Source organism: Burkholderia sp. HI2761, from assembly GCF_002223355.1.
Lineage (GTDB): Bacteria > Pseudomonadota > Gammaproteobacteria > Burkholderiales > Burkholderiaceae > Burkholderia.
In genome coordinates this window covers 1-57,671 of record NZ_NKFN01000001.1, presented here as the reverse complement: position 1 = coordinate 57,671, position 57,671 = coordinate 1, and the positions used below count along the sequence as shown (strand labels likewise).

46 protein-coding genes and 1 pseudogene (1 of these 47 running past the window's edge) are annotated in these 57,671 nt (G+C 67.5%); 21 read left to right on the top strand and 26 right to left on the bottom strand.

The window, feature by feature from the left end; translation table 11 throughout:
- Positions 1–188 carry the 3' portion of a ParA family protein gene (locus tag CFB46_RS00245; RefSeq protein ID WP_027785143.1) on the top strand. Its footprint begins 472 nt before the window's first position, so 188 of the gene's 660 nt are visible here — the last part of the coding sequence; the start codon falls outside the window, past its left edge; the stop codon is at positions 186–188.
- Positions 189–328: 140 nt separating this feature from the next.
- Here CFB46_RS00245 and panD read toward each other — a convergent pair whose 3' ends face one another.
- From panD to CFB46_RS00225, 4 genes are all read right to left on the bottom strand, one after another.
- Complete coding sequence (panD, locus tag CFB46_RS00240; RefSeq protein WP_011545962.1) at positions 329–715, bottom strand: aspartate 1-decarboxylase; 387 nt, start codon at positions 713–715, stop codon at positions 329–331.
- Between the two features lie 44 nt (positions 716–759).
- Positions 760–1,599, bottom strand: a complete 840-nt coding sequence (panC, locus tag CFB46_RS00235) for a pantoate--beta-alanine ligase (RefSeq protein ID WP_027785142.1) — start codon at positions 1,597–1,599, stop codon at positions 760–762.
- A gap of 260 nt (positions 1,600–1,859) precedes the next feature.
- On the bottom strand, positions 1,860–2,732 hold the full coding sequence (locus CFB46_RS00230) for a segregation and condensation protein A (protein WP_027785141.1): 873 nt from the start codon (positions 2,730–2,732) through the stop codon (positions 1,860–1,862).
- A gap of 4 nt (positions 2,733–2,736) precedes the next feature.
- Entirely contained in the window at positions 2,737–2,925 is a 189-nt protein-coding gene (locus tag CFB46_RS00225; protein ID WP_006478107.1) for a DUF3460 family protein, read from the bottom strand.
- 247 nt (positions 2,926–3,172) lie between these two features.
- Between CFB46_RS00225 and CFB46_RS00220 the strand changes: the two genes are divergently transcribed.
- Complete coding sequence (locus CFB46_RS00220; RefSeq protein ID WP_027785140.1) at positions 3,173–4,987, top strand: autotransporter assembly complex protein TamA; 1,815 nt, start codon at positions 3,173–3,175, stop codon at positions 4,985–4,987.
- A 28-nt stretch (positions 4,988–5,015) separates the two neighbouring features.
- Positions 5,016–9,059, top strand: a complete 4,044-nt coding sequence (locus CFB46_RS00215) for a translocation/assembly module TamB domain-containing protein (protein WP_027785139.1) — start codon at positions 5,016–5,018, stop codon at positions 9,057–9,059.
- Positions 9,060–9,560: 501 nt separating this feature from the next.
- Here CFB46_RS00215 and CFB46_RS00210 read toward each other — a convergent pair.
- From CFB46_RS00210 to CFB46_RS00185, 4 genes and pseudogenes are all read right to left on the bottom strand, one after another.
- Positions 9,561–10,175 carry a peptidoglycan recognition protein family protein gene (locus tag CFB46_RS00210; protein ID WP_080681359.1) on the bottom strand — a complete coding sequence of 205 codons (615 nt, stop codon included), beginning with the start codon at positions 10,173–10,175 and terminating at the stop codon, positions 9,561–9,563.
- Between the two features lie 14 nt (positions 10,176–10,189).
- Positions 10,190–10,672: pseudogene (locus tag CFB46_RS00205) on the bottom strand (Hcp family type VI secretion system effector).
- Between the two features lie 288 nt (positions 10,673–10,960).
- Positions 10,961–13,117 (bottom strand): methionine--tRNA ligase, encoded by a 2,157-nt coding sequence (gene metG / locus CFB46_RS00200; RefSeq protein ID WP_089499102.1) that lies wholly within the window; start codon positions 13,115–13,117, stop codon positions 10,961–10,963.
- A gap of 377 nt (positions 13,118–13,494) precedes the next feature.
- Positions 13,495–14,142, bottom strand: a complete 648-nt coding sequence (locus tag CFB46_RS00185) for an OmpA family protein (protein ID WP_027785137.1) — start codon at positions 14,140–14,142, stop codon at positions 13,495–13,497.
- A 352-nt stretch (positions 14,143–14,494) separates the two neighbouring features.
- On the opposite strand from CFB46_RS00185, the gene apbC reads away from it, so the two are divergent.
- The 5 genes from apbC (at position 14,495) to CFB46_RS00160 (ending at position 20,124) form a co-directional block, all read left to right on the top strand.
- Positions 14,495–15,586, top strand: a complete 1,092-nt coding sequence (apbC, locus tag CFB46_RS00180; protein ID WP_027785136.1) for an iron-sulfur cluster carrier protein ApbC — start codon at positions 14,495–14,497, stop codon at positions 15,584–15,586.
- Positions 15,587–15,719: 133 nt separating this feature from the next.
- A complete protein-coding gene (gene sodC / locus CFB46_RS00175; RefSeq protein WP_027785135.1) occupies positions 15,720–16,256 on the top strand; it encodes a superoxide dismutase [Cu-Zn] in 537 nt (178 codons plus the stop codon).
- A gap of 119 nt (positions 16,257–16,375) precedes the next feature.
- Positions 16,376–16,945: a dCTP deaminase gene (gene dcd / locus CFB46_RS00170; RefSeq protein ID WP_027785134.1), complete on the top strand. Its 570-nt coding sequence runs from the start codon at positions 16,376–16,378 to the stop codon at positions 16,943–16,945.
- A gap of 81 nt (positions 16,946–17,026) precedes the next feature.
- Positions 17,027–19,306, top strand: a complete 2,280-nt coding sequence (locus CFB46_RS00165; protein ID WP_027785133.1) for an arginine/lysine/ornithine decarboxylase — start codon at positions 17,027–17,029, stop codon at positions 19,304–19,306.
- Complete coding sequence (locus CFB46_RS00160; RefSeq protein WP_027785132.1) at positions 19,306–20,124, top strand: lysozyme inhibitor LprI family protein; 819 nt, start codon at positions 19,306–19,308, stop codon at positions 20,122–20,124. Before CFB46_RS00165 ends, CFB46_RS00160 begins: the two co-directional genes overlap by 1 nt.
- A gap of 88 nt (positions 20,125–20,212) precedes the next feature.
- Here the strand turns inward: CFB46_RS00160 and CFB46_RS00155 are convergent, their stop codons facing one another.
- The 3 genes from CFB46_RS00155 to CFB46_RS00145 form a co-directional block, all read right to left on the bottom strand.
- Entirely contained in the window at positions 20,213–20,896 is a 684-nt protein-coding gene (locus CFB46_RS00155; RefSeq protein WP_027785131.1) for an HAD family hydrolase, read from the bottom strand.
- 94 nt (positions 20,897–20,990) lie between these two features.
- The gene (gene argH, locus CFB46_RS00150; protein ID WP_027785130.1) at positions 20,991–22,400 is read right to left on the bottom strand and encodes an argininosuccinate lyase; all 1,410 of its coding nucleotides are present in this window, start codon (positions 22,398–22,400) and stop codon (positions 20,991–20,993) included.
- 104 nt (positions 22,401–22,504) lie between these two features.
- Entirely contained in the window at positions 22,505–23,314 is an 810-nt protein-coding gene (locus CFB46_RS00145) for a helix-turn-helix transcriptional regulator (RefSeq protein WP_027785129.1), read from the bottom strand.
- A gap of 215 nt (positions 23,315–23,529) precedes the next feature.
- Here CFB46_RS00145 and CFB46_RS00140 point away from each other — a divergent pair, with 215 nt between their 5' ends.
- On the top strand, positions 23,530–24,282 hold the full coding sequence (locus CFB46_RS00140; RefSeq protein ID WP_027785128.1) for a class I SAM-dependent methyltransferase: 753 nt from the start codon (positions 23,530–23,532) through the stop codon (positions 24,280–24,282).
- Between the two features lie 124 nt (positions 24,283–24,406).
- Here the strand turns inward: CFB46_RS00140 and ppc are convergent, their stop codons facing one another.
- Positions 24,407–27,436, bottom strand: coding sequence for a phosphoenolpyruvate carboxylase (gene ppc, locus CFB46_RS00135; protein WP_027785127.1), 3,030 nt, complete (start codon positions 27,434–27,436; stop codon positions 24,407–24,409).
- A gap of 207 nt (positions 27,437–27,643) precedes the next feature.
- On the opposite strand from ppc, the gene hemC reads away from it, so the two are divergent.
- The 3 genes from hemC to CFB46_RS00120 are packed head-to-tail and all read left to right on the top strand — an operon-like array spanning position 27,644 to position 31,808.
- Positions 27,644–28,648 (top strand): hydroxymethylbilane synthase, encoded by a 1,005-nt coding sequence (gene hemC / locus CFB46_RS00130; protein ID WP_027785126.1) that lies wholly within the window; start codon positions 27,644–27,646, stop codon positions 28,646–28,648.
- On the top strand, positions 28,648–30,618 hold the full coding sequence (gene hemDX / locus CFB46_RS00125; RefSeq protein ID WP_027785125.1) for a fused uroporphyrinogen-III synthase HemD/membrane protein HemX: 1,971 nt from the start codon (positions 28,648–28,650) through the stop codon (positions 30,616–30,618). The genes hemC and hemDX overlap by 1 nt, the downstream gene beginning before the upstream one ends.
- 2 nt (positions 30,619–30,620) lie before the next feature.
- Complete coding sequence (locus CFB46_RS00120; RefSeq protein ID WP_027785124.1) at positions 30,621–31,808, top strand: heme biosynthesis protein HemY; 1,188 nt, start codon at positions 30,621–30,623, stop codon at positions 31,806–31,808.
- Between the two features lie 250 nt (positions 31,809–32,058).
- Here CFB46_RS00120 and CFB46_RS00115 read toward each other — a convergent pair whose 3' ends face one another.
- The 3 genes from CFB46_RS00115 to CFB46_RS00105 form a co-directional block, all read right to left on the bottom strand.
- Positions 32,059–33,363, bottom strand: coding sequence for an MFS transporter (locus CFB46_RS00115; protein WP_027785123.1), 1,305 nt, complete (start codon positions 33,361–33,363; stop codon positions 32,059–32,061).
- Positions 33,364–33,511: 148 nt separating this feature from the next.
- Positions 33,512–34,270, bottom strand: coding sequence for an SDR family oxidoreductase (locus tag CFB46_RS00110; RefSeq protein WP_027785122.1), 759 nt, complete (start codon positions 34,268–34,270; stop codon positions 33,512–33,514).
- 92 nt (positions 34,271–34,362) lie between these two features.
- Entirely contained in the window at positions 34,363–35,802 is a 1,440-nt protein-coding gene (locus tag CFB46_RS00105) for an aldehyde dehydrogenase family protein (RefSeq protein WP_027785121.1), read from the bottom strand.
- Positions 35,803–36,193: 391 nt separating this feature from the next.
- Between CFB46_RS00105 and ppa the strand changes: the two genes are divergently transcribed.
- Positions 36,194–36,721 carry an inorganic diphosphatase gene (ppa, locus tag CFB46_RS00100; protein WP_006489643.1) on the top strand — a complete coding sequence of 176 codons (528 nt, stop codon included), beginning with the start codon at positions 36,194–36,196 and terminating at the stop codon, positions 36,719–36,721.
- A gap of 54 nt (positions 36,722–36,775) precedes the next feature.
- Here the strand turns inward: ppa and CFB46_RS00095 are convergent, their stop codons facing one another.
- Positions 36,776–37,630 carry a GIY-YIG nuclease family protein gene (locus tag CFB46_RS00095; protein WP_027785119.1) on the bottom strand — a complete coding sequence of 285 codons (855 nt, stop codon included), beginning with the start codon at positions 37,628–37,630 and terminating at the stop codon, positions 36,776–36,778.
- 49 nt (positions 37,631–37,679) lie between these two features.
- On the bottom strand, positions 37,680–38,714 hold the full coding sequence (locus tag CFB46_RS00090; RefSeq protein WP_027785118.1) for a helix-turn-helix transcriptional regulator: 1,035 nt from the start codon (positions 38,712–38,714) through the stop codon (positions 37,680–37,682).
- Positions 38,715–38,865: 151 nt separating this feature from the next.
- Here CFB46_RS00090 and CFB46_RS00085 point away from each other — a divergent pair, with 151 nt between their 5' ends.
- Positions 38,866–41,112, top strand: coding sequence for a glycoside hydrolase family 3 C-terminal domain-containing protein (locus tag CFB46_RS00085; RefSeq protein WP_089499101.1), 2,247 nt, complete (start codon positions 38,866–38,868; stop codon positions 41,110–41,112).
- 71 nt (positions 41,113–41,183) lie between these two features.
- Here the strand turns inward: CFB46_RS00085 and CFB46_RS00080 are convergent, their stop codons facing one another.
- On the bottom strand, positions 41,184–42,362 hold the full coding sequence (locus tag CFB46_RS00080) for a GNAT family N-acetyltransferase (protein WP_027785116.1): 1,179 nt from the start codon (positions 42,360–42,362) through the stop codon (positions 41,184–41,186).
- A 109-nt stretch (positions 42,363–42,471) separates the two neighbouring features.
- Here CFB46_RS00080 and CFB46_RS00075 point away from each other — a divergent pair, with 109 nt between their 5' ends.
- Positions 42,472–44,205: an NAD+ synthase gene (locus tag CFB46_RS00075; RefSeq protein WP_089499100.1), complete on the top strand. Its 1,734-nt coding sequence runs from the start codon at positions 42,472–42,474 to the stop codon at positions 44,203–44,205.
- Positions 44,206–44,288: 83 nt separating this feature from the next.
- Positions 44,289–44,627, top strand: a complete 339-nt coding sequence (locus CFB46_RS00070; protein ID WP_006398637.1) for a P-II family nitrogen regulator — start codon at positions 44,289–44,291, stop codon at positions 44,625–44,627.
- A 186-nt stretch (positions 44,628–44,813) separates the two neighbouring features.
- Here CFB46_RS00070 and CFB46_RS00065 read toward each other — a convergent pair whose 3' ends face one another.
- Together CFB46_RS00065 and CFB46_RS00060 are read right to left on the bottom strand one after the other, a co-directional pair.
- A complete protein-coding gene (locus tag CFB46_RS00065; protein ID WP_027785114.1) occupies positions 44,814–45,890 on the bottom strand; it encodes a porin in 1,077 nt (358 codons plus the stop codon).
- Between the two features lie 535 nt (positions 45,891–46,425).
- Complete coding sequence (locus CFB46_RS00060) at positions 46,426–47,352, bottom strand: LysR family transcriptional regulator (protein ID WP_027785113.1); 927 nt, start codon at positions 47,350–47,352, stop codon at positions 46,426–46,428.
- 135 nt (positions 47,353–47,487) lie between these two features.
- Between CFB46_RS00060 and CFB46_RS00055 the strand changes: the two genes are divergently transcribed.
- Positions 47,488–47,985 carry a GNAT family N-acetyltransferase gene (locus CFB46_RS00055; protein WP_027785112.1) on the top strand — a complete coding sequence of 166 codons (498 nt, stop codon included), beginning with the start codon at positions 47,488–47,490 and terminating at the stop codon, positions 47,983–47,985.
- A gap of 73 nt (positions 47,986–48,058) precedes the next feature.
- Here the strand turns inward: CFB46_RS00055 and CFB46_RS00050 are convergent, their stop codons facing one another.
- From CFB46_RS00050 to CFB46_RS00035, 4 genes are all read right to left on the bottom strand, one after another.
- The gene (locus CFB46_RS00050; protein WP_006489654.1) at positions 48,059–48,838 is read right to left on the bottom strand and encodes an ABC transporter ATP-binding protein; all 780 of its coding nucleotides are present in this window, start codon (positions 48,836–48,838) and stop codon (positions 48,059–48,061) included.
- Positions 48,839–48,856: 18 nt separating this feature from the next.
- Positions 48,857–49,570, bottom strand: a complete 714-nt coding sequence (locus tag CFB46_RS00045; RefSeq protein WP_027785111.1) for an ABC transporter permease — start codon at positions 49,568–49,570, stop codon at positions 48,857–48,859.
- A complete protein-coding gene (locus CFB46_RS00040) occupies positions 49,567–50,256 on the bottom strand; it encodes an ABC transporter permease (RefSeq protein ID WP_006489645.1) in 690 nt (229 codons plus the stop codon). Before CFB46_RS00040 ends, CFB46_RS00045 begins: the two co-directional genes overlap by 4 nt.
- A gap of 229 nt (positions 50,257–50,485) precedes the next feature.
- The gene (locus CFB46_RS00035) at positions 50,486–51,268 is read right to left on the bottom strand and encodes an ABC transporter substrate-binding protein (RefSeq protein ID WP_027785110.1); all 783 of its coding nucleotides are present in this window, start codon (positions 51,266–51,268) and stop codon (positions 50,486–50,488) included.
- A 364-nt stretch (positions 51,269–51,632) separates the two neighbouring features.
- Here CFB46_RS00035 and CFB46_RS00030 point away from each other — a divergent pair, with 364 nt between their 5' ends.
- The gene (locus CFB46_RS00030; protein ID WP_027785109.1) at positions 51,633–52,343 is read left to right on the top strand and encodes a pirin family protein; all 711 of its coding nucleotides are present in this window, start codon (positions 51,633–51,635) and stop codon (positions 52,341–52,343) included.
- A gap of 68 nt (positions 52,344–52,411) precedes the next feature.
- Here the strand turns inward: CFB46_RS00030 and CFB46_RS00025 are convergent, their stop codons facing one another.
- On the bottom strand, positions 52,412–52,966 hold the full coding sequence (locus CFB46_RS00025) for a periplasmic heavy metal sensor (RefSeq protein ID WP_027785108.1): 555 nt from the start codon (positions 52,964–52,966) through the stop codon (positions 52,412–52,414).
- A gap of 224 nt (positions 52,967–53,190) precedes the next feature.
- On the opposite strand from CFB46_RS00025, the gene CFB46_RS00020 reads away from it, so the two are divergent.
- Positions 53,191–53,916 (top strand): response regulator, encoded by a 726-nt coding sequence (locus tag CFB46_RS00020; protein WP_006493394.1) that lies wholly within the window; start codon positions 53,191–53,193, stop codon positions 53,914–53,916.
- On the top strand, positions 53,900–55,216 hold the full coding sequence (locus CFB46_RS00015; RefSeq protein WP_027785107.1) for an ATP-binding protein: 1,317 nt from the start codon (positions 53,900–53,902) through the stop codon (positions 55,214–55,216). The genes CFB46_RS00020 and CFB46_RS00015 overlap by 17 nt, the downstream gene beginning before the upstream one ends.
- Positions 55,217–55,258: 42 nt before the next feature.
- Here CFB46_RS00015 and CFB46_RS00010 read toward each other — a convergent pair whose 3' ends face one another.
- Positions 55,259–55,525, bottom strand: a complete 267-nt coding sequence (locus tag CFB46_RS00010) for a double-stranded DNA-specific endonuclease (RefSeq protein WP_011545926.1) — start codon at positions 55,523–55,525, stop codon at positions 55,259–55,261.
- 501 nt (positions 55,526–56,026) lie between these two features.
- On the opposite strand from CFB46_RS00010, the gene CFB46_RS00005 reads away from it, so the two are divergent.
- On the top strand, positions 56,027–57,671 hold a 1,645-nt coding region (locus CFB46_RS00005; RefSeq protein WP_089499099.1), incomplete at its 3' end, for an ABC transporter permease.

The following is a 57,671-nucleotide window of genomic DNA, read 5'->3' as shown; positions in this document are numbered from 1 at the left end:
GGCTCGGCCTGCCGGTGCTCGGCTACGTGCGCGACACGCAGAACTACGTGCAGATCGCCGCGCACGGCCTGACGCTGTGGGATGTCGCGAAAAGCCGGGTCGAGAAGGATCTCGAACAGTGGCGGCCGATCGTCGAATGGGCCGAGCGCCGCGTGCCGAAGGCCGACAAGGCCGCCAAGACGTCCTGAGCGCCCGGCCGCCCGGGCCCGGCGTGACACGCAAAGAGAAAGGCACGGATTCCGTGGCGAACGGCGTCCGTGCCTTCGGTCGCGAGCGGGAGTGCCGCGCGGCGGCCCGTGCGCCACGGCACGCGGCCGTGCCGCTCAGCTTACGTCCAGTTCTGCGTCGGGACGTGGTCCCGGTGGCCCTTGATCTTGTTGCCGTCGTCGATGAACACGAGCTTCGGCTTCCAGCCGGCCTGCAGTTCGGCTTCGTCGACCATCGCGAACGCCGCGATGATCACGAGGTCGCCGAGCTGTGCGCGGCGCGCGGCCGAGCCGTTCAGCGAGATCATCCCGCTGCCGCGCTCGCCCTTGATCGCGTACGTCGAGAAGCGTTCGCCGTTGTTGATGTTCCAGATGTCGATCCGTTCGTTTTCGATCAGGCCCGCCGCTTCGAGCAGGTCTTCGTCGATCGCGCACGAACCTTCGTAGTGCAGTTCGCAGTGCGTGACCGCCGCACGGTGGATCTTCGATTTGAGCATGTGGCGCTGCATGGTGTCTCCGTGATGCGTCGTGAGAGGCGCGGGCGGGCCGCCCGTCAGATTTCGAGGTTGTCGATGAGGCGCGTCGCGCCGAGCTTCGCGGCGGCGAGCACGACGAGCGGCTCGCCGGCTTCGAGCTCGGCGGCGCTCGGTGCGATCAGGTTCGCGCGGCGGCGGATCGACAGGTAGTCGGGCGCCCAGCCGCGATCAGCCAGGTGCGTGCGGGCCTGCTGTTCGAGCTTGCCGAGATCGTGCTCGCCGGCGAGCACGCCGTCGCGCACGCGCTGCAGCGTCTTCGCGAGCTCCGGCGCTTCCTTGCGCTCGTCGACCGACAGGTAGCGGTTGCGCGACGACAGCGCGAGGCCGTCCTCGTCGCGCACGGTTTCGGCCGCGATGATGTCGACCGGCAGCGCGAGCTGCTGGCACATCCGGCGCACGATCATCAGCTGCTGGTAGTCCTTCTTGCCGAACACGGCGACGCGCGGCTGCACGCAGGCCATCAGCTTCGACACGACCGTGCACACGCCGGTGAAGAAGCCGGGCCGGAATTCGCCTTCGAGAATCCCGCCGAGATCGTCCGGCGGCAGCACGCGGTATTCCTGCGGTTCGGGGTACATGTCGCGCTCGGTCGGCGCGAACAGCACGTACACGTTTTCCTGCTGCAGCTTCTCGATATCGTCCTGGAGCGTGCGCGGATACTTGTCGAAATCCTCGTTCGGGCCGAATTGCAGCCGGTTGACGAAGATGCTCGCCACGACCGGGTCGCCGTGCTGGCGCGCGAGGCGCATCAGCGACAGGTGCCCTTCGTGCAGGTTGCCCATCGTCGGCACGAACGCCGTGCGGTTCTGTCCGCGCAGCTGGTCGCGCAGTTCCTGGATCGAGCTGATGACTTTCATGATCGGGTAGCGGGTTCCTCGCGCAGGCGCGCGTTGACGCCGCAACAGCGGCGTCGGGGTCGAAGCGGAGAACGCCGGCGCGCGGGCGGCGCATCGGGCGTCGGCGGATTGTAGAGGATTTGGCCGCGGCACGCATCGATAAAAGAACGATCGTTCACTTTTTATTGACGCGTGCCGGACACCCGCCGGACGGCCATCGGCCGCGGCGAAGCGGTGAGTGTCCGAACGAACCGGGGAGCGGGAAGCGGCGGGGGCGGCTCTTACGCGGGCAGGTACGCGAGGCGCACGTAGATCGGTGCGAACGGCTCGGCCTGCGTGATCTCGAGCAGCGATTCGCGCGCGAGTTCGAGCATCGCGATGAAGTTCACGACGACGACCGGCACGCCGCGCGACGTGTCGAACAGGTCGGCGAACTCCATGAAGCGCGCGTTCTGCAGCCGGCGCAGGATCAGGCTCATGTGTTCGCGCACCGACAGCTCCTCGCGGGAGATCTTGTGGTGCTGGACGAGCTTCGCGCGCTTGAGCACGTCGGCCCACGCGGCGCGCAGATCGTCCGAATTCACGTCGGGAAAGCGCGGCGTGACGCTTTGCTCGATATACACCTCGGCGCGCAGGAAATCGCGGCCGAGCTGCGGCAACTGGTCGAGCCGCTGCGCGGCGAGCTTCATCTGCTCGTACTCGAGCAGCCGGCGCACGAGTTCGGCACGCGGATCCTCGGCCTCCTCGCCCGTGTCGGCCTTCTTGACCGGCAGCAGCATCCGCGACTTGATTTCGATCAGCATCGCGGCCATCAGCAGGTACTCGGCCGCCAGCTCGAGATTCGACGTGCGGATCTGGTCGACGTAGCCCAGATATTGCGCGGTGACCTGCGCCATCGGGATGTCGAGCACGTTGAAGTTCTGCTTGCGGATCAGGTAGAGCAGCAGGTCGAGCGGGCCTTCGAAGGTCTCGAGAAAGATTTCGAGCGCATCGGGCGGGATGTAGAGATCCTGCGGCAGCTTGAAGAGCGGCTCGCCGTACAGGCGAGCGAACGCCGCGACACCGTCGACCGTGTCGGGCGTCGAATCGGCGCCCGCGGGCGCGGCGATCGCGTCGTCCTGCCGGGCGGCGCTGGCCTCGTCGGCGGCGCTCACGTCGTCAGAAGTTCTGGTAGTAGACGTACGACGTTTGCTTCACGCGCGATTCCTGCTGCTCGGCGCGCTCTTCGAGATCGATCGGCTGCTTGTCCCACAGCAGGGAACGGCCCTTGCGCTGCTCTTCCTCGAGCGTCGGCTTCTGCTGCTTGAGCTGGTTCAGGAACTGCGTGACGTCGGACTGGTACGGCATGGCTGGATCTTCCGTTTCGGGCGGCGCACGATGCGCCGGATTCGCGATGGCGGGATTTTACCGCATCGCGGGGAACAGCCGGCGCCAATCGCGCGTCGAATCCGCTGGCGGTGCCGGCGGGCATGGGGCGGCGGCCCTGTCGGGCGCTGGCATTCTTTCACAATCGTTTGGCTGCGACGCCCGCGCCCTGTGGTCAAATACAGGGTTTTCCACGAAACCGTAACGATCCAGGACGGCGAGGTCATATTTGGCGGGGCAGTCGAACCAGCAAGCACACATGGCGCATGACGCGGGCTCGCGCGCGGCCCGCGATCGCGCCGGCGCCGCGGCCCGCGTCGCGCGGGCGGCCCTCGCGGGTTGCCTGGCCGCGTGCTTCGCGCTGCCGGCCCACGCGAAGTACGACGTCGACATCGACGCGCCGCGCTCGATCCGCAAGCTCCTCAAGACCCATCTCGATATCGCCCGCTTCGCCAAGCGCGACGACATCAGCGACGATCAATTCGACTTCCTCGTGACCGCCACGCCGCAGCAGGTCCGCGACCTGGCCGCGACGGCCGGCTATTTCTCGCCGGTCGTGCGTACCGACGTGCGCACCCGCGACGGCAAGCGCGACGTGCGCATCGCGGTCGATCCGGGGAAGCAGACCATCGTGTCGACGGTCGACCTGACGTTCAAGGGGCCCGTCGAAACCGAGGAGCCGAAGCAGGAGACCGCCACCCGTTTCGCGTTCTCGATGAAGCCGGGCGACCCGTTCACGCAGTCCGACTGGGACGACGCGAAGGGTGCGGCGCTGCGGCAACTGCAGTCGCGCCGCTATCTCGGCGCGAAGATCGTGTCGTCCGAGGCGCGCATCGATCCGCGCACGCAGCGTGCGACGCTCGCGGTCACGTTCGACAGCGGCCCGACGTTTACGATCGGCAAGGTCGACGTCGACGGCGTGCGCCGTTATCCGGAAAAGATCGTCACGAACGTCAATCCGCTGTCGGAAGGCGAGATCTACGACGTGCGGCGGATCAACGAATTGCAGCGGCAGTTGCAGAACACGCCGTACTACGCGAGCGTCGCGATCGACGTCGGCGACGATACGTCGAAGCCCGAGCGCACGCCCGTGCACGTGAAGGTCAGCGAGTTCCCGTACAACAACATTCGCGGCGGCGTCGGCTTCGCCACCGATACCGGTCCGCACGTGCAGGGTTCCTATACGTATCTCGACACCTTCGGCGCCGCATGGCCGCTGACCGTGTCGGGCCGGCTCGACCAGATCCAGCAGTACGGGCAGGTCCAGCTGTCGATGCCGCCCGGCGAGAAGGGCTGGACCAACAGCGTGCTCGCGTCGTATACGAACACCAACGTGTCCGACACGCGCATCTACAGCGCGCGGGTCGGCGTGCAGCGCGCGCGCACCGGCCAGTTCATCGACTATTCGTATTCGCTGATGTACTACCAGGACCGACTCGACCAGAACGGCGCGGGGCCGACCACGAGCCGCGCGCTCGTGCCGCAGTGGGCGTGGACCCGCCGCAACGTCGACGATCCGCTGTTTCCGCGCTCGGGCAACCTGATTCATGCGGAGGCCGGCTTCGCGGTCAAGGGCGCGCTGGCCGACGAAACCTTCGTCCGCGGCTACGCGCGCGGGCAGCAGTACCTGCCGATCGGCAAGCGCGACCTGTTCGTGTTCCGCGCGGAGCTCGGCGGCGTGTTTACGAGCGGCAGCTCGACCGGCGTGCCGGCGTCGCTGCTGTTCCGCGCGGGCGGCTCGAATTCGGTGCGCGGCTACGGCTACCAGAGCATCGGCAACAGCGTCGACGGCTCCGTCCTGCCGACCAAGTACCTGGTGACGGGCACCGCCGAATACCAGCACTGGTTCAACCGCGACTGGGGCGCCGCGACGTTCTTCGACATCGGTACCGCGACCGATGCATGGGGCGAGCGCGTGTTTTACCCGGGCGTGGGTGTCGGTGCGCGCTGGCGCAGCCCGGTCGGCCCGATCAACGTCGACGTCGCGTACGGCTTGCGCAATCACAGCGTGCGCCCGTATTTGACGCTCGGCATCGCTTTCTGAACCTGCCGTCCTATCCACGACGAACCGCATGACGAAGGACCCGAACGACACGCCGCCGCCTCACGATCCGGATTCGCCCGACGGCGCGCCCGACACGCCGCCGCGCGGGCCGCGCCGCGGCCGCGCGTGGCGGGTCGTCGCGTGGACGCTCGCGACGGTCGTGCTGCTCGTCGTGCTGGCGGCGGGGCTCGTGCTGGGCGCGGTGACGACCGAACGCGGGACGCGGCTCGCGTGGCAGGCGGCCGGCAAGGTGCTCGGCACGCGGCTCGCGGGCACGCTCGAGGGGGGCTCGCTCGCGACCGGCGTGCGCTTGCGCGGGTTCGCATGGACCAGCCCCGACGGCACCGGCACCGAAGTTCGCATCGACCGGCTCGACGGCCGCTGGGCACTGACGCGCGCGCCGTGGCGGCTGTCCGTCGCCTATCTGCGTGCCGGCACGATCGACGTGCGGATCGCGCCGGGGCCGTCGACGCCCGGTACGACGCCGCAGGACCTGAGCCTGCCGCTGCAGGTGCGGATCGACGACCTGCGCGTCGACCGCCTCGCCATTCACGAAGGCGCATCGACGACGCAGCTCGACCATCTCGCGCTGAACGGCCGCAGCGACGGCCGGCACCATGAACTCGTGCTCGACGGCGTCGATACGCCGTACGGCGCGCTGACCGCGCGGGCGAAGCTCGACGGCGTGAAGCCGTTCGCGCTGACGGGCGAAGCCACCTATGCAGGCAAGCTGTCCGACGAAGCGGTCGATGCGCGGGCCCGCGTGTCGGGCTCGCTCGAGGCGCTCGTCGCCGAGGTCGATGCGAGCGGGATGAAGCTGAACGGGCGCGCACACGTCGAGGCCGCGCCGTTCGGCGCCGTGCCGCTCACGCGCGCGTCGCTCGCGTTCGATCACGTGAACCCGCAGGCGCTGTCGCCCGGCGCCCCGGCGGCCGATCTCGCGGTGCGCGCGGAACTCGCGCCGGTGAGCGCGCCGGCCGGTTCGGCGCCGGCGAAGGGGTTCGCGGTGACGGGCCCGGTGTCGATCGTCAACGCGAAGCCGGGCACGCTCGGCGACCATCTGCTGCCGTTGATCGACGCGCACGCGAACGTGCATCTCGACGCGCACGCGCAACGGATCGACGGCCTCGCGCTGAAGCTGATCCGCGACGGCAGCGTGACCGGCGGCGGCACGCTCGCGGGCGGCAAGGGCCGCTTCGACCTGAAGGTCGCGAACCTCGACCTGAACGCGTTCGTCGCCGAGCTGCGGCCGATGCGCCTCGGCGGCCCGCTCGGCGTCACGCTCGCGCGCGACGTGACGACCGTCGATTTCGACCTGAATGACCCCAAGCTCGCGCTCGGCGCGCGCGCCAAGGTCGCGCTGACGCAGAAGCAGACCGTGCTGACCGACACGCGCGTGACGGCCGGCAAGGGGCGCATCGACCTGACCGGCGTGTTCCGCCACGACGCGCATTCGAGCTACGACGCGAAGGCGACGCTGACGGCGTTCGATCCGCTGCTGCTCGCCGCGATGAGCGCACCGAAGGCGGGCGGCGGCAAGGCGCCTGCGAAGGCGGTCAAGGCGCCGGCCAAGCGCGGCGAGACGCGCGTGTCGGGCACGCTGACGGCATCGGGCGCGTTCGCGCCGCAGGTCTCGACGAAGGCGACCTTCAAGCTTGGCGACAGCCTGTACGACGGCGTGCCGCTGACCGGCGCCGGCGTCGTGCAGCTCGCCGGCTCGCGGATCCTGCCGAGCAACGCGAACCTGTCGATTGCCGGCAATCACGTCGACCTGCGCGGCAGCTTCGGCGCGCCCGGCGACCGGCTGCGCTTCGTCGTCGACGCGCCGCAGCTCGACCGGCTCGGCTTCGGCGTCGAAGGGCTCGTGCAGGCGCAGGGCGACCTGACCGGCAGCTTCGCGCATCCGAACGTGACGGCCAGCTACAAGGCCGAGCACGTCGTCGTCGGTTCGAACCGGATCGGCTCGGCGCAGGGCCGCGCGGACATCCGCGACGGCGCGCACGGCGCGCTCGTGTTCACGACCGACGCGGCCGACGTCGCGCTCGGCTCGTTCAAGCTGAAGTCGTTGCGCGCGAACCTCGACGGCACGCGCGCGAAGCACACGCTCGACGCATCGGCGCTCGGGAATGCCGGCGGCCGCGTGATCGACCTGACGCTCGCGGCGAACGGCGGCGTGGTCGAGAACCGCGACGGCATGAGCTGGAACGGCACCGTCACGCGGCTTGCGAATCGCGGCACGCCGGCGCTCGCGCTGCAGGCGCCGCTGACGATATCGGCCGGCGCCGGGCGCGTGACGCTCGGCGCGACGCGGCTCACGCTCGAAGGCGCGTCGATCGACCTGAAATCGTTCGTGTTCGATCGCGGCCAGATGCGCTCGGCGGGCGCCGTGACCGGCGCATCGGTCGCGCGTTTCCTCGAGGTTCGCCAGGCGCTGACCGGCCAGCGGCCGCCGGTGCGGACCGACGTCGTGCTCGATGCCGATTGGGATTTCTCGCTCGGTGCGAACGCGACGGGGTACGTGCAGGTGAAGCGCCGCGGCGGCGACGTGACGATCGAGACCGGGCGCGGCATCGCATCGCTCGGCCTGACCGATCTGTCCGCACGCGCGAGCTTCGCGCCCGGCAACCGGCTCAATGTGACGGCGCTCGCGAAGGCGAGCCGGATCGGCACGCTCGACGCGAACGTCGCGGTGCCGTTCGCGCTGCGCGACGGCGTGTTCGGCATCGTCGACGACGGTCCGCTGTCGGGCCGCATCGACGCCGACATCCCCACGCTGAAGACCACCGGCAACCTGTTCGGGCCGAGCTACCTGCTCGGCGGGCGCGCGGCGCTGAAGCTGACGGTCTCCGGCACGCCGGTGAAACCGAACCTGTCGGGAACGCTGACGGGCGACGACCTGTCCGCGACGCTCATCGATCAGGGCGTGCAACTGAAGGACGGCATCGTGCGCGTGAAGCTGTCGGACAACCTCGTCGAATTCGAGCAGGTCGAATTTCACGGCGGCGACGGCACGCTGCGCGCGCTCGGCCGCGTGCGCCTGGACGGCGAGGCGCCCGACCTGACCGCCAGCATCGTCGCGGACAAGCTCGAACTGTTCGCGGCGCCGGACCGCAAGCTGTCGCTGTCGGGCAAGGCCACCGTCGCGAACGACGGGCCGCGCGGCGCGCTGTCGATCGACGGCAAGTTCGTGGTCGACCGTGCGCTGTTCGACCTGCCCGAGCAATCGGCGCCGCACCTGTCCGACGACGTCGTGATCGTGCGGCCGGACGGCACGGTGCGCGGCGAGACGCCGACCGGCACCGCGGTCGCGAAGCCGAAGCCGGTCGAGAACAAACCGGCGCCGTCGCTGGCGCCGCGCGCGAACATCGACGTCGGCCTCGGCAACAACTTCCGCTTCAAGGGCCACGGCGCGGATCTCGGGCTGCGCGGCACGATCACCGTGATGAGCGCGCCGGGCGTGCCGTTGCGCGCGGTCGGCAACGTGCGCGTGACCGAAGGCTCGACGTACACGACGTTCGGCCGCAAGCTCGCGGTCGAGAACGGCTTCTTCACGTTCAACGGCCCCGTGTCGAACCCGGGCGTCAACATCCTCGCGATGCGGCGCAACCAGGAGGTCGAGGCCGGCGTGCAGGTGACGGGCACGATCCAGTCGGCGACGGTCAAGCTCGTGTCGGAGCCGAACGTCACGGACAACGAAAAGCTGTCGTGGCTGCTGTTCGGGCACGGCACGGACCAGGGCAACAACGTCGGCCAGCAGGGGGCGATGACGGCGGCACTCGGGCTGCTCGGCAGCGTGACCGGCAAGCGCGTCGCGCAGACCTTCGGCCTCGACGAGGTCTCGGTCGGCCGCAGCGAAGTCGGCCTGACCGATTCGCAGGTCGTGCTGGTGTCGAAGGCGATCAACGAGCGGTTCGTGCTCGGCTTCGAGCAGGGGCTTCAATCGGCGAGCAACGCGTTCAAGGCGACGATCAACCTGACGCGCTTCTGGTCGGTGTCCGCGTACGGCGGCACGTTCCAGGGCGTCGACCTGAATTACACGCGGCGCTTCGATCGGTGGTTCGGGCAGCGGTGAGGGAGGAGGCATGACAGGGCACCGGGGATGGCCCCTGGCCTTCTGCACGTCGGGGGCACGGGGGCCTCAAGAGTCTGGTTCAGCATTCTTGCTCGTCGCCAAGGCCATAGTTGCAAGCAAAGGGATCGTGCCACTTATTTCTTTTATATAGCAAGTTGACTGATCCGCCTCTTGACCAAAATAATGTCGAAGTTCCTCCTGAATATAGTTGAAATTTGCCTGAGCTGTTGTCGCTGAATGTAATTGTCCCGGTGGTGTAGCAGGGGGAGTAGCGTTCTGTCGTAATCGTGTAGCTCTCGACAGGATATGCCTTTTCGAAATAATGTCTCACTTGGTTGATCGTTGGCTTAAATTTCTTGCACCCTTCCATCAAATTGGAGTCCTGGGTGTCAAGATTTAATCCCGTTTCATCGATCGTCGCTTTTTTTACGGTTCTTGCTTGGGTTGTTGTTTGTAATGTTATAAAAACAAGTGCGAGCAAGAGTCTGGTCGGCCGGGAATTTACCATCTTGCGGTGGCTGCTTCTGTCGGTGTTTTATAGGATAGCTGGGGGTGGCGATAAATTTCCTGGGGTGAAATATAAAGAGTCTCTGTTAATTCTTTGATTAGCCATCGAAGAGATGAATTTTGCTTCCCTGTAACATCTTCGTAAATCTTCTCCTTCCGGTTAGTGCCGGGCTTGTCTTTGTCATGTGATTCTCCAACTAATTCAATGCCAATCGAGTCGTTGTTCGATGGATAGCGATTCGGCCATGTTTTTTTGTGCTCGTGAATCGATAGCTTTGTATATTTGTGTTCTATTCCGGATGCTATCTTCAATTCCGCGGCAGGGCATTCATGTGTAATGATGCAGCGAGATTTGAGTTTACCAACATGATTGGTTCTTTTGAGTAGTGAAGCTGTTTGATGGATTGTTCCGTCTTTGTCGATTAGGAAATGTGCGCCATTGGCACCTTTTTTCCTGTAGCTATTAAAGGTGCTTTCTGCTGTTGGACCGTCTGTTTGATGAACAACGATTCCATTGATCTTGTTCATCGGGCCTCGCTCAATTTCCGAGAATATCTTGACCTGGATGCGCTCAGCATCGACATGGCCTTGTTTTGAAATGAACAGCATGATATGTCCCGTTGTCAGATGGTCTTGTTGGCTTTAATGTCGTAACCCATGCCCACTGTTCCGACGCTACCGCCCTGAGCGTTCTGAATCACGTATTCTTGCTTCACACGCGAGAAAGACAATCGAACTTCTTAGCGCGGGACCCGCATGTTGGGGTTGCTAACCGGCTTGACTCCGGTAATGAGCACGTCCTCCATCGTGATCTTCAGGTATTCGAGTGGTTTGCCGCCAGCTTTGCGCATCACCAGCACAGCCCTGTCGAGGGGCCTGCCTATCAAGCAATACTGAATCAGATTCGGTGTGGCGCGATCGATATAGTGCTCGAACGTTAGATCGTCAACGGTGCATCTGCCTGCACCACCACCGCTTCCCATGTGCATATTGGATTGCTGGCTTACCGACCAGGTCCACGTAAGTACCTCGATTTCATTCGAATGACTGCGATCGGTCGACTCGCCCTCGATACCCGTGAGCTTCAAGAAAATATCCTGCGCCATCTTACTTCTCCCGTCGGATTATTGAGAAATCGAAGGCACCTATCTGCTGCTCAAGGGCTCTCGTGTGAAAAGTTACTCATCCCGGAGCATTGAATCCATGGGACATGTATGGTTTTGACGGATTTTTGCGTTGGCGTCGGGGTAATCTCGCAGGCCGTTGCAAACGGAAAGCAGCGTTGGTAGATGTCATTGGCGCTAACAAGGTCAGCATCGGCAACGGCGTGGCGCAGGCAAAAAAAAACCCGCACGCTACCGACGTGCGGGGTTGTTGCTCAGGCAGCGCGCCGCTTACTTCACGCGCATGCCGGGCTTCGCGCCGCTGTGCGGTTCGAGGATATAGAGGCCCGGTTCCGCCTTCTCGTCGGTGGCCGACGCGGCGAGCACCATCCCTTCGGACAGGCCGAACTTCATCTTGCGCGGCGCGAGGTTCGCGACCATCACCGTCAGCTTGCCGACGAGCTGCTCCGGCTGGTACGCGGACTTGATGCCCGAGAACACGTTGCGGGTCTTTTCCTCGCCGACGTCGAGCGTGAGCTGCAGCAGCTTGTCCGAGCCTTCGACGGCCTGGCACGCGACGATCTTCGCGATGCGCAGGTCGATCTTCGCGAAATCGTCGATCGAGATCGGTGCGTCGTCGGCGCCGTTCGCGACGGCCGGCTTCGCGTTCGCCTTGGCATTGCTCTTCGCATCCTTCGCGGCGTTCGCGCTCGCGGCGGCCGCACCCGTTGCTTCGGCCTGCAGCGAATCGCGGTTCGCGGCGAGCAGCGCTTCGATCTGCTTCGCATCGACGCGCGTCATCAGGTGCTGATACGCCTTGATCGGCTGTGCCGACGACAGCGGCTTCGCGGCATCGGCCCACGCGAGCGGCGCGATCCCGAAGAACGCCTCGACCGCTTCGGCCACGCGCGGCATCACCGGCTTCAGCGCGAGCGACAGCAGGCGGAAGGCTTCGAGGCTCACGCTGCAGGTTTCGTGCAGCGCGACCGCATTGGCCGGATCCTTCGCGAGATCCCATGGCTTCGCGCCGTCGACGTACGCGTTCACTTCGTCCGCGAGCTCCATCGTATGGCGCAGCGCGCGGCCGTATTCGCGTGCTTCGTAGCTCGCGGCGATCTGCGCGATCGCATCGCGCAGCTTCGCGACGAGCGGATGATTCATCGCGCTGTCCTGCACGCGGCCGTCGAAACGCTTGATCAGGAAGCCTGCCGCGCGACTCGCAATGTTCACGTACTTGCCGACGAGATCGCTGTTCACGCGCGCCTGGAAGTCGTCGAGGTTCAGGTCGATGTCTTCCATCGTCGCGTTCAGCTTCGCGGCGAAGTAGTAGCGCAGCCACTCGGGGTTCAGACCCGTGTCGATGTAGCTCTGCGCGGTGATGAACGTGCCGCGCGATTTCGACATCTTCGCGCCGTCGACCGTCAGGAAGCCGTGCGCGAACACGTTGGTCGGCGTGCGGTGGCCCGAGAACTCGAGCATCGCGGGCCAGAACAGCGTGTGGAAGTACAGGATGTCCTTGCCGATGAAGTGGTACTGCTCGGTCTTCGAGCCCGGGCGGATCCACGCATCGAAATCGATGCCGTTGCGGTCGCACAGGTTCTTGAAGCTCGCGTAGTAGCCGACCGGCGCGTCGAGCCACACGTAGAAATACTTGCCGGGCGCGCCCGGGATCTCGAAGCCGAAGTACGGCGCGTCGCGCGAGATGTCCCAGTCGGCGAGCTTGGCCTCGCCGGCGTCGCCGAGCCATTCGCGCATCTTGTTGGTCGCTTCGGGCTGCGCGAGGCCGCTCACCCATTCGCGCAGGAACGATTCGCAGCCCGGATCGGACAGGCGGAAGAAGTAGTGCTTCGAGATCTTGCGCACCGGCGTCGCGCCCGACACGACCGAATACGGGTTCAGCAGTTCGGTCGGCAGGTAGGTCGAGCCGCACACTTCGCAGTTGTCGCCGTACTGGTCCTTCGCGTGACACTTCGGGCACTCGCCCTTGATGAAGCGGTCCGGCAGGAACATTTCCTTGACTGGATCGTAGGCCTGCTCGATTTCGCGTTCGGCGATCAGGCCGGCTTCCTGCAGCGCGAGATAGATCTTCTCGCTCAGCACGCGGTTTTCTTCCGAATCGGTCGAGTAGAAGTTGTCGAACGACACGCCGAAGCTGTCGAAGTCGCGCTTGTGCTCGGTCCACACGCGGTCGATCAGCTGCTTCGGCGTCAGGCCTTCCTTCTCAGCGCGCAGCATGATCGGCGTGCCGTGCGTATCGTCGGCGCCGATGTAGTAGACCTCGTGGCCGTGCATTCGCAGCGCCCGCACCCAGATGTCGGTCTGGATGTACTCGACCAGGTGGCCGATGTGGATCTGCCCGTTGGCATAGGGCAGTGCGGACGTAACGAGGATCTGGCGGCCGCCTTGCGGCGCCGCAGCCTGCACGGAAGTGAGGTCGGATGCGGACATAGGGTCTGGAAAAGGACAGCAGAAAACGACGGGAAACCGCGATTCTAGCAGGGGCACGGGCCGGCGCGGCGGGCACGCGCCGCGGACCGGGCGGCAGACGGGGCAGAGCCGCTCATGCGGCATGCCCGACAGCATTGTGCTGCGTTGCAGCACGAATTTCGCAGGCAAAAAAAACCGGGGCGGATACGGCCCCGGAGCAACAACGACAAGAGGAGAATGGTGACGCGCCGGCAACACCAGCCACGTACCGTAAATACTGACCACGGCCTGCGACAGAAGTTCGAAAATTTTTTCGATTTGTTACCGGCCCCGCCGAAAGCCTTGTCAGGCGGGGCTGTGCGGGCAGGGCGCCCGCACGTTTCCTCTCGTGGTCGCGCTTACTGATGCTGTTGCGGTGCGCGCAGATAGATCTCGACGCGGCGGTTTTGCGCGCGACCGGCTTCGGTCGCGTTGTCGGCGATCGGGTTCGATGCGCCCATGCCTTGCGCCGACAGACGACCGCCGTTCACGCCGCGCTGCACGAGCGCGTTCACGACGCTTTGCGCGCGGTTCTGCGACAGCGTCTGGTTCAGCTGCGCCGAGCCCGTGCTGTCCGTGTAGCCGACGATCGACGCCGTCACTTGCGGGTTCTGGTTCAGCGTCGTCGCCAGGTCGTTCAGCAGCGGCGTGAACGCCGGCGTGATCGCGTACTGGTTCGTCGCGAACGTGACCGAGCTCGGCACGTTCAGCTTCAGCGAGCCGTCCGGCTGTTCGGTGACCTGCGTGCCCGTCTGCGCTGCCGACGGCGCGAGCTTGTTCTTGATCGCTTGCCAGTTGTAACCCGTCACGCCGCCGACCAGTGCGCCGACGCCCGCGCCGATCGCCGCGCCCTTGCCGCCGCCGGCCAGTGCGCCGATGCCTGCGCCCAGCGCCGCACCCGTGCCGGTGCCGACGGCCGCATTGTTGCCCTGCTGCGTGGCGCAGCCTGCCAGCAGCGCGCCGGCGAGTGCGAAGACGGACAGGCGAGTCGCGATTTTCATGTTCATGTTGGATTCCTCTCTTGGTTGAACGAGTCGACAACGACGACAAACAACAGTTACGGCTTCCTGCGCGGGCCGTCCGAAAAAGGAAGGCCGGCCTGCGCTCGCGGCAGCCGCCGAGGCGGTCGCATGCCCTGTCCGTCAGCGTGGCTGTTCGGACAGCGCGGCGCGTCAGCCTCTACAATATAGGCGGTAAGTGGCCGATTTGGCCCTATAGCATGCCGCACGCGAAGAGTGCGCCGGGTCGCGCGTTCGCGCAATGGCGTGCAACAGATTCTTTCACTTTTCCCGACTTTCGCAGCGTAATTTGATATTTTTTGACGTTTGCGCGCGAGAAAAACGTTTTCACGGAGTTTCGATGAGCATTGACCGGGCACAAGTCGACGCCGCACTGGCGGCAGTCGTCGACCCCAATACCGGCCGCCCGTACGCGGCGAACAAGGGCGTGCGCAACGTCGCGATCGACGGCGATGTCGTGGCGCTCGACGTGGTGCTCGGTTATCCGGCGCGCAGCCAGCACGACGACGTGCGCGCGCGCGTCGTCGCGGCGCTGCAGGCCGTGCCGGGCGTGCGCGACGCGCGCGTCGCCGTGTCGCAGGAGATCGTCGCGCATACGGTGCAGCGCGGCGTGAAGTTGTTGCCGAATGTGAAGAACATCGTCGCGGTCGCATCGGGCAAGGGCGGCGTCGGCAAGAGCACGACGGCCGTGAACCTCGCGCTCGCGCTCGCCGCGGAAGGCGCGTCGGTCGGCATTCTCGACGCCGACATCTACGGCCCGTCGCTGCCGACGATGCTCGGCATCCACGGCCAGCGCCCCGAGTCGCCGGACAACCAGTCGATGAACCCGCTCGTCGGCCACGGGCTGCAGGCGAACTCGATCGGCTTCCTGATCGAGGAAGACAACCCGATGGTGTGGCGCGGCCCGATGGCGACGTCCGCACTCGAGCAGCTGCTGCGCCAGACCAACTGGCGCGAGCTCGACTACCTGATCGTCGACATGCCGCCCGGTACGGGCGACATCCAGCTCACGCTCGCGCAGCGCGTGCCCGTCACCGGCGCGGTGATCGTCACGACGCCGCAGGACATCGCGCTGCTCGACGCGAAGAAGGGGCTGAAGATGTTCGAGAAGGTCGGGATTCCGATCCTCGGCATCGTCGAGAACATGAGCATCCACATCTGCTCGAACTGCGGCCACGAGGAGCACATCTTCGGCGCGGGCGGCGCGGAGCGGATGGCGAAGGATTACGACGTGACCGTGCTCGGCAGCCTGCCGCTCGACATCGCGATCCGCGAGCGCGCCGACAGCGGCACGCCGACCGTCGCGGCCGAGCCGGACGGCGCGCTGGCGCGTCGTTACCGCGATATCGCGCGCGGCGTCGCGCTGGCGATTGCCGAGCGATCGCGCGACATGACGTCGAAGTTCCCGTCGATCGTTGTTCAAAATACGTAAAACCCTTGCGGGGCGGGGCCTCACGCTGCTTACGGCGCCGCGAGGCGCGGTATCATGGCGACTTTTCCCGGGTCCCTTTACCCGCCCGGCGCGGCCGTCGTCTCGAATGGCCGCCAGCCGGCATGAGGATCGAATGAAACAACGACATCACGGCGTGCGCGCCGGCCGCGCGCGGCGCGCGCTGCTGGCCGCCACCGCGCTGGGCCTGCTGGCCGGCTGTACCGCCTTTTCCTCGTCGCACGAAAAACGGGCCGACGCGCAACTGCAGCCGACGGTCGGCTCGCAGGCGCGCGGCGCGGTCACGTTCGTCGAGCGCCCCGACGGCGTGCAGGTCACCTACAACCTGGTCGGCCTGCCGCCGAACAGCGACCACGCGCTGCAGGTGCACGAACGCGGCGACTGCAACGCGGGCGACGGCTCGAGCGCCGGCCAGGTGTTCGCGCCGGCCGCCGACCGGCTGCGCGCGGGCGCGCGCGTCGCCGGCGATCTCGGCAACATCCATGCGGATTCGAACGGCGTCGCGGCCGGTTTCATCGTCGCGCCCGATCTGGCCCTCGACGGCGTGCGCTCGGCGCTGAGCCGCGCGGCGCTGGTGCACCGCGACGCGAGCGATCCGGCGTTTCCGCAGCATGGCGCGGGGCCCGCGCTGGCCTGCGGCGTGATCCGTTGACGGCCGCCGCGTGCACGGGACGATGATCGCGTAAAATGTGCGCCTTTCCCGGCCGCCGTCTCGAACCGGCGGCCTTTGCTTAACACCTACCGTCACGCAGCGTATCCAGGCGCCCCGATATGAGCATCAAGTCCGACAAATGGATTCGGCGCATGGCCGAAGAGCACAAGATGATCGAGCCGTTCGTGCCCGGTCAGGTCCGCGAGTCCGAGGACGGTCGCAGGATCGTCAGCTACGGCACGTCGAGCTACGGCTACGACATCCGTTGCGCGGACGAATTCAAGATCTTCACGAACATCAACTCGACGATCGTCGATCCGAAGAACTTCGACGAGGGTTCGTTTGTCGATTTCAAGGGCGACGTGTGCATCATCCCGCCGAATTCGTTCGCGCTGGCCCGCACCGTCGAATATTTCCGCATCCCGCGCACCGTGCTGACGGTCTGCCTCGGCAAGTCGACCTACGCGCGCTGCGGGATCATCGTCAACGTGACGCCGTTCGAACCCGAGTGGGAAGGCTACGTCACGCTGGAATTCTCGAATACCACGCCGCTGCCCGCGAAGATCTACGCGAACGAAGGCGTCGCGCAGGTCTTGTTCTTCGAGAGCGACGAGGTGTGCGACGTGTCGTACGCCGATCGCGGCGGCAAGTATCAGGGTCAGCGCGGTGTCACGCTGCCGAAAACCTGATCTGGTTGCATAACGTCTCACCAGTTTCCGGGTGACCGCTGCGCGTGACGCGCCGCGGTCGTTCTTTTTGGAGAATCGCCCATGAAGTTTCGTTTCCCCGTCGTCATCATCGACGAAGATTTCCGCTCCGAGAACATCTCGGGCTCCGGCATCCGGGCGTTGGCCGAAGCGATCGAGAAGGAGGGCGTCGAAGTCCTCGGCCTCACGAGCTACGGCGATCTGACGTCGTTCGCGCAGCAATCGAGCCGCGCGTCGTGCTTCATCCTGTCGATCGACGACGACGAACTCATGCTCGGCGAAACCGGCGCGGACGGCGAGCTGCCCGAGCTGGCCACCGCGATCATCGAGCTGCGCGCGTTCGTCACCGAAGTGCGTCGCCGCAACGCGGACATCCCGATCTTCCTGTACGGCGAGACGCGCACGTCGCGGCATCTGCCGAACGACATCCTGCGCGAACTGCACGGCTTCATCCACATGTTCGAGGACACGCCGGAGTTCGTCGCGCGCCACATCATCCGCGAAGCGAAGGTCTATCTCGATTCGCTCGCGCCGCCGTTCTTCAAGGAACTCGTCAAGTACGCGGACGAAGGTTCGTACTCGTGGCACTGCCCGGGTCACTCGGGCGGCGTCGCGTTCCTGAAGAACCCGCTCGGCCAGATGTTCCACCAGTTCTTCGGCGAGAACATGTTGCGCGCGGACGTCTGCAACGCGGTGGACGAACTCGGCCAGCTGCTCGATCACACGGGCCCGGTCGCCGCGTCCGAGCGCAACGCGGCGCGCATCTTCAGCGCCGATCACCTGTTCTTCGTGACCAACGGCACGTCGACGTCGAACAAGATCGTCTGGCACGCGACGGTCGCGCCGGGCGACATCGTGCTGGTCGACCGCAACTGCCACAAGTCGATCCTGCACGCGATCACGATGACGGGCGCGATCCCCGTGTTCCTCACGCCGACGCGCAACCATTTCGGCATCATCGGCCCGATCCCGCGCGACGAATTCAAGCCGGAGAACATCCGCAAGAAGATCGAGGCGAACCCGTTCGCGCGCGAGGCGCTGCGCGAGAACCCGGACATGAAGCCGCGGATCCTGACGATCACGCAGAGCACGTACGACGGCGTGGTCTACAACGTCGAGATGATCAAGGACCTGCTCGGCGACCTGCTCGACACGCTGCACTTCGACGAAGCGTGGCTGCCGCACGCGACGTTCCACGATTTCTACCGCGACATGCACGCGATCGGCGACGGCCGTCCGCGCACGGGCGCGCTCGTGTTCGCGACGCACTCGACGCACAAGCTGCTCGCCGGCATCTCGCAGGCATCGCAGATCGTCGTGCAGGATTCGGAGAACCGCACGTTCGACAAGCACCGCTTCAACGAGGCGTACCTGATGCACACGTCGACGAGCCCGCAGTACGCGATCATCGCGTCGTGCGACGTCGCGGCCGCGATGATGGAGCCGCCGGGCGGCACCGCGCTCGTCGAGGAATCGATCGCCGAGGCGATCGACTTCCGCCGCGCGATGCGCAAGGTCGACGCCGAATACGGCGACGACTGGTTCTTCAGCGTGTGGGGCCCGGACAACCTGTCCGAGGAAGGCATCGGTTCGCGCGAGGACTGGATGCTGAAGCCGAACGACCACTGGCACGGCTTCGGCCCGCTCGCGGAAGGCTTCAACATGCTCGACCCGATCAAGGCGACGATCATCACGCCGGGGCTCGACGTCGACGGCGAGTTCGGCGAGACCGGCATTCCGGCCGCGATCGTCACGAAGTATCTGGCCGAACACGGGATCATCGTCGAGAAGACCGGCCTGTACTCGTTCTTCATCATGTTCACGATCGGCATCACGAAGGGCCGCTGGAACTCGATGGTGACCGAGCTGCAGCAGTTCAAGGACGACTACGACAATAACCAGCCGCTCTGGCGCGTGCTGCCGGAATTTGTCGCGCAGCATCCACGCTACGAGCGCGTCGGCCTGCGCGACCTGTGCACGCAGATCCACGACGTGTACCGCGCGAACGACATCGCCCGCCTGACGACGGAGATGTACCTGTCGGACATGGAGCCGGCGATGAAGCCGTCGGACGCGTTCGCGAAGCTCGCGCACCGCAAGATCGACCGCGTGCCGCTCGACGAGCTCGAAGGCCGCGTGACGAGCATCCTGCTCACGCCGTACCCGCCGGGCATTCCGCTGCTGATCCCGGGCGAACGCTTCAACAAGACGATCGTGAACTACCTGCGGTTCGCGCGCGACTTCAACGAGCGTTTCCCGGGCTTCCACACCGACATCCACGGCCTGGTCGCGGAAGAGGTGAACGGCCGCGTCGAGTACTTCGTCGACTGCGTGCGCGACTGATGGCGACGCACGGACGATTCCGGACGATGCGTGCGGCGCTGGCCGCGCTCGTCGTCTGGGCGGCAGGATTGACCGGGCTCGCAGGCGCGGGTGTCGTTCATGCGGAAGTCGCGGCGGCCGACCCGATCGACGTCGCGATGCGGCAATGTCTCGCGCGGCGCGACCGGTCGTCGCCGGCCGGCCAGATCCAGTGCATGGGCGAAGCGCAGCAGCAGTGGCAGGCAGTGATGGACGGCGCGTACCAGCGCCTGTTGAAGGATGCGCCGGCCGACGCGAAGCGCGGCTGGCAGGACAGCCAGCGCCGCTGGCTCACGTGGCGCAAGGACGAAGTGCATCTGCTGCAGGCCGTGTACGACACGACGCGCGGCACCGCGTATGCGATGTCGAGCGCCGACATGCAGCTGCAGCCGGTGCGCGATCGCGCGCTGGCGCTGCGCGGGGCGGCCGATCGCTATGCACCGCCGCCCGCCGCCGTGCCGGTCGCGGCGACGAGCGGTGCGCAGGGCGGTGCGGGTGCGGCGGTGCCGGCCGGCGCCAAGCCGGCGAACGTGCCGCGCGATCCTGCGATCCGCCGCGTGCGGCCGTGCGCGCAGGACGCCGCGTGCGAACATGCGCTGTTCGACCTGAACCGCTATTACCAGAAGCTGCGCCGCAAGATGCCCGCGCATTCGGCCGCGACGCTCGTGCGCGCGCAGCGCGCGTGGGTGGCGTTCCGCGATGCGACGGCGCCGCTCGTCGGCGAGGACGGCCGCGTCGATCTGATCGGTGCGCGCATCGCGACGATGAAGCGGTTGTCGGAGACTGCCGGCAACGGGTAGGAACCGCCGCGATGCCAGTGATCCGGCGCGGCAACGCAAAACGGGCACCCTCGGGTGCCCGTTTGCATTGGCGGCTCGCGTGCGCCGCTTACGCGGGCTGCTGCGTGTCCAGCCGGCCGAACCACGACGGCACGAGCGCGACCGCATCGTCGAGCGACGCGAGCACGTGCAGGCTCAGCGCGACGATGTCGGGCGTCGGTGCCTTCAGATCGGGCACGGTGACGACCGCGGCGCCCGCGCCGGCGGCCGACTGCGCGCCGAAGTCGCTGTCCTCGAACGCGACGCACGCGTGGGCCGGCACGCCGAGGCGCTCGGCCGCGAGCCGGTAGACGGCCGGGTCGGGCTTGCCGCGCGCGACTTCGTCGCCGCCCGCGATCGCGCGGAAGAACGGCAGCACGCCCACTGCGTCGAGCCGCGCGCGGATCACGTCGCGCGCGGACGACGACGCGACCGCGCACGGAATGCCGGCCTGCGCGAGCGTTTCGAGCAGCGCGAGCGCGCCCGACTTCAGCGGAAACTTCGGATGGGGTTCGGGTGCGGCGAGTTGCTCGCGCACGCGGATGCGCACCGCGTCGAACGTGTCGGGGTGGCCGATCAGTCGCGCGAGGATCACCTGGCCTTCGGCGAACGAGCGGCCGACGATCTGCAGATAATCGATCTCGGTCAGCACGACGCCGTGCGCGTTCGACACGTCGATCCACGTGTTCATGATGGTCCGTTCGGAATCGACGAGCAGGCCGTCCATGTCGAAGAGCGCGGCGGAAAAGGTCATCGGGGCATCCGTGAAGCGGGGAAAGCGATGGGCGGCGCGCCGGCCGCCCGAATGAAAAACGGACGCCGAAGGCGTCCGTCCGGGACTGCAGGCGTTACTTGCCCAGCGCGGCGCGGGCAGCCTTGACGGCCTCACGCACCTGGTCGGGCGCGGTGCCGCCCGGATGGTTGCGGCTCGCGACCGACCCTTCGAGCGTCAGGTAGCCGAACACGTCGTCGCCGATCAGGTGCGCGACGTTCGGCAGTTCCTGCTTCATCTCGTCGAGCGTCAGGTCGGCGAGGTCGATGCCGCGGTCGTCGCAGATCTTCACCGCGTGCGCGACGGCTTCGTGCGCGTCGCGGAACGGCAGGCCGCGCTTCACGAGGTAGTCGGCGAGATCGGTGGCGGTCGAGAAGCCCTGCAGCGCGGCCGCGCGCATCGCGTCCGGCTTCACGGTGATGCCGGCGACCATCTCGGCGAAGATCCGCAGCGTGTCGGCGACGGTGTCGACCGTGTCGAACAGCGGTTCCTTGTCTTCCTGGTTGTCCTTGTTGTACGCGAGCGGCTGACCCTTCATCAGCGTGAGGAGCGCCATCAGGTGGCCGTTCACGCGGCCGGTCTTGCCGCGCGCGAGCTCGGGCACGTCCGGGTTCTTCTTCTGCGGCATGATCGAACTGCCGGTGCAGAAGCGGTCGGCGATGTCGATGAAGCCGACGCGCGGGCTCATCCACAGCACGAGCTCTTCGGAGAAGCGCGACACGTGCGTCATCACGAGCGCGGACGCCGCGGTGAATTCGATCGCGAAGTCGCGATCGGACACCGCGTCGAGCGAGTTCGCGCAGATGCCGTCGAAGCCGAGCGTCTTCGCGACCGCGTGACGGTCGATCGGGTAGCTCGTGCCCGCGAGCGCGGCCGCGCCGAGCGGCAGGCGGTTCACGCGGGTGCGGCAGTCGCGCATGCGTTCCGCGTCGCGCGTGAACATCTCGACGTACGCGAGCAGGTGGTGGCCGAACGTGACCGGCTGCGCGACCTGCAGGTGCGTGAAGCCCGGCATGATCGTGTCGGCGTTCTGTTCCGCGAGGTCGATCAGCGCGCCGCGCAGGTCGTTCAGCAGGCCGCCGATGCGGTCGATCTCGCCGCGCAGCCACAGGCGGATGTCGGTCGCGACCTGATCGTTGCGCGAGCGGCCCGTGTGCAGGCGCTTGCCGGCATCGCCGATCAGCGCGGTCAGGCGCGCCTCGATGTTCAGGTGGACGTCTTCCAGGTCGAGCTGCCATTCGAATTCGCCGCGCTCGATCTCGCCCTTGATCTGCGCCATCCCGCGTTCGATCGCGGCCAGGTCGTCGGCGCTGATGATCTTCTGCGCGGCGAGCATGTTCGCGTGCGCGAGCGAGCCGGCGATGTCGACGAGCGCGAGGCGCTTGTCGAAAAACACCGACGACGTGTAGCGCTTGACCAGCTCCGACATCGGTTCCGAGAAGCGGGCCGACCAGGCCTCGCCCTTTTTGTGCAGTTGGGACGTCATGGCGATTCTTCGAAGGGGTGTTGGGCGGCGTGCGCCGCCGAGGGAATCCCGCGATTCTAACATTCGCGGGCCGGCCCGCCGGCCTTTGCGGGCGCGGCCGATGCTCAGTCGCGCACCAGCACGACGAGCTTCAGATCTTCCCGATGCGCGGGCTTCAGCGTGATCTGCTGGTACACGAGGCGGCCGTCGGCCGGGTGGTCGAATTCGCGCAGCCCGCCTTCGCGCTCGAACACGTCCTGGGATGCCCAGTACTGCGCGAACGCGTCGCTGCCGGCCGTCAGCGCGTCGATCAGCGCGCGCGTCGGCGCATCGGTCAGGTGGCGGATCGCATCGGCGCGGAATTCGGCCGCGAGCCGCCGCGCGCGGGTTTCCCAGTCGACGATCAGCGTGCGGGCGGCCGGCGACATGAACGTGAAGCGCAGCAGGTTGCGGTCGTGCTCGCCGTCGAGCCAGCCGGAAAAGAGCGCGGCGGCCGGCGCATTCCACGCGAGCGCGTTCCATTGGCGGTCGAGCACGTAGGCGGGCGTCGCGATCGCCGCGACGGTCGCGGCGAGCGTCGGCGGCAGGTCGCCGCCCGCGACGTCGGGCTCGGCCGGGTCGCGCTGCGCGGCCAGCTCGAACAGGTACGCGCGCTCGGCCTTCGACAGTTGCAGCGCGACGGCGATCCGGGCCAGCGCGTCGGCCGAGGCCGATACGGGCCGGCCCTGTTCGATCCACGTGTACCAGGTCGGGCTGACGCCGCACAGTTGCGCGACTTCCTCGCGCCGCAGCCCCGGCGTGCGGCGGCGCGGGCCGGGCGGCAGGCCGACGGCCTGCGGCGACAGTCGCTCGCGATGGGCGCGGATGAATTCGCCGAGCGCGCGAGCGGGCGAGGCGTCGAGCGGCGGGACGGGGGCGGAGGACGGCTGGTTCATGCGGAAACGGCGAAGTGGATACGAAGACGCGGCAACGATCAGACGGGTGGATCGAATACCAGAATAACTGCTTAACTTGTACTGGTACACATGCGGGCCTATTGTAGCGGCTCGCGCGTCGGCAGGGCAGCGCGCGTCCCACAAAACGTTGCACGGGGCCGGATCGCGCGCTCAAGCGTGGGTTTGACCGACTGCATCACGGAAAGGAGCGAACGATGAAACACCACGACCAGGTCGCCGACGCATTCGGCACGACGGCCGCCGCCTATCTGACGAGCACGGTTCATGCGACGGGCGCCGACCTGCAGACGCTCGCCGACGCGGTGCGTGCGACGCCCGATGCGGCGGTGCTCGACCTCGGTTGCGGCGCCGGCCACGCGAGTTTCGCGGTCGCGCCGCACGTGCGCGACGTGGTCGCGTACGATCTCGCCGCCCCGATGCTCGCGACCGTCGACGCGGCCGCACGCGAGCGCGGGCTCGCGAACATCCGCACGCGGCAGGGCCCCGCCGAGCGGCTGCCGTTCGACGCCGCGACGTTCGACTGGGTCGTGAGCCGGATGAGCGCGCACCACTGGCACGACATGCGCGCGGCTCTCGCCGAGGTGCGCCGCGTGCTGAAGCCGGGTGGGCGCGTGCTGATGATCGACATCGCCGGCAACGACCATCCGCTCCTCGATACGTACCTGCAGGCCGCGGAAGTGCTGCGCGACGCGTCGCACGTGCGCGACTACCGCGCGGACGAATGGCTCGCGATGTTCCGCGCAGCCGGCTTCGACGCGCAGGTGCACAGCCGCTGGCGGCTGCCGATCGATTTCGACACGTGGGTCGCGCGCATCCGCACGCCGGCCGACAGCGTCGCCGGCATTCGCGCGCTGTGGGCGCATGCGCCGGACGAGGTGCGCGGCTATTACGCGGTGCAGCCCGACGGTTCGTTCGAGCACGATGCGTTGCTGATCGACGCGCACTGAGCGTGCGGCGCGCGCTGCGCCGGTTGCGGCCGCATGAAAAAAGCCGCGATACGCATGGGCGCGTATCGCGGCTTTCGTTATCCCGGCCGGCGCCGAACAGGCCCGGCGCCCGCGCGGCCCGCGGTCAGCCGGTGTTGCGCAGGCCGGCCGCGATCCCGTTGATCGTCAGGTGAATCCCGCGGCGCAGCCGCGCGTTCGTGTCGCCCGCGCGGTGACGCTTGATCAGCTCGACCTGCAGGTGATTCAGCGGATCGAGATACGGGAAGCGGTTCTTGATCGAGCGCGCGAGCAGCGGGTTGGTCGCGAGGCGGCCTTCGTGCCCGGTGATTTCAGCGAGCGCCTGCGACGTGCGCTCCCATTCCGCGACGATCCGCTCGAACACGTGCTTGCGCAGCTTGCGGTCGGGCACGAGTTGCGCATAGCGCGACGCGACCGCGAGATCGGTCTTCGCGAGCACCATGTCCATGTTCGACAGCAGGTTCGCGAAGAACGGCCAGGTCTTGTTCATCTTCTTCAGCAGCGTGACGCGTTTCGCGCGTTCGGCGTCGTCGGACGCGCCGTCGAGATACGCGCTCACCGCGCTGCCGAAGCCGTACCAGCCGGTCAGCAGCAATCGGCACTGACCCCACGAGAAGCCCCACGGAATCGCGCGCAGGTCCTCGATCTTGCGCTGCTTCGGATCCTGCAGCTTGCGCGACGCCGGGCGGCTGCCGATGTTCAGCTCGGCGATCTCGGTGATCGGCGTCGACGCGAAGAAGTAGTCGGTGAAGCCCGGGGTTTCGTAGACGAGCGCGCGATACGCGGCCATCGCCGAGTCCGACAGCGTCTGCATCGCGCCTTCGAACGCGGGCAACTGCGCCGGTGCGTTCGACTGCGGCAGCAGCGACGCCTCGAGCGTCGCGGCGACGACCGTCTCGAGGTTGCGCCGGCCGATCGACGGGTTCGAGAACTTGCTCGCGATCACCTCGCCCTGTTCGGTCAGGCGGATCTGGCCGTTCACGGTGCCCGGCGGCTGCGACAGGATCGCCTGGTAGGTCGGGCCGCCCCCGCGGCCGACCGTGCCGCCGCGGCCATGGAACAGTCGCAGCGTGATCTTGCGCTCGCGGAACAGGTCGACGAGCGCGAGTTCCGCGCGATACAGCTCCCAGTTCGACGTGAGGAAGCCGCCGTCCTTGTTGCTGTCGGAGTAGCCGAGCATCACTTCCTGTTCGGCGCCCTGGTGCGCGATCAAAGCGTCGATGCCCGGCAACGCGAAGTATTCGCGCATGATGCGCGACGCGTCGCGCAGGTCGGGGATCGTCTCGAACAGCGGAATTACCATCAGGCTGTTGCGCGCGTTGCTGCCCTGCACGCCGAGCGTGCCTTCGAGCAGACCCGTCTCCTTCTGCAGCAGCAATACTTCGACGAGGTCGCTGACGGTTTCCGTGTGCGAAATGATGTAGTTGCGCACCGCACGCGCACCGAATTGCGCGCGGACCTCGCGCGCCTTCTCGAACACGCCGAGCTCGCTTTGCGCGAGCGCCGAGTATTCGAGGTACGGCGAACGCAGCGGGCGCGGATCGGCGAGCGCGGCGAGCAGCACGCGCAGCTTGTCTTCCTCGGCGAGCGCCGCATAGTCGGCCTCGACGCCCGCGCGCGCGAACAGCTCGGCGACCACCGCCTCGTGGATGTCGGAACTCTGGCGCAGGTCGATGCTCGCCAGATGGAAGCCGAACACTTCGGCCGCGCGCACGAGCGGCGCGAGGCGCGGCGCGGCGAGCGACGTGCCGTGGTGTTCGTCGAGCGACGCGGTCAGCACCTTCAGATCGGCGACGAACGCTTCGGAATCCTCGTACGGAATCGCGCGCACCGGCGGCGCGCCGCGGCCCGCGCTGCGCACGGGTACCGTGCCTTCGCCGACGCGCACGCGCGCGCTCGCGGCGAGCCGCGTGTAGATGCCGATCAGCGCGCGGCGATACGGTTCGTCGACGCGGTGCGGCGACTGGTCGGGCGATGCTGCCGCGAGCGCCTTCACCGCATCGTTCGCGCCGACCAGCAGGTTCGACACCGACAGCTCGGCGCCGAGCTTGTGCACCTGTTCCAGATAGTGTTCGAGAATCACCGCGGCCTGGCGGTTGATCGCCTCGTCGAGCGTCGGCGCGGTCACGTTCGGGTTGCCGTCGCGATCGCCGCCGATCCAGCTGCCCATCTGGAAGAACGCGGGCACGCGGGCCGACAGGCCGTGCTCGGCGAGCGCGGCCTCGATGTCGCCGTACAGCGCGGGAAGCTCGTCGAGGAACGTCGCGCGGTAGTACGACAGCGCGTTCTCGATTTCGTCGCCGACCGTCAGGCGCGAGTCGCGCAGCATGCGCGTCTGCCACAGCGCGGTCACGCGCGCGCGCAGCATCGCTTCGTTGTACTGGCGCTCGCGCGCGGTCAGTTCCTGATCGCGCTCGGCGAGCAGGCGCGCGATGTCGTGCTGCGCGTCGAGGATGCTCTTGCGCTGCACTTCGGTCGGGTGCGCGGTCAGCACCGGCACGATCAGCGCATCGTCGAAGAAGCGTTGCAGCAGGCGCTTCGACGCGTTGCCGGTGGTTTTCAGCTGGTCGAGCGCGTACGCGACCGTGCCGGGCTGCGGCGCGGAGCCCGCCAGCGCGTGGATGCGGCGGCGGCGGTTGTGGTGGCGGTCTTCCGCGATGTTCGCGAGGTGCGAGAAGTAGCTGAACGCGCGCACGACGCTCACCGTCTGCTCCGGCGTCAGCTTGCGCAGCTTCTTCTCGAGCGTCTGCGCGGCTTCGCTGTCGTCCTCGCGGCGGAACTTGACCGCGGTCTGACGGATCGCCTCGACCACGTCGAATACGGTATCGCCTTCCTGTTCGCGCACGACGTCGCCGAGCAGGCGGCCGAGGAAGCGGATGTCCTCGAACAGCGGGCGGTCCTTGTCGTCGCGCGTGCGGGTGCCGGCCTTCGGCGCGACGGCCTGGCGGGCGGCGGGGCCGGCGGCCTGCATCGCGCGTTTTGTCTGACGTATCGGGTCTTTCGGTTTCGTTGCCGTGGGTTTCTTTGCCGTTTTCGCACGGCCGTTCGCGGCGGTGGCGAGCGTGCCCGTGGGGGCGTCGGGGGAGGGCAAGGCAGCATTGCGGCGCGCCGTACGCGCCGATCCGGAAGACTTCACGATGGGTTTCCTTGGGAAAGCTCGAGTCAAAAGGAACTGCGGAAACTGCGGGAACTGCGGTCAAGCAACCAGCTACGTGCGACACATCCGCACAACGGCGCCGCGACCCGCACGGAAGCAGGCCGGGCGCAGGCTCCGGGCTCGGGCGGCCGGGGCGTGCGTGCTACCATTGTTCGGTCTTCAATCCCGTCCTTCGATGTTCCAGCAATGAATTCCGAGACCCCCGCGGCCGGGCCGCAACAGGCACGGCCGCCCGCGACGTTGACGATTGCTTCGCGCGAGAGCCGTCTGGCGATGTGGCAAGCCGAACATGTGCGTGATGCGCTGCGCAAATTATATCCAGCTTGTGACGTGAAAATCCTCGGGATGACGACGCGCGGCGATCAGATTCTCGATCGCACGCTGTCGAAGGTCGGCGGCAAGGGCCTGTTCGTGAAGGAACTGGAGAGCGCGCTGGCCGACGGCCGCGCCGATCTCGCGGTGCATTCGCTGAAGGACGTGCCGATGGCGCTGCCCGACGGCTTTTCGCTCGCCGCGATCATGGAGCGCGAGGATCCGCGCGATGCATTCGTGTCGAACGACTACGCGTCGCTCGACGCGCTGCCGGCCGGCGCCGTCGTCGGCACGTCGAGCCTGCGTCGCGAAGCGATGCTGCGTTCGCGTTATCCGCAGCTCGAGGTCCTGCCGCTGCGCGGCAACCTCGACACGCGTCTCGCGAAACTCGACCGCGGCGACTACGTGGCGATCATCCTTGCGGCGGCGGGCCTGAAACGCCTCGGCCTCGAAGCGCGGATCCGCGCGCTGCTCGACGTCGAGGCCAGCCCGCCCGCGGCCGGCCAGGGCGCGCTCGGCATCGAGATCGCCGCGCACCGCGGCGACATCGCCGCGTGGCTCGCGCCGCTGCATGACCGGCAGACCGCGCTCGCGGTCGAGGCCGAGCGGATGGTGTCGCGCGCGCTCGGCGGCAGTTGCGAGGTGCCGCTCGCCGCGCACGCGGTGTGGCGTGCGGGCGAGCTGTACCTGACGGGCCGGGTGTCGACCACCGACGGCAAGCGCGTGCTGACGGCCGAGGCGTGCGGTGCGGCCATGACCGTCGCCGATGCGCTCGCGCTCGGCCGCGCGGTGTCCGACGACCTCGAGGCGCAAGGCGCGCTCGACATCGTCCACGCGCTGCTCGCGAGCTCGCAGGCCGCGGGCAAGGGCGACGCCTGATGGCGGGCGGCGCGCGCGCGTTCACCGCTGTCCTGACGCGTCCGGACGGCCAGTCCGACGCGCTTGCGTCGCAACTGGCCGATGCCGGTTGCGACGTGCTCGAATTCCCGCTGATCGACATCGCGCCGGTCGACGATCCGGCGCCGCTCGACGCCGCGTTCGCCGCGCTGGCCGACTACGCGCTGGTGATTTTCGTGTCGCCGAACGCGATCGACCGTGCGCTCGCGCGGTACGGTGCGATCTGGCCGAACGCGCTGCCCGTCGGCGTGGTCGGGCCCGGCAGCGTCGCGGCGCTGGAGCGTCACGGCATCGCGGCGCCCGCGCATCGCGTGATCGCACCGCAGGCGCCGGCCGACGGCGGCGTGCCCCATTACGATTCGGAAAGCCTGTTCGCGAGCATCGAGGCCGCGTTCGGCGACGCGCAGGCGCTGGCGGGCAAGCGCGTGCTGATCGTGCGCGGCGACGGCGGGCGCGAATGGCTCGCCGAGCGCCTGCGCGAGGCCGGCGCGGACGTCACGCTCGTTGCCGCCTACCGGCGCGTCGTGCCGGAGCCGCGCGTCGGCGCGTGGGAGCGCGTGCACGTGCTGCTCGACGGCCAGCCGCACGCATGGCTGGTCACGAGTTCGGAAGGTGTGCGCAACCTGCACGAGCTCGCGCAGGCCCATCTGAACGACGCCGAGATCGACGCGCTGAAGCATGCGCCGCTCGTGACGCCGCACCCTCGGATCGAGCAGACCGCGCGCGCATTGGGTTTTGATAGGATTACGCTGACCGGCGCGGGCGATGAGCGCATCGTCCGCGCGTTTCGAACGATGGCCGACGAGGCCGTCCAACCGGCGACAGCCGCACCGGTGACTAAACGCATGACAGATACCAACGATTCCAAAAGCGTCGCTTCCCAGCCGGCCGCTGCATCTGCGCCGCCGTCCAGCCCCCCTTATCTCGCACCCGAGCCGCGTGCGCGCCGCGGCGGCAGCGCGGTGCTGTGGTTCGTCGTCGTCGTGCTCGGCTGCGCGGCGGGTGTCGGCGGCTACGCGCTGAACCGCAAGATCGATCGGCTCGACGGCTCGTTCGTCGCGCGCCAGAAGGCGCTCGACGCGCAAGCGGCCGAAACGCGGATGAAGACCGAGCAGGCGCTCGCCGGCACGCACCAGGTCGACACGCAGCTCGCGCAGCTCGACGGCAAGCTCGCCGATGCGCAGAGCGCGCAGCAGGCGCTGCAGCAGCAATACCAGGACCTGTCGCGCAACCGCGATGCGTGGATGCTCGAGGAAGTCGACCAGATGCTGTCGAGCGCGAGCCAGCAGCTTCAACTGACCGGCAACACGCAGCTCGCGCTGATCGCGCTGCAGAACGCCGACGCGCGTCTCGCGACGTCGCAGAGCGCGCAGGCCGTCACGGTGCGCAAGGCGCTCGCGCAGGACATCGAGAAACTGAAGGCCGCGCCGGCAGCCGATCTCACCGGCCTCGCGATCAAGCTCGACGACGCGATCGGCAAGATCGACGCGCTGCCGCTGTCGGGCGAGGCGATCGTGCCGCACGCGGCGCCGAAGGCCGCGCCGGCCGACGCCGCATCGTCGGTCGTCGCCGGCGAGCCGCGCTGGAAGGTGTGGTGGCACGACTTCTCGGCCGGTCTCGGCCAGCAATTGAAGGGCCTCGTGCAGGTGCGCCGGATCGACAACGCGGACGCGATGCTCGCGTCGCCCGACCAGGGCTACTTCGTGCGCGAGAACGTGAAGCTGCGCCTGCTCACCGCGCGGCTGTCGCTGCTCGCGCGCAACGACAGTGCGATGAAGGCCGACCTGCACGCCGCCCAGGCGTCGCTCGGCAAGTATTTCGATCAGGCGTCGAAGGACACGCAGACCGTCGAGGATCTGCTCAAGCAGGTTGACGGCGCATCGCTGACGGTCGCGGTGCCGAACCTGAACACGAGCCTGAACGCCGTTCAGCAGTTCAAGAGCCGGGGGTAACGATGACGCTTCGAGGAATCGTCTGGCTCGCGGTCCTGTTCGCGATCGCCGCCGCGCTCGCCACCGTCGGCCGTTTCGACGCGGGGCAGGTGCTGCTCGTCTATCCGCCGTACCGGATCGACGTGTCGCTGAACCTGTTCGTGATCGCCATCGTCGTGCTGTTCATCGTCGTGTATGCGCTGCTGCGCATCGTGCGCAACATCTGGCGCATGCCGCAGCGGGTCGCCGCATATCGCGCGCGTTCGCGCAACGAGAAGGCCCAGGCGTCGCTGCGCGATGCGATCGCGAACCTGTACGCGGGCCGCTTCTCGCGTGCTGAAAAGGCTGCGCGCGAAGCGCTGTCGGTCGATGCGAACCTGGGCGCCGCGAGTCTCGTCGCGGCCACCGCCGCGCACCGGATGCACGAGTACACGCGCCGCGACGACTGGCTGTCGAAGGTCGATGCGCCCGAATGGCAGGATGCACGGCTGCTCGCCGCGGCCGACATGCGCGCGGACGCCCGCGATGCCGACGGTGCGCTCGCCGCGCTGGCTGACATGCAGGCCGGCGGCAAGCGCATCCACGCGCAGCAGGTCGCGTTGCGGGCGCAGCAGCAACTGAAGAACTGGGCCGAGGTGCTGAAGCTCGCGAAGGCGCTCGAAAAGCGCGAGGCGCTGCATCCGGCCGCGGCCGTGCGGCTGCGGCAGCAGGCAGCGGAAAACCTGCTGCGCGAACGCCGGCACGACCCGGACGCGCTGCTCGAAGTGTGGCAGTCGCTGTCGCCGGTCGAGCGCCAGTCGCCGCGTCTGGCCGATCTCGCGGCCGAGCTGCTCGTGCCGCTCGAGCGCCGCAACGAAGCGCGCCGCATCGTCGAGGACGCGCTCGCGCACAACTGGGATGCGCGCCTGCTGCGTCGTTATCCGGACACGGCGGGCGCCGATGCGCTGCCGCTGATTCAGAAGGCCGAAGGCTGGAAGAAGGATCATCCGGAAGATGCCGACCTGCTGTTCGCACTCGGCCGCCTCTGCCAGCAGCAGCAGCTGTGGGGCAAGGCGCAGTCGTTCCTCGAATCGGCGCTGAAGCTGGCCGACAACGAGGCGCTGAAGGTGCGTGCGCATCGTGCGCTCGCCCGTCTGTTCGAGCATCTCGGCGAAACCGACAAGGCCGCGAAGCACTACCGCGAAAGCGCGCTCGCGATCACCGTGGTCTGACGCGTGCCGCGGTAAAAGCCCCGAACGCCGATCGGCCTTCGGGGCTTTTTTTCGTCCGGGGCGAGGCAGTCCGGACGCAGGGTGCCGTCATCCGGGCGGCGGAGCACTCGGCCGGTGCGGGTGTTGCCCGTCCGAAGTCGAAAACGCCCCGGCGGCCGGGCAATGCCGGGCGTCGGGGCGTTTCGTGGGCCGGCCGTCGGCCGGCGGGTTCGGCTGTTCGGCGTGCCGGTGCGCTTTTACGCACCCCGCATCACTTGTCGACGAGCCGCTTTGGCACCGACAGCGCAAGCAGCCCGCCGAGCACGAGAAACCCGGCCAGCATGTACATGCCCGAATCGTTGGCGCCCGTCACCTGCTTGAGCCAGCCCATCAGGTACGGGCTCAGGAAGCCGGCGAGGTTGCCGATCGAGTTGATCATCGCGATGCCGGCCGCGGCGGCCGTGCCGCCGAGGAACGCGGTCGGCAGGCTCCAGAACAGCGGCAGCGTCGTCAGGATGCCGATCGTCGCGAGCGTGAGGCCGAGCATCGCGAGTGACGTCTGGTGCGCCCAGATCACCGACAGCACGAGGCCGAGCGCGCCGATTGCGGCCGGAATCGCGAGGTGCCAGCGGCGTTCGCGGTGCTTGTCCGCGCTGCGCGCGATCAGGATCATCGCGACCACCGCGGCCGCATAGGGAATCGCCGACAGCAGGCCGATCATGAACGTGTCGGTCACGCCCGTCGCCTTGATGATCGTCGGCAGCCAGAAGCCGACACCGTAGAGCCCCATCACGAACGAGAAATAGATCAGCGCCATCAGCCACACGCGCGGGCTCGACATCACCGCGCCGAGCGACAGGTCTTCCTTGGTGGCTTCCTCTGCGTCGACGTTGCGCGCGAGCAGCGCCTTTTCCTCATCGGTCAGCCACGTCGCCTTCGCGATCCGCTCGTCGAGCGCGAAGAACACGAGCACGCCGGCGAGCACCGACGGAATGCCTTCGAGCAGGAACAGCCATTGCCAGCCGTGCCAGCCGCTCACGCCGTCGAACGCCTTCAGGATGAAGCCCGAGATCGGGCCGCCGATCACGCCGGACAGCGCGACGGCCGTCATGAAGAACGTCGTCATCCGGCCGCGCCGGTGCGCGGGATACCAGTAGGTGAGGTAAAGGATCACGCCGGGGAAGAAGCCCGCTTCGGCGACGCCGAGCAGGAAGCGCATCACGTAGAACATCGCGGGCGTCGTGACGAACATCGTCAGGATCGAGATCACGCCCCACGTCGCCATGATGCGGGCGATCCACACGCGGGCGCCCACCCGGTGCAGGATGATGTTGCTCGGCACCTCGAACAGGAAATAGCCGAAGAAGAAGATCCCGGCGCCGAGCCCGTACACGGTATCGCTCAGGTTCAGGTCGCTCGCCATCTGCAGCTTCGCGAACCCGACGTTCACGCGGTCGAGATACGCGACCACGTAGCACAGCAGCAGGAGCGGCACGAGCCGCCACGACACCTTGCGGTAGGTTGCTTCCTCGAATGCGCCGGACGAGCCCGGCAGCGACTGCGTCGATGTAGCCATGTTGTCTCCTGTCGATCAAAGTTGGCGCTCGAGCGGTTACCTGGATCCCGTGCGCCACTGTCGTTGTAGTTGGCCGGCTCGGACGCAGCGGCGCGTCCGAGCCGGTTTCGTGCGAAGCAAGACGGAGTAATCGTGCCGCCTGGTACGGCTAGATGCAGCGCCCGCCGTCGACTTCGAGGCAGACGCCGGTGATGAATTCGGCTTCGTCGGACGCAAGGTACAGCGCGGCGTTCGCGATGTCCTGCGGCGTCGAGAAGCGGCCGAGCGGGATCGTCGCGAGGAAGCGGCGGCGATTTTCCGGGGTGTCCTCGCAGCCCATGAACTCGGTCATCAGCGCGGTTTCGCCGAGTACGGGGTTGATGCAGTTCACGCGGATGCGGTCGGCGCCGAGCTCGGCCGCGAGCGACTTGCTCGCGGTGATCATCGCGCCTTTCGTGCTGTTGTACCAGACGAGGCCCGGGCGCGGGCGCACGCCGGCCGTCGACGCGACGTTCACGAACACGCCGCCGCCCTGGGCGCGGAAGTACGGCACGAAGGTCTGCACGCACCAGAACAGGCTCTTCATGTTGACCGCGTACACGCGGTCGAATTCGGCTTCCGTCACGTCGAGCACGGGCTTGTTGCGGTGCGTGGTGCCGGCGTTGTTCACGACGATCTGCACCGAATGGAAATCGTCGAGCGCCGCCTGCAGCAGCGCGCGCCAGTCGTCCTCTTTCGATACGTCGCCGGCCACCGCGATCGCCTTGCCGCCCGCGAGCGCGATCTCGCTCGCGACGCGCTCGGCCGCCGCGCCGTTCAGGTCGTTGACGACGACGTTCGCGCCTTCGCGCGCATACGTCTTCGCGATGCCTTCGCCGAACCCCGAGCCGCCGCCCGTGACGATGGCCGTCTTGCCGCTCAACCGCATGGTGTGTCTCCTGTGCTGGTCATGAGAGTCGTCGTGCGTCGACAGGCGGTCGGGCGCTGCCGGCCGCCTGTCGCGTGCTGCGTGCCGTGCGTTCAGCCGTGCCGGATCGCGATCGTCTTCAGCGCGGTGAAGCCGTAAAGCGCCTCGAAGCCTTTCTCGCGGCCGTGGCCCGAATGGCCGACGCCGCCGAACGGCAACTCGACGCCGCCGCCCGCGCCATAGTTGTTGATGAACACCTGGCCCGCGCGCAGGCGCCGCGCAAGCCGCATCTGGCGTGCGCCGTCGCGCGTCCAGATGCCCGCGACGAGGCCGTACGGCGTGCCGTTCGCGAGCGCGACGGCTTCGTCCTCGTCGACGAAACGCATCGCCGCGAGCACGGGGCCGAATACTTCCTCCTGGGCGAGCCGATGCGACGGCGGTACGTCGCGCAACAGCGCCGGCGCCTGGTAGAAGCCGCTTTCGGGCGCATCCGCGACGACCTGCCCGTGCGCGGCCATCGGAATGCCGTCGTGCTGCGCGTCGGACAGGAAATCCCACACGCGTTGCTGCTGCTTCGCGTTGATCAGCGGGCCGCAGTCGAGATCGGCGCGGCTCGGGCCGACGCGCAGCCCGTTGAACGCGGTGGCGAGGCGCTCGATGAGCGGCTCGTACACCGCGCGCTCGATCAGCACGCGGCTACCGGCCGAGCAGGTCTGCCCGCCGTTCTGCACGATCGCGGACACGAGTACGGGTAGGGCCGCTTCGAGATCGGCATCGGCGAACACGATTTGGGGCGACTTGCCGCCGAGCTCGAGCGTGACCGGCACGTGGTTCTCGGCCGCCATTTGCGTGACCAGCTTGCCGGTGGCCGGCGAACCCGTAAACGAGATGTGGTCGATGCCCGGATGGCGGGCGAGCGCGGCGCCCGCTTCATGGCCGTAGCCGGTGACGATGTTGAGCGCGCCGGCCGGCAGCCCGGCCTCGGCGGCCAGCTCGGCCACGCGCAGCAGGGACAGGCACGCGTCCTCGGCCGGCTTGACCACGCAGGCGTTGCCGGCCGCGAGCGCCGCGCCGACGCTGCGCCCGAAGATCTGCATCGGGTAGTTCCACGGCACGATATGGCCCGTGACGCCGTGCGGCTCGCGCACCGTCAGCACCGTGTAGCCGGCCTGATAGGGGAGGGTTTCGCCGTGCAGCTTGTCGGCGGCGCCCGCGTAGAACTCGAAGTAGCGCGCGAGCGCGGCCGCGTCGGCGCGCGCCTGCTTCAGCGGCTTGCCGGTGTCGCGCGCCTCAATCGCGGCGAGTTCCTCGAGATGGTCGGCCACGCGCGCCGACAGCCGCATCAGCACGCGGCCGCGTTCGGCGGCGCTCGTGGCGCCCCACGGGCCCGCGAACGCGTCGCGGGCCGCGGCGACCGCGCGTTCGATGTCGGGCGCGGTGCCGCGCGCGATCGTCGCGAACGGCTGGCCGTCGGACGGATCGACGACCGCGATGGTTTCCAGTTGCGCGGGCAACGTCCATTCGCCCGCGATGAAGTGCTTCGCCTCTTCCATGCTTGCTCCTGTCGACCCAAGTTAGCGCTTTAGCGCTTACTTGGGTCCCATGCATCGCGGTCGACCCAAGTTGGCGCTTTAGCGCTTGGTTGGGTCCCATGCATCACGGTCGACCCAAGTTGGCGCTTTGGCGCTTGGTTGGGTCCCATGCATCGCGGTCGACCCAAACTGACGCTTTGGCGCTTGCCCGGATCCCGTGCTTCGTAGTCGACGTGCAACGCGGCCGCCGGTTCGACGGCCGGACATCCGGAACGATTATCGCGCCGATCGTCATCCGGACGCCACCGGTCGATTGGCTATAATGGCGCATTCCTTTTTTGGGGGACGCCCGCGGCGGTGCATCGGCCGAGGCGCCCTGTCCCGAATTCCCATCGACCTACAGAGAGTGCTCATGAGCTTCAATCATGTTCCGGCCGGCAAGGACCTGCCGCAAGATTTCAACGTGATCATCGAGATTCCCGCGCAAAGCGATCCGGTGAAGTACGAGGCGGACAAGGAACTGGGCCTTCTCGTCGTCGACCGCTTCATCGGCACGGGCATGCGCTACCCGGTGAACTACGGCTACATCCCGCAGACGCTGTCGGGCGACGGCGATCCGGTCGACGTGCTGGTGATCACGCCGTTCCCGCTGCTGGCCGGCTCGATCGTGCGTTCGCGCGTGCTCGGCATGCTGCAGATGACGGACGAGTCGGGCGTCGACGCGAAGCTGGTCGCGGTGCCGCACGACAAGATCTGCCCGATGACGGCGAACCTGAAGACGATCGACGACGTGCCCGAGTACCTGAAGGACCAGATCAAGCACTTCTTCGAGCAATACAAGGCGCTCGAGAAGGGCAAGTGGGTGAAGGTCGAAGGCTGGGCCGGCATCGAAGCCGCGCACAAGGAAATTACCGACGGCGCCGCGAACTACAAGAAGTAAGCGGCGTGCCGGCCGACGGCCGGCTCGTACGGAACGCCAACCGCGCGGGTCTCCTCAGGAGGCCGCGCGGTTTTGTTTTGCGCGCACGGTTTTCCGGCGAGCGGGCGGGGAAGCGGGCGGCAGCGGGGCGGCCGGTGCTTTCTTCGCGCGCTTCGCGCGGGGCGGGGCAACGGACGGAGCGATCGCCCCGGCGGCTTTCGTGGCCGCCGGACGGCGGCGGGCCGATGCGGAAGCGGCGTCTTCGCGTACGTTCGCGGCCGCTGTGGCGGCCGGTGCCTTCCTTTTTGGCGACGCGGAGGAGGGCGAGCCGGTTTTCTTTACCGGCGTGCCACGCGACGACGTCTTTTTTGCGGCTGCCGCTGCATCGCCGTCGGTTTTTGTACGTTTCGCGTCTGGCGCGGCTTTATTTGTCTTCGTCGACTTCGACGCTTGTTTGCCCTTCGCAGGCTTTGCCGTCTTTGCAGGCTTCGCGGCCGTTGCGGATCCGGCAAGTTTCCTGGTCTTCGCCTTTTTCCCGGCGGCCTGTTCCGTTGCAGCCGTCTTCGCCGCATCGTCGACGTTCTCTGTCTTCCCCTTCTTCCGCCCACGCGCCATCGCTTTCGTCCCGGCCGTGTCGCCACTTTCGTCGAGCGTGACCGCCACCGGCAACACCGATTCCAGTGTCCGTATGCCGGCTGCCAGCTCGCGCTTTTTCGCGGGCGTGAGCCGCTTCACCCAGTATTCGGCGCGCGACGCGCTCGACCGGTCGGGCAGCGGAAACGACGCGAGCACCGCGCGCGGCTTGCGCGAGCGCGTGTAGCGCGCGCCCTTGCCGGACGCGTGCTCGTCGAAGCGCGCGGCGACATCGGTCGTGATGCCCGTGTAGACGCTGTCGTCGGTGCATTCGATCAGATACAGAAACCAGGACATGGCAGGGCGGCGGGATGCGAAGCCGCCAGTGTCTCAGAAAAAACGGGCGTCAACGCCGCCGGTCGCCGTGCCCGTCGCGAAAGCGGCTGGGCGCCGCGCCGAGTTCGCGCGTGAAGAAGCGCGTGAACGCACTCGTCGAACGGAAGCCGACGCGCACGCCGATCTCGCCGATCGGCAACTGCGTATTGAGCAGCAGGTCGCGCGCCTCGCCGAGCCGCGCCTGCGCGACGAGCGCATGGAAACCGACCGCTTCGCGATGCAGGCGCCGGCGCAGCGTCCAGCGCGACATCGCGAAGCGCGTGCATACGTGCTGCATCAGCGTATCGGTCGGCACGTCGGTGTCGTCGGCGGTGCGCAGCCAGTCGCGCACGCATTGCTCCACCGACGAGCCGAACGTCGAACGTGCGCGCACGCGTTCGCGTGCGGCGTCGGCCGCATGACGCTGGATGGCGGCGAGCGGTGCGTTGTAGCACTCGAACGGCGTGTCGACGTGCGCGGAGCGCAGCACGATGCGGTTGTGCGGGGCATCGAACGACACCGGCGCGCCGAGCATGTCGCGCAGCGCGGCAACGGGCGCGAACGCGCGGCCGGCGAATGCGGCGTCGTCGATGCGCACGTGCGGATCGTACAGGCGCGCGAGCGCCACGAGGATCGCGAGATTCGCGAACGCGCTGCCCGCGTGCCGGCCGTCTCCTTCGTTCACGTACTCGAGCGCGATCGCGTCGCCGTTCTCGTGCGCGAACACCCAGTCGACGTTGCCGATCAGCTCGCGGTAGTGCAGGTAGCCGTGCAGCGCGTCGCGCAGCGTCGCCGCATTGCACGTGATACCCGCGAGTTCGGGAAACGGCACGAGCCACGGCACGACCTGCGGCGGCGGGCGATGCCATGACAGCGGCCAGCCGCTCGTCAGTTGCATCGCGGCCACGTGCCGGTCGCCCGCGATGCGGCGCGTGTCGTCGGCGAGCTCGGCTGGCCCGATGCCGAGCGTCGCGTAAAGCGGTGCGGGATCGATGCCGTTCGCACGCGCGTCTTCGCACAGCCAGCGGTAGATCCGGACGGATACCGATTTCTGTTGCAACTCCATGTCTGTCTCCCTGTCGTCATGCCGTTCGGGTTTGTCCCCGCTGCGAGAGGTCAACGCATGCTCCTGCCGGTCAAGCGTGGTGACCGGTCGATTCTTAGACTTGGACGCTGGAGTGAGGCGACAAGTACAACAGAACGATTCTGGAGGATCAATGAAAAATTCGCTGTTCCGGTGTTCGACGATTGCGTCCGCATGTGCGCTCACGGTGCTGCTTGCGTCGTGCGGCGGCGACGACATCCATGCGCCGGCCGACCCCGACGCGGCCGCCGACCAGCGCGCGGCCGCGCTCGTCGGGCAACTGACGACCGACGAGAAGCTGCAGCTCGTGCATGGCACCGGCATGCCCGCGCTCAGCCTGGGTGGCCCGTTTCCGCCCGACGCGCTGAACGGCGCAAGCTACATCCCGGGCGTGCCCCGGCTCGGCATTCCGGCGGTCAGCAGCGCCGATTCGGCGGGCGGCGTGAACGTGAAGAATGCACGCGTGACCGCGCTGCCCGCGCCGGTCGCACTCGCGGCGACGTGGGACCCGGCGCTCGCGGGCACCTACGGCACGCGCATCGCGCTCGAATTGCGTGCGCTCGGCTTCGCGGAAGGTCTCGGCGGGGGCGTGAACCTCGCGCGCGAGCCGCGCAACGGCCGCACCTTCGAATACATGGGCGAGGACCCGGTGCTCGCGGGCACGCTGAGCGCCGCGCGCACGCAGGCCACGCAGGCGCAGAAGGTGATCGCGACAATCAAGCATTTCGCGTTCAACGACCAGGAAACCAACCGGATGACGGTCGATTCGGTCGTCGACGAGCGGACCATGCGCGAGGCAGAACTGCTCGCGTTCGAGATCGGCGTGAAGGGCGGCCAGCCGGGCAACGTGATGTGCTCGTACAACAAGCTGAACGGGGTGTATGCGTGCGAGAACCCGTATCTGCTGACGACGGTGCTGAAGAACGAGTGGGGTTTCAAGGGCGTCGTGCAGTCCGACTGGGGCGCGACGCACTCGACGGTCGCGGCCGTGCAGGCCGGGCTCGACGAGGAACAGCCGGGCGCGGCCGACGACGGCAACGCGCCGCTCGGCTCGTACTTCAATTCGAAGCTGCGCGCGGCGCTGCAGGCCGGCAGCGTGTCGGTCGCTCGGCTGAACGACATGGTGCAGCGCAAGCTGCGCACGCTGATCCGCATCGGCGTGATGGACGCGCCGCCGAAGCCGGGCGGCGCGATCGACGAAGTCGCCGGCAACGCCGACGCGCTCGCGATCGCACGGCAAGCGGCGGTACTGCTGAAGAACGCGGCCGCGCCGGGCGACACGCAGCCGGTGCTGCCGCTCGCCGCCGGCACGCTCAAGTCGGTCGTCGTGATCGGCGGCCACGCGGACGCGGGCGTGCTGTCGGGCGGCGGCTCGGGTGCGGTGCCGGCGATCGACGGCAACGCGGTGACGTCCTGCCAGCAACCGGCCAATATGCTGTTCGGCGGGTGCGCGACCTGGTACAAGTCCGCGCCGCTCGCGGCGATTCGCGCGAAGGCGCCGAACGCGTCGGTCAGCTATCTCGACGGGACCGACGCGAATGCCGCGGCGAGCGCGGCCGCACAGGCCGATGTCGCGATCGTGTTCGCCACGCAGTGGCAGACGGAAGGGCTCGACCTCGCGAGCCTGTCGCTGCCCGATGCGAAGGCGGACCCGTACAACCAGCAATACGACCAGAACGCGCTGATCGCCGCGGTCGCCGCGAAGGCCAAGCGCGTGATCGTCGTGCTCGAGAACGGCAGCCCGGTGTTGATGCCGTGGCTCGCGAACGTGCATGGCGTGCTGGACGCGTGGTATCCGGGCGCGCAAGGCGGCCAGGCGATCGCCGACCTGCTGTTCGGCGATGCGAATCCGTCGGGCCGGCTGCCGCTGACGTTCCCGAAGCAGGAGGCCGACCTGCCGCAGCCGACGATCGATCCGTCGAACCTGCGGAACGTTTATGCGGAAGGGCTCGCGTACGGCTATCGCTGGTTCGACGCCAAGGCGATCGAGCCGCTGTTCCCGTTCGGCTACGGGCTGTCGTACACGACGTATGCGTTGTCGGCGATGTCCGCGCAGGCTGACGCCGCGGGCAACGTGACGGTCGGCGTGACGGTGACGAATACCGGTGCGCGCGCCGGTACGCATACGGTGCAGATCTACGCGGCGCTGCCCGCGTCGCTCGGCGAGCCGCCGAAGCGGCTCGTCGGCTGGACCAAGGTCGCGCTGCAGCCGGGCGAGGCGCGCACGGTCAGCGTCGCGGTGCCGGCGCAGCGCTTCGCGGTGTGGGATGCGAGCGCGCACGCATGGCGGATCGGCGCGGGCAGCTACGGGCTGTCGGCGGCCGCGTCGTCGCGCGACCCGCAGGCGCTGTCGCAGACGGTGACGCTCGCCGCGCACTGAACCGGCGGCGGCCGTGCGGCATGCGGCGAGCCCATGCATGGCTTCGCCGCATGCCGGTGCGCGGGATGCCGCTAGCCGGCGTCGCGCCGAAAAGGATCGTGCTCGCGCAGTTCGTCGACGTACGCGTGGATATGCTCGGTCTCGCGTTCGAGAAAGCGCGCGACCGCATCGGAAAAAGCCGGATGCGCGAGCCAGTGCGCGGAGTGCGTGACCGTCGGCAGAAAACCGCGCGCGAGCTTGTGCTCGCCCTGCGCGCCGCCCTCGAACGTGTCGAGCCCGGCTTCGATGCAGAATTCGAGCAACTGGTAGTAGGCCGTTTCGAAATGCAGGCAGGGCACGTGCTCGATCGCCCCCCAGTAGCGGCCGTACAGCGTGCCGCCGCCGTGCTCGCCGCGCCGGTAAACGGCGAGCGCGCTCGCGATCGGCCGGCCGTCGGCTTCCGCGATCACGAGCAGCAGGTTCTCGGGCATCGTCGCGCCGATCGTGCGGAAGAAGTCGAGGTTCAGGTACGGGCTCGAATAGTGCTCGCGGTAAGTCTGCCGATAGCAGCGCGAGAAGAAGCGCCAGTCGGCGTCGGTGATCCGATCGCCGGTGAGCCGCCGGAAGGTCACGCCCGCATCGTGCACCTTGCGCCGCTCCGCGCGGATGTTCTTGCGCTTCTTCTGTTCGAGCGTGCCGAGGAAATCGTCGAAGTGGCGGTAGCCGTCGTTGATCCAGTGGAACTGCACGCCTTCGCGCAGCATCATCCCCATCGATTCGAGGAGCCGCGCTTCGTCGCCGGTCGGGAACAGCACGTGCAGTGACGACACGTCGCTCTGCTCGGCGAACGCGAGCAGCGTGGCCGCGAGCCGGCGGCGTGCGTCGTCGTCGGCCGCGAGGAGGCGCGTGCCCTGCACCGGCGTGAACGGCACCGCGCACAGCAGCTTCGGGTAATAGGGCAGGTCGTTGCGCTGGTACGCGTCGGCCCACGCCCAGTCGAACACGTATTCGCCGTACGAATGCTGTTTCGCGTAGACGGGGGCGGCGGCCGCGAGGCGGCCGGTGCGCGCGTCGGTCAGCGTGACGAAGTGCGGCGACCAGCCGGTGTCGTCCACCGCGCAGCGCGCGACGTGCAGTGCGTCGAGGAATTCGTGGCGCAGGAACGGCGTGGGCTGCGCGTCGCGCGCGAGCAGCGCGTTCCATTCGTCGGCCGGCACCTCGGCGGGGGACGACAGGATGCCCGTGCGATAATCGATGCGTTCGTGTTTCAAGCGTGAATCCGTACCGTTGGATGTTGCCGGGTGCGGGCCGCCGTGGCCCGCGCCCGGATCGATTTCGTCAGCCGTTCAAGGCGCGCCGCCGGGTTGCGCCGATCCCGCCATGAAGACCCGACTCGCTCTCGCCCAGATCAACGTCACCGTCGGCGATTTCGCCGGCAACGTCGCGCGTATCGTCGCCGCCGCGCGTGCCGCGCACAACGATGGTGCGCAACTGATGGTCGCACCCGAACTCGCGCTGTCCGGCTATCCGCCCGAAGACCTGTTGCTGCGGCCCGCGTTCTACGCGGCGGCGGCCGCCGCACTCGATGCGCTCGCCGACGCGCTGAAGGCGTTCGACGGGCTCGCGGTGCTGGTCGGCCATCCGTTGCGCGGTCCGGGCAGGGGGCCGGGCAGGGGTGCGGGCAGCGGTGCGGACAGCGCGTCAGCCGTCGATGGTAATGCAAACCGCCCGATCGAGCGCGGCGTGCCGCCCACCGACACCTTCAACGCGGCGTCGCTGATCGTCGGCGGCGAGATCGTCGGCACCTACCGCAAGCAGGATCTGCCGAACGCCGAGGTGTTCGACGAGAAGCGCTATTTCGCGACCGACACCGAGCCGCTCGTGTTCGAGCTGAACGGCGTGAAATACGGCGTGATCATCTGCGAGGACGCGTGGCATGCGTCGGCCGCGCAGATCGCGAAGGCGGCCGGCGCGCAGGTACTGCTGATCCCGAACGGCTCGCCGTATCACATGAACAAGGAAGCGGTGCGCATCGACATCCTGCGCGCGCGGATTCGCGAGACCGGGCTGCCGATGGTGTACGTGAACCTCGTCGGCGGCCAGGACGAACTCGTGTTCGACGGCGGTTCCTTCGTGCTCGACGCGCAGGGCGCGCTCGCCGCGAAGATGCCGCAGTTCGACGAAGGGCACGCGATCGTCGAATTCGACGGCCCGCGGCCGCTGCCCGGCGCGATCGCGCCCGAGCTGTCGACTCACGCGCAGGTGTACCGCGCGCTCGTGACCGGCGTGCGCGACTACATCGGCAAGAACGGCTTTCCCGGCGTGCTGATCGGGCTGTCGGGCGGCGTCGATTCGGCGCTGGTGCTGGCCGTCGCGTGCGATGCGCTCGGGCCTGAGCGCGTGCGCGCGGTGATGATGCCGTCGCGCTTCACGGCCGACATCTCGACCACCGATGCGGCGGAGATGGCGCGGCGCGTCGGCGTACGCTACGACGAGATCGCGATCGCGCCGATGTTCGATGCATTCCGCGCCGCGCTCGCGGGCGAATTCGCGGGCCGCGCGGAAGACGCGACGGAGGAGAACATCCAGGCGCGCATCCGCGGCACGCTGCTGATGGCGCTGTCGAACAAGTTCGGTTCGATCGTGCTGACGACCGGCAACAAGAGCGAGATGGCGGTCGGCTACTGCACGCTGTACGGCGACATGGCTGGCGGTTTCGCGGTGATCAAGGACATCGCGAAGACGCTCGTGTACCGGCTGTGCCGCTATCGCAACGAAACGGCCGACTACGGGCCGCGAGACGTGATTCCCGAACGGATCCTGACGCGCGCGCCGTCGGCCGAGCTGCGCGAGAACCAGACCGACCAGGACAGCCTGCCGCCGTACGACGTGCTCGACGCGATCATGCGGATGTACATGGAAGAAGACCGGCCGCTCGCCGAGATCGTCGAGGCCGGCTACGCGCGGGCCGACGTCGAGCGCGTGACGCGGCTCATCAAGATCAACGAATACAAGCGCCGCCAGGCGCCGATCGGCATCCGCGTCACGCATCGCGCATTCGGGCGCGACTGGCGCTACCCGATCACGTCGTGCTCTACCGAACGGCTCGATTGAGCGGTGCTGGGCCGGATGCGGCTCGCCGGCTTACAATCGGGATCGCGATTTTTCATCCAAACGAGCATTGGGGGACAACCACCATGAAACGCATCACTGCCATCATCAAGCCGTTCAAGCTGGACGAAGTCCGCGAAGCGCTCGCCGAAGTGGGTCTCACGGGCCTGACCGTGACGGAAGTGAAGGGCTTCGGCCGCCAGAAGGGCCATACCGAGCTGTATCGCGGCGCCGAATACGTCGTCGACTTCCTGCCGAAGATGAAGATCGAGGTGGTCGTCGCGGAAGCGCAGGTCGATCAGGTGATCGACGCGGTGATCGGTGCGGCGCGCACCGGCAAGATCGGCGACGGCAAGATCTTCGTGTCCGACGTCGAGCGCGTGATCCGCATTCGCACCGGCGAAGAGAACGAAGCGGCCGTCTGAGCGCCGCGTCCGCGCCATTCGATCAATCGCGGCCGCTTCGGCCGCGTCCGCCGATCGGGCCACGGGTCGCACGAACCCGGCCCGCCAAGAAAAAACGGTGCGGATACCCGTTTGGGTACCGCACCGATACGCGCCTCTCGCAGCAGCGTGGAAAGTGTTGTCGAATCGTTGTTTGACGGCGCCCGATCAGAACAGGTGCTGGATGCCGGCGTAGACGCCGGTCTGGCTGCCGCCCTGATGCGGGTTGCCCGTCGACACGGCCGTACCGGCGCCGTTCGCGTTCAGGCCGAAGTTGGCCGACGAGCTGTTGCGCACCGTCGCGACCTGCAGGTCGAACAGCGTGCGCTTCGAGATGTTGTACGAACCGCCGACCGTGTAGATGTTCGCGTTGCCGCCGCCGTGGTTCGCGTTCACGTGATACACGGCTGCGATCAGCGCCGCTGCCGGCGTGGCTTGCCACGTCACGCCGCCCCACACCTGCTGCGTACCCGTCACGCCGGCGTTCACTGCCGGGCCACCGCTGCCGTCGGCGCGCGATGCCTGGTAGGCCGCCTGAACCTTGAACTGGCCGAGGAACACGTTCACGCCCGCGAAGTATTCGCGCGAGTAGTTGAACACGTCCGAGAAGCGGCCGTTGCTGTCGCGCGTTTCGTCGTAGATGCCGCGCAACTGGAACAGCGAGTTCGTGTAGGTGACCTGACCGCCCATTGCACGGCCCGGTTGGCCGGCCGTCGTGTTGCCGTTGAAGCTGGTCGAGTTCGAGAAGGAGAACTGGCCGTAGAAGTCGAGACCATAGAGCGACGGCGACTGGTACGACACGTTGTTGCTGGTCTTGTTCCAGTTACGGCCGCGCACCAGCGAGGCCGTCGACCAGGACGACTGGCCGAACGGGTCGAAGTCCCACACGCCGTTGGCGATCGCGAGTTCGCGACCCAACAGCAGCGTACCGTAGCGGTCGTTGGAGATACCGACGGTCGCGAAACGATCCCAGATCGAGCCGCTGAAGCCGCCCGTCATCGTGTTGAACGCGCCTTCGAGGTGGAACAGGATCTTGTTGCCGCCGCCGATGTCCTCGCTACCCTTCAAGCCCCACAGGCTCGTGCCCCAGTCGCCGCTTTCCGCGCGCACTTGGTGGCCGTTTTGGAGGCCGTTCATGTACTCGATGCCTGCATCCAGGCGGCCATACAGCGTGACGCTGCTCTGCGCGTGCGCCGTCACCACCCCAGCAGCCATCAGCGCGGCCGCGACCAAAGCTTTCTTCATCGTCTCCTCCATACCCTGTCAAAAAGTCAACCCAGAACTGCACGAGATGCCCGGCGCGGCACGCACCGGGCAAAAGCGGGATAACCAGGGAGACCTCGTGCAGGGCCGGTAAGCGCGGCACGCGGGCAAGCAGACGGAAATACCGTTGAGCGGTCCCGCGCAGCCGGGTCGGCCTGCGGGTCTCCTTGTAGTGTCGTGAAGCTAAACTACATTTCACGAACTTCGTTTTGCTACTTTGGTTACTAATTTAGCAAAAATACAATTTTGTGGCGACGGAAATCGTTGTTTGACTAACCGCTGTCGCCAATTTGCCATGCAACACGGTGCCCAAGGGTTCTCGATTACCGGAAAACCCTTGTCCCGCAAGGGAGACATGGATTCCATGGGCATGGGTCAAGGATTGCCACTATTGACGTTGCCGGGGCGCCGGCGTAGGCGCGAAAGTTGCAAAATTGGTAAGTATTTCGTAATGATTCGGGCGATTGCCGCCATCGCCGATCGACGCCTGAAACGCCCGTCCTGCAACGCGCCGCGCTTAGTCCGGGCTCGGTCGTGCGTCGAGCAACTGGGCGCGAATCCAGCGATGCGCATCGGTGCGCGCGTGCTTCGCATGCGAGTAGACCTTCACCGTGTAGCGCGGGATCTCGAACGGCGCGGGGAAGATGCGGATCGGCGCCGCGTGCCGCAGCGCCTGCGCGGCGCGGTTCGGCACGGTCATCACGAGAGCCGATTCGGCGATCACGAACGGCGCGGCCAGCACGGTCGGCAACTGCACGGCCACATGCCGCGCAAGGCCGAGCCGGTCGAGCACGTGGTCGACGACGCCGCGCGACTCATTCCACGGCGTGACGACCACGTGGCGGGCCGCCAGATACTGGTCGAGCGTCAGCCGCCGGCGGATGTCCGGATGCGTGGCGCTCGCGATCACGACATAGTCGTCGGAGAACCAGTCGAAATCCTCGATGCCGGGCGCGTCGGCCGCCGATTCTTCGTGGTAGCCGAGGGCGAAGTCGATGCGGCCGGCCGCGAGCGCATCGACGGAAATCTTGCGGTCCGAATGGACGACGCGGATCCGCAGGTGCGGCGCCACGTGTTGAATGCGCGCCAGGAACGCCGGCAGCACCGCGAACGCCGTGTAGTCGGTCGCCGCGAACACGAACGTACGGTCGCTTTGTGCGGGATCGAAGCGGCGCGCGCGGGCGAGCCCCTTCGACATCGCGTCGAGCGAGTCACCGGCCCACGTGGCGATGTCGTCGGCGCGTACGGTCGGCTGCATCTCGTTGCCGAGGCGCACGAACAGCGCATCGCCGATCGCGTCTCGCAGGCGGGCGAGCGCGTGGCTCAACGCCGACGGGCTCAGCGCGAGTTCATGCGCGGCCGCCGCGACCGACCGCTGGCGGTACAACGCGTCGAATACGAGCAGCAGGTTCAGGTCGAGGCGGCGCAGGTCGGGATGCATCATGTTCAGGTCTGGATGAAAAAACTGCACTTTCTGCAGTTGCGCCGTGAACGTAGCATGTCGATCCGACCCGCGCCAAGTGCGCGCGGGGGCGCCGTATTCCATTTTTCCGTCCGGGCCGAAGGAGGGCTCCCCACCGTGCAAATCGATATCCGTTGCGCCACCGTCGCCGACGTGCCGCTGATCCTGCGCTTCATCACCGAACTGGCCGTCTACGAGAAGGCCGAGCACGAAGTCGTCGCGACGCCCGAATCGCTCGAGCGCAGCCTGTTCGGCGAAGGCTCGCCGGCGCGTGCGCTGATGTGCGAGATCGACGGCGAGCCGGCCGGCTTCGCCGTGTATTTCTTCTCGTATTCGACGTGGCTCGCGCGGCAGGGGCTGTATCTCGAGGATCTGTACGTGTCGCCGCGTTTTCGCGGCGCGGGCGCGGGGCTGCGGCTGCTGAAGGCGCTCGCGCGCATCGCGGTCGAGTCGGGCTGCGGACGTTTCGAATGGAGCGTGCTCGACTGGAACGAGCCGGCGATCCGCTTCTACGAGAGCGTCGGCGCGGCGCCGCAGAGCGAATGGGTGCGTTACCGGCTGGCGGGCGACGAACTGCGCGCGTTCGCCGACGGCGCGCCGGTGAGCGCCGCGTAAACGCAAGACGGGCGCCGCGCGGCGAACCGCGGGGCGCCCGTTCGAGCGTGGCGGGTATGGCGGGTGACGCGCGTTACTTGAGGCTACCCGACAGGAAGCCGCGCAGGCGTTCGCTCTTCGGGTTCGCGAACACCTCGGCCGGCACGCCTTCTTCCTCGACGCGGCCCTGGTGCAGGAACATCACGTGATTCGACACGTTGCGCGCGAAGCCCATCTCGTGCGTGACGACGATCATCGTGCGGCCTTCCTCGGCCAGCTTCTGCATCACCTTCAGCACTTCGCCGACGAGTTCCGGGTCGAGCGCGGAGGTCGGTTCGTCGAACAGCATCACGTCCGGATGCATCGCGAGCGCACGCGCGATCGCCACGCGCTGCTGCTGGCCGCCGGACAGATGCGACGGATACTGCTTCTCGACGCGCGGCGCGAGGCCGACCTTCTCGAGGTATTCGCGCGCACGGTCCTCGGCTTCCTTCTTCGGGATGCCGAGCACGTTCACCGGCGCTTCCATCACGTTCTCGATCACGTTCATGTGCGACCAGAGGTTGAAGTGCTGGAACACCATCGACAGCTTGGTGCGTACGCGCTGAAGCTGCTTCGAATCGGCCGCGCGCAGCGCGCCCGTCTTGTCGAGCGCGGTGCGCACTTCCTCGCCGTCGACGAAGATGCGGCCCGCGTTCGGCTGCTCGAGGAAGTTGATACAGCGCAGCATCGTGCTCTTGCCGGAACCGGACGAGCCGATCACGCTGATCACGTCGCCCGAGTTCGCCTTCAGCGACACGCCCTTGAGCACCTCGTTGTCGCCGTACCGCTTGTGGAGATCGTCGACGAAAAGCTTTTGAGTCTGGGAATTCATCAGTATTCCTGCGGAAACTTACTTGCCTTGCGGGCGCAGATAGGCGAGCCAGCGGCGCTCGGCCTGGCGGAACAGCCACACGAGCGTGAACGAGATCGCGAGGTAGAGCAGGGCGGCGATGCCGAACGCGTGGAACGACATGTAGGTCGCCGAGTTCACGTCGCGGGCGATCTTCAGGATGTCCGGCACGGTCGCGGTGAAGGCCACCGTCGTCGCGTGAAGCATCAGGATCACTTCGTTGCTGTACAGCGGCAACGCGCGGCGCAGCGCCGAGGGCAGGATCACGCGGCGATACATCGTGAACGGCGTCATCCCGTATGCGCGCGCGGCTTCGATCTCGCCGTACGACGTCGCCTTGATCGCACCCGCGAAGATCTCGGTGGTGTACGCGCAGGTGTTCAGCGTGAACGCGAGCAGCGTGCAGTGCATCCCGTCGCGGAAGAACGCATCGAGCATCGGCGTGCCGCGCACGGCCTGCAGGCTGTAGAGGCCCGTGTAGCAGAGCAGCAGTTGCACGTAGAGCGGCGTGCCGCGAAACACGTACGTGTACAGCCACACGGCGCTCGACAGCCACTTCCTCTTCGACACGCGCGCCACGGCGAGCGGCACCGACAGGCAGAAGCCGAGGCCGATCGACACGACCAGCAGCCACAGCGTGATCGCGACACCGGTGATGCGATAGCCGTCGGTGTAGAGATAGTTGCGCCAGTATTCTTGGATGAGTTCGATCATAGGTCAGCCTTGCGGACACCGGTCGAGTAACGCTTTTCGAGCCACATCAGCACGAAGTTCGAGATCGTCGTGATGGCGAGGTAGACCGCTCCCGCGATCAGCGTGAAGAAGAAGAACCGCAGCGTGCCCTTGCCGGCGTCCTGCGACGCCTTCACGACGTCGGCCAGGCCGATGATCGACACGAGCGCGGTCGACTTCACGAGCACCTGCCAGTTGTTGCCGATACCCGGCAGCGCGAAGCGCATCATCTGCGGGAACATGATGCGCGTGAACACCTGCCAGTTCGTCATCCCGTAGGCGCTGCCGGCCTCGAGCTGGCCGCGCGGCACCGACAGGAACGCGCCACGGAACGTCTCGGTGAAGTACGCGCCGTAGATGAAGCCGAGCACGAGCACGCCGGCGAGGAACGGGTCGATGTCGATCTGGTCCCAGCCGAGCGCGTCGGTCGCCATGTTCAGCCAGATCTGCAGGCTGTAGAACAGCAGCAGCATCAGCACGAGGTCGGGTACGCCGCGGATCAGCGTCGTATAGACGGTGCCGACGCCGTTCGTCACGCGATTGCGTGACAGTTTCGCGCCGGCGCCGAGCAGCCCCAGCAGGAACGACAGCGCAAGCGAAAGCACCGCCAGTTTGACGGTTTGCCAGGTGCCGGCGAGGATCAGCGGGCCGTAGCCTTGTAGAAACATATGGGGTCCCTGGTGTGGTCCCTGAGGGCGCACGCAGTGCGCCGCGAAAGACGCGTCCGCCAAGCTGCGCGGAACGCCCCGTGCGTATCATGACCGTCCGCCCCGGCAACGGTGCCGGGCCCGCCCGTCGCGCGAGCGGCGGGCAAGGGAGCGGGCGGCGCGTGGTTGACTGCCTGTACTGCCCGGACGCGGGGCCGCCCCCGCATCCGCTGCTTCTTCTTGTCGGCGTTCAGCGGGCCGGCGCCGAATAGACGCTGAACGAGAAGTACTTGTGCGACAGCCGGTCGTACGTGCCGTCCTTGTGCATGTCGGCCAGCGCGCGGTTGATCTTGAGCTTCAGGTCCGTATCTTCCTTGCGCAGGCCGATCGCGGTGCCGTCGCCGATCGTCTTCGGATCCTTCACTTCCGGCCCGGCGAACGCGAAGCCCTTGCCGCGCGGCGTGCGCAGGAAGCCGTAGTCGGCCTGCAGCTCGTCCTGCAGCGTCGCGTCGAGGCGGCCCGAGCCGAGATCGGTATAGACCTGGTCCTGGTTCTGGTAAGGAACGATCGTCACGCCCTGCGGTTCCCAGTACGCCTTCGCGTAGGTTTCCTGCGTCGAGCCCTGCTCGACGCCAACGCGCTTGCCTTTCAGCGACGCGACCGTCGGCAGCAGCGGCGAGCCGGTCTTCGCGATCATCCGCGCGGGCGCGTCGTACACCTTGTCGGAGAAGTCGATCTGCTCGCGGCGCTTGTCCGTGACGGTCAGCGACGACACGATGACGTCGTATTTCTTCGCCTTCAGCGCCGGAATGATCCCGTCGAGATCCTGCGCGACCCACACGCATTTCACGTTGATCCGCTTGCAGATTTCCTTGGTGAGATCCACGTCGAAACCGACGATCTCGCCGCTCGGCGCGGTCGACTCGAACGGCGGGTAGCTGGCGTCGACACCGATCCGCACGGTCTTCCACTCCTTCGCGAAGGCGCTGCCCGCCACGAGGGCGAGGGCGGCGCACAGGGCGGCCTTCTTCATTTCCATCCTTCTGTTGCAGACTTTCCGGGGGCGCTCGCGGCCGGTCGGACCGGGCGCCGCGGCGTATTCTAGACGGCCAAAAATCGCCGATCGGCGCTCTGGCGTTGGCGGCCGCCGGAAGGGCGAACGCCAAAAGGGCGGTATTTTACCCGAACGCGATATCCGGAAAACGGCAATCCGGCACGGTCGACCGATTCCTCGATTCGGCTGTTGCGGTAATCGTTGTAGTCGCAATGAATATTTTGGCAATTGATCGCGCGGATGCAACGATGCGGTGCGCGGGCGGCGGATTGTGGCGCGTGCGAGCGCCCTCTACAGTGGAGGTAAACCCGAACAGACCATCCGCGTCCTGAGCGTCCACCCCATGTTTCAGATCCTGCGCGCCGAAGACCGCTGCCACACGCACCACGGCTGGCTTGAATCGAGTCACAGTTTTTCGTCTGCCTGCCGCGCCGCGCATGCGCACGCGCCGGTGCGTCCGCCCGTCGGCGGGCTGTACGTGCTGAGCGAGGACCTGATCGCGCCGACGCGCGGGTTCGGGATGCTGCCGCGCCGCGACGTGGAGATCGTGACTTACGTGCTGGATGGCGCGCTCGCGCACCGCGACAGCCTCGGCAGCGGCGCGATCGTCCGGGCCGGCGGCATCCAGCGGATGAGCGCCGGCACGGGGCTCGTGCACAGCGTAACCAACGCGTCGCGCGATCGGCCGCTGCACCTGTTGCAGATCTGGCTGCAGCCGGCCGAGCCGGGCGGGCGGCCCGGCTACGAGCAACGGCGTTTCGCCGACGACGAGAAGCGCGGCCGGCTGAGGCTCGTCGCGGCGCCCGACGGCGGCGACGGCGCGCTGTCGATGCGGGCGGACGCCCGCATCTTCGCGGGGCTGATCGACGGCGACGAGACGATCGCGTTCGACGTGCCGGCCGGGCGCAGCATCTACGTGCACGTGGCGCGCGGCGACGTCGACGTCAACGGCCGCGCGCTGGCTGCCGGCGACGGCGCGCGGATCGGCGGCGTGGACGCGGTGGCGTTCGCGCGCGGCCGCACGGCGGAGGTGCTGCTGTTCGACGTCGCCTGAAACAAAAAGGGGGACGCAGGCGGTGCTTGCGTCCCCCTTCGGCGCCGCCGCGGGAGCGGCCCGCCGGCTTACTGCGCCGGCGCCGACGCGCCCTTGGCGGCCGCGCGATGTTGCTCCCAGCGCTCCTTCATCTTCTCGTGGCGCTGCTCCATCTTCGCGAACTGCTGCTTGAGCGCCGTGCTGACCATCGTCTTCTGCTGGTCGTTCAGCCCGTTGTAGAACGTGAGCCACGCGGCGGACGTCTGCTCGCGCAGTTGCGCGTTCTGCGCCTCCGCCTGCTGGCGGGTCGAATGCATCGCGCTCAGGTCGAGGATCGGCTGATTCTGCTGCGCCTTGAACTGCTCGCGCATCTGCTCGTGGCTCTTGCGCATCGCGTCACGGTTCTGCTTCATCGTGTTGACGGCCGCCTGCCATTGCTGTTCCTGCGACGCGTTGAGCTTCAACTGGTCGTGCAGTTTCATGATCGCGCCGAACGGGCCGCCTTCGTGCCCGTCGTGCATCCGCTGCATGCCGGGGCCGCCCGGCGGCGGCATGTCGTTGGGCTGCGCGGCATGCGCGGTGCCGAATGCGAGAGCGAGCACGGTGGCGGCCGCGATGGCCACGCGGGAAGTCTTCTTATACATTTCAGAAACTCCTTGTATCCAAAGGGTCCGGCGATGCGGTGCCGGGAAAGCCGGTTACCGCATCCGGTAAGACGCAGGTTAGCGATACGGGCCCCGGCGGGTGTTACGCGGGGCGGCGGCCCGGTTACCGTGCATTACAGTTCCCTTGCGCGGTAACCCGCAGTAACCCTTTCGTCCCATTGTTTCGTTCTTCGACTCCACCCTCGCGCGGTAAACTTCAAGCCATGACTACCCAGATCCTCATCGTCGACGACGACCAAGAACTCCGAGACCTGCTGCGCGACTACCTCGTGCGCCAGGGGATGGAAGTGTCCGTGCTGCACGACGCGGCGACGCTCGAGAAACGCCTCGAGCGCGAACGGCCCGACCTGATCGTGCTGGACCTGATGATGCCGGGCGTGGACGGCCTGACCGCGCTGCGCCAGTTGCGCGCGGCCGGCGACGACATCCCCGTGATCATGCTGACCGCGCGGGCCGACGACGTCGACCGCATCGTCGGGCTCGAGCTCGGCGCGGACGACTACCTCGGCAAGCCGTTCAACCCGCGCGAGCTGCTCGCGCGCGTGCAGGCCGTGCTGCGGCGCCGCCGCGCGACGCCGTCGGCGGCCGCGCCCGAGCAGCGCGAGCCGTTCGCGTTCGGCCGCTTCCTGCTCGACTTCCAGGCGCGCACGCTGTCGGTCGACGGCAAGCCGGCCACGCTGTCGAGCAGCGAATTCGCGCTGCTGAAGATCTTCGTCAACCACGCGCTGCGCACGCTCACGCGCGAGCGACTGCTCGAGCTGCTGCACGGGCCCGAGTACGACGGCACCGACCGCGGCATCGACGTCCAGGTGTGGCGCCTGCGCCGCATCCTCGAAACGGATCCGTCGACGCCGCGCTTCATCCAGACGGTCCGCGGGCGCGGCTACGTGTTCGTGCCCGACGGCGAGGCCCATGCGCAAACCCATTGATTCGCTGTTCGGGCGGCTGGCGCTGCTCGTCGTCGGCGTCCTGCTCCTGTCGCACTTCGCGTGGTTCTTCGCGATGCGGCTCGAGCGCAACCAGATGCAGACGCGTTATGCGGTCGAGGAGGCCGCGTTCCTCGTCGACGCGGTGCGCCAGCACGTGGCGCGCACGCCCGACCAGCCGCTGCCGTCGCGCGTGCGGCTCGTGTCGCCGGACAGTGCCGATGTGCCGAAGGGCGGCGATTCCGGGCTGCCGCCGCCGCTGAAGCGGTTCCGCGACGACGTGAGCGAGCGCATGCCGCCCGGCACGCAGGTCGAGATCGGCACGCCCGGCCATCCGCCGGTGCTGTGGGTGAAGGAGCCGGCCGATCGCAACTGGATCGTGGTGCCCGTGCAGCCGCTGCGGCCGCCGCGCTCGCTCGACCGGATGCTGCTGTGGCTCGGCACGATCTTCTCGGCCGGCGTGATCGCCGCGCTGTTCGCGGCCTGGCAGTTGCAGCAGCCGCTGCGTTCGCTCGCGCGCGCGGTCGCGCGTTTCGGCCGCGGGCAGCCGGTGCCGCCGCTGCGCGAACGCGGGCCGCGCGAGCTGCGCCAGCTCACGCACGGCTTCAACCAGATGGTGGAGCAGGTGTCGCAGGCCGAGAGCGATCGCGCGGTGATGCTGGCAGGCGTCGCGCACGACTTGCGCACGCCGCTCGCCCGGATGCGCCTGCGGGCGGAAATGATGGACGACGCACGGCTGCGCGACGGCGTCGTGCGCGACGTCGACTCGATGTCGCACATCGTCGACCAGTTCCTGGTGTTTGCACATGGCGGGGCCGATCGCAGCGAGCCGGTGCCGGTCGACCACGCGTGCGAGCGGATCGCGCGCAGCTATCGTGCGGTCGCGCCGAACGCGCCGACGGTCCAGACGCGGCTGGAGGCCGATCCCGGCTTCCGGCTGCCGACGGCGACGCTCGACCGGATCCTGTCGAACCTGCTGGACAACGCGCATGCGTATGGCGCACCGCCCGTGCTCATCGAGACGGCGCGCACGCCGACCGGCTACGTGCTGTCGGTCAGCGACAGCGGCGGCGGCATCGCGCCGCGCGACCTCGCGGCCGCCACGCGGCCGTTCGTGCGGCTCGATCCCGCGCGCGGCGGGAACGGCCACAGCGGGCTCGGGCTCGCGATCGTCGAGCGGCTCGTGCTCAGGCTGGGGGGCGCGTGCGACATCGGCAATCGCCCCGAAGGCGGCTTGCGTGTATCGATGACGTTCCCGTTCGAGGCCGTGCCGAAGGACGAGCCTCACGCACAGGCCGCTTGAGCGGCTGCGGCGCCTGCCCGGCCGGGCGGGCGCCGCGCGGCGTCACTCGCCGAACAGCGTGCCGAGCGTCTCGGCCGCGTTGCTGTCGATCGTGTTGTAGGTCACCGTGGTGGCCTCGAAGATATAGACGGTCGTATACCGGCCAAGACGCTCCAGGATTTCCTCCTGCAGCGATTCCGGCACGACGTTCATGTTCAGGTACCACGCCGTGGACGACAGCCGCGTCTGGAACGACCCGTACTCCTGCATGAGTTCATAGAACGCGTCGGCATCCTGATCGCGGCAGACGATCACCAAGTTTCCTGCCATTCCCTTCCTCCCGCTCGTCGGTCGATCCCCGGGGCCTGTCGACGCAGATGCCGCGTGCGCATTGCCGCGGCACGGCCGAAACGGATCCGGGGGCTAGCCCCGATCATACCTGCTTCGCCGTGTCCGGCTGCTGATGCCGGACACGGTTTGTGCCCGCGTGCGGATGGCGGGTTCCCGGCCGGGCCGGATCACGGCATAATTCGGGCCTGCGTGCCGGCCGCGGGACTGCGGCCGGGCTGTTCCGTACCGCGCGCCCGCCATCCGCCCACGCGCCGGGCACGATCCATGCGCTGCCCGCGCCGTCCGGGGACGGTTGTACCTGAAATACAGGTTGGTGTAGTGTCGTGCCGTCGCGGCCCGGCTGGGCCGGCCGCGGCAGCGCATGCGCCCGCGCCGCGCGTGCGCGAAATCGCCAGCCAATCGAATTACCGCGCCCGTGCGCTTTGCCATGAATCAACATCGACTGCCGGCTTCGTTCGGCCTTACCGGGGAGGGCGCCTGATGAACGTCGGATTCTTCAATCCGAACCGGATCGCCAACGCATCCGCGTGGCGCGTGCTGCCGAACCGGTGGGATTTCATCGCATTTCCGCTGATCATCTGCCTGATCGCGATGGCGGTGGTCGGCTTTCACGAAACGATGGCGCCGATCGGCGTGCTGCAGACGCAGAAGATCTCGCTCGATCCGTCGAACCTGCCCGAATACGCGCTGCGCACCACGCTGCGGATGCTCGCCGCGATGGTCGCGTCGCTCACGTTCACGCTCGTCTACGGCACGCTCGCGGCCAAGAGCCGCCGCGCGGGCATGGTGCTGATCCCGATCCTCGACATCCTGCAGTCGGTGCCGGTGCTCGGCTTCATCTCGTTTACGGTCACGTTCTTCCTCGCGCTGTTCCCGAGCCGCGTGCTCGGCGCCGAGCTGGCCGCGATCTTCGCGATCTTCACGAGCCAGGCGTGGAACATGACGTTCAGCTTCTACCAGTCGCTGCGCACGGTGCCGCGCGACCTGGACGAAGTGTCGCGCGGCTTCCACCTGACGTCCTGGCAGCGCTTCTGGAAGCTCGAGGTGCCGTTCTCGATGCCGGGCCTGATCTGGAACATGATGATGTCGATGTCGGGCGGCTGGTTCTTCGTCGTCGCGTCGGAGGCGATCACCGTCGGCAACCAGACGATCACGCTGCCGGGCATCGGCGCGTATCTCGCGCAGGCGATCTCGGACAAGAACTTCGGCGCGATCGGCTGGGTGATTCTGACGATGACGGTCGTGATCCTCGCGTATGACCAGTTGCTGTTCCGCCCGCTCATCGCGTGGGCCGACAAGTTCCGGATGGAGAACACCGCGTCGGGCGATGCGCCGCAATCGTGGCTGCTCGACCTCGTGCGCCGCACGCGGCTGATCCATCAGCTGCTCGTGCCGGCCGGCTGGCTCTTCGCGAAGGCCGCGCGGATCCCGCTGCGCCTGCCGCTGTCGGGTGCGATGCGCTTCGCGCTGCCGAAAGTCGAGAAGAAGGCGTCGCGCACGGTCGACATCGCGTGGGCGGGGCTCTTGCTGATCGGCACGGCCTATATCGTATGGCGCGTCGTCAGCTTCGTCGCGACCGGCGTGACGATGCCCGAGGTCGGCCACGTGCTCGTGCTCGGGCTCATCACGCTGCTGCGCGTGGTCGTGCTGATCTCGATCGCCTCCGTGATCTGGGTGCCGATCGGCGTGTGGGTCGGGTTGCGCCCGAAGCTGGCCGAAAAGCTGCAGCCGCTCGCGCAGTTTCTCGCCGCGTTCCCGGCGAACCTGCTGTTCCCGGTATTCGTGATCGTGATCGCGCGCTTCCACCTGAACGCGGACATCTGGCTGTCGCCGCTGATCGTGCTCGGCACGCAGTGGTATATCCTGTTCAACGTGATCGCCGGCGCAACGTCCTACCCGAACGACTATCGCGAAGCGGCGACCAACTTCCGCATCCGCGGCTGGCAGTGGTGGCGTCAGGCGATCCTGCCCGGCATCTTCCCGTACTACGTGACGGGTGCGATCACCGCATCGGGCGGCGCGTGGAACGCGAGCATCGTGTCGGAAGCCGTGCAGTGGGGCAACACCAGGATCGAGGCGCACGGCCTCGGCGCCTACATCGCGCAGACCACCGCCGACGGCGATT

Excerpts from the sequence above, each read along its gene's own strand:
- panD (WP_011545962.1), bottom strand. The coding sequence starts at position 715 with ATGCAGCGCCACATGCTCAAATCGAAGATCCACCGTGCGGCGGTCACG.
- panC (WP_027785142.1), bottom strand. The coding sequence starts at position 1,599 with ATGAAAGTCATCAGCTCGATCCAGGAACTGCGCGACCAGCTGCGCGGA.
- CFB46_RS00225 (WP_006478107.1), bottom strand. The coding sequence starts at position 2,925 with ATGCCGTACCAGTCCGACGTCACGCAGTTCCTGAACCAGCTCAAGCAG.
- CFB46_RS00215 (WP_027785139.1), top strand. The coding sequence starts at position 5,016 with ATGACGAAGGACCCGAACGACACGCCGCCGCCTCACGATCCGGATTCG.
- CFB46_RS00210 (WP_080681359.1), bottom strand. The coding sequence starts at position 10,175 with ATGCTGTTCATTTCAAAACAAGGCCATGTCGATGCTGAGCGCATCCAG.
- metG (WP_089499102.1), bottom strand. The coding sequence starts at position 13,117 with ATGTCCGCATCCGACCTCACTTCCGTGCAGGCTGCGGCGCCGCAAGGC.
- CFB46_RS00185 (WP_027785137.1), bottom strand. The coding sequence starts at position 14,142 with ATGAACATGAAAATCGCGACTCGCCTGTCCGTCTTCGCACTCGCCGGC.
- apbC (WP_027785136.1), top strand. The coding sequence starts at position 14,495 with ATGAGCATTGACCGGGCACAAGTCGACGCCGCACTGGCGGCAGTCGTC.
- sodC (WP_027785135.1), top strand. The coding sequence starts at position 15,720 with ATGAAACAACGACATCACGGCGTGCGCGCCGGCCGCGCGCGGCGCGCG.
- dcd (WP_027785134.1), top strand. The coding sequence starts at position 16,376 with ATGAGCATCAAGTCCGACAAATGGATTCGGCGCATGGCCGAAGAGCAC.
- CFB46_RS00165 (WP_027785133.1), top strand. The coding sequence starts at position 17,027 with ATGAAGTTTCGTTTCCCCGTCGTCATCATCGACGAAGATTTCCGCTCC.
- CFB46_RS00160 (WP_027785132.1), top strand. The coding sequence starts at position 19,306 with ATGGCGACGCACGGACGATTCCGGACGATGCGTGCGGCGCTGGCCGCG.
- CFB46_RS00155 (WP_027785131.1), bottom strand. The coding sequence starts at position 20,896 with ATGACCTTTTCCGCCGCGCTCTTCGACATGGACGGCCTGCTCGTCGAT.
- argH (WP_027785130.1), bottom strand. The coding sequence starts at position 22,400 with ATGACGTCCCAACTGCACAAAAAGGGCGAGGCCTGGTCGGCCCGCTTC.
- CFB46_RS00145 (WP_027785129.1), bottom strand. The coding sequence starts at position 23,314 with ATGAACCAGCCGTCCTCCGCCCCCGTCCCGCCGCTCGACGCCTCGCCC.
- CFB46_RS00140 (WP_027785128.1), top strand. The coding sequence starts at position 23,530 with ATGAAACACCACGACCAGGTCGCCGACGCATTCGGCACGACGGCCGCC.
- hemC (WP_027785126.1), top strand. The coding sequence starts at position 27,644 with ATGAATTCCGAGACCCCCGCGGCCGGGCCGCAACAGGCACGGCCGCCC.
- hemDX (WP_027785125.1), top strand. The coding sequence starts at position 28,648 with ATGGCGGGCGGCGCGCGCGCGTTCACCGCTGTCCTGACGCGTCCGGAC.
- CFB46_RS00120 (WP_027785124.1), top strand. The coding sequence starts at position 30,621 with ATGACGCTTCGAGGAATCGTCTGGCTCGCGGTCCTGTTCGCGATCGCC.
- CFB46_RS00115 (WP_027785123.1), bottom strand. The coding sequence starts at position 33,363 with ATGGCTACATCGACGCAGTCGCTGCCGGGCTCGTCCGGCGCATTCGAG.
- CFB46_RS00110 (WP_027785122.1), bottom strand. The coding sequence starts at position 34,270 with ATGCGGTTGAGCGGCAAGACGGCCATCGTCACGGGCGGCGGCTCGGGG.
- CFB46_RS00105 (WP_027785121.1), bottom strand. The coding sequence starts at position 35,802 with ATGGAAGAGGCGAAGCACTTCATCGCGGGCGAATGGACGTTGCCCGCG.
- ppa (WP_006489643.1), top strand. The coding sequence starts at position 36,194 with ATGAGCTTCAATCATGTTCCGGCCGGCAAGGACCTGCCGCAAGATTTC.
- CFB46_RS00095 (WP_027785119.1), bottom strand. The coding sequence starts at position 37,630 with ATGTCCTGGTTTCTGTATCTGATCGAATGCACCGACGACAGCGTCTAC.
- CFB46_RS00090 (WP_027785118.1), bottom strand. The coding sequence starts at position 38,714 with ATGGAGTTGCAACAGAAATCGGTATCCGTCCGGATCTACCGCTGGCTG.
- CFB46_RS00085 (WP_089499101.1), top strand. The coding sequence starts at position 38,866 with ATGAAAAATTCGCTGTTCCGGTGTTCGACGATTGCGTCCGCATGTGCG.
- CFB46_RS00075 (WP_089499100.1), top strand. The coding sequence starts at position 42,472 with ATGAAGACCCGACTCGCTCTCGCCCAGATCAACGTCACCGTCGGCGAT.
- CFB46_RS00070 (WP_006398637.1), top strand. The coding sequence starts at position 44,289 with ATGAAACGCATCACTGCCATCATCAAGCCGTTCAAGCTGGACGAAGTC.
- CFB46_RS00065 (WP_027785114.1), bottom strand. The coding sequence starts at position 45,890 with ATGAAGAAAGCTTTGGTCGCGGCCGCGCTGATGGCTGCTGGGGTGGTG.
- CFB46_RS00060 (WP_027785113.1), bottom strand. The coding sequence starts at position 47,352 with ATGATGCATCCCGACCTGCGCCGCCTCGACCTGAACCTGCTGCTCGTA.
- CFB46_RS00050 (WP_006489654.1), bottom strand. The coding sequence starts at position 48,838 with ATGAATTCCCAGACTCAAAAGCTTTTCGTCGACGATCTCCACAAGCGG.
- CFB46_RS00045 (WP_027785111.1), bottom strand. The coding sequence starts at position 49,570 with ATGATCGAACTCATCCAAGAATACTGGCGCAACTATCTCTACACCGAC.
- CFB46_RS00040 (WP_006489645.1), bottom strand. The coding sequence starts at position 50,256 with ATGTTTCTACAAGGCTACGGCCCGCTGATCCTCGCCGGCACCTGGCAA.
- CFB46_RS00035 (WP_027785110.1), bottom strand. The coding sequence starts at position 51,268 with ATGAAGAAGGCCGCCCTGTGCGCCGCCCTCGCCCTCGTGGCGGGCAGC.
- CFB46_RS00030 (WP_027785109.1), top strand. The coding sequence starts at position 51,633 with ATGTTTCAGATCCTGCGCGCCGAAGACCGCTGCCACACGCACCACGGC.
- CFB46_RS00025 (WP_027785108.1), bottom strand. The coding sequence starts at position 52,966 with ATGTATAAGAAGACTTCCCGCGTGGCCATCGCGGCCGCCACCGTGCTC.
- CFB46_RS00020 (WP_006493394.1), top strand. The coding sequence starts at position 53,191 with ATGACTACCCAGATCCTCATCGTCGACGACGACCAAGAACTCCGAGAC.
- CFB46_RS00015 (WP_027785107.1), top strand. The coding sequence starts at position 53,900 with ATGCGCAAACCCATTGATTCGCTGTTCGGGCGGCTGGCGCTGCTCGTC.
- CFB46_RS00010 (WP_011545926.1), bottom strand. The coding sequence starts at position 55,525 with ATGGCAGGAAACTTGGTGATCGTCTGCCGCGATCAGGATGCCGACGCG.